The following is a 45,866-nucleotide window of genomic DNA, read 5'->3' as shown; positions in this document are numbered from 1 at the left end:
AGCCCTTCACCACCATCAGGTTGGGCAGGGGACTTGCACCCCCAAGCTGTTGCGCATGCTCGGCGCACCGAAAAAAAGCCGTCGGAATCGACGGCTCGATGGGCGGCTTCCTGCCTTGCTACCGGACTGCGGATCAGTCGCTGGTTGCGGCTTCCTTTTCGGCGAGCGCCGCCATGGCGATGCCGGCGGTGCGCCTCACGTGTTCAAGCGAGGCGGCAGCGGCCGCTTCACCATCTTTCTTGGCGATGGCCGCGAGCAGTTTGTTCATCTCGCGATTCGAATCCGTGCCGCGCCCAGGCGATGAAATCGTCACCGAGCGTAACTGGTTGATTCGCGCGTTCAACGACTTGACCACCTGATGCATCATCAGCTTCTGGCCGCCGGTGAACATTGTTTCGTAGAAATTTTCGGTGTTGAGCAACACGCGCTTGAAATCCGCCTTGTCGAAAGCGTCCTCGATCTCCTTGCGGATATCGCGCAGTTGCTTCACCAGCGCAGGCGTGGCGCGCTCGGCGCAGGCGCGCGCGGCTTCGGACTCCAGCAGCGCGCGGATTTCGTAGATTTCCTCGACCTGCGCCGGATCGAGCCTTGCGACGATCGGACCGGAATGCGAGCCGGTTTCGACCAGACCTTCCGTTTCGAGATGACGCAATACCTCGCGCACCACCGTGCGGCTCACGCCGAGTTGATCGCACAGCGTACGCTCGATCAAGCGGTCGCCGGGCCGATAGAAGCCCTGAGAAATGGCCTCGCGCAATTTCTCAAGAGTCAGTTCGCGCAGCGTCGGCGCACTGCGGTCGACACGCATTTGATCCATCATGGCTCTCTCGTCTCCGGGCGACGTCCGGATATAGTGGTTTTTGGAATCCCATAGTATCGCATAGGCGACACCCGGCAAATCTGAAGTGCGCGGCACTCAGACCGGAAAGACCCGGGCGCTCACGCTATCCCAGTCGAGCCATGCTTGCGCACCGACCGCCAGGTTCACTTCACGCAAACCGGCCGGCGCGCGCACCGCGATCTCCTGCGCCCACGGCGTCGCCACCGAATAATGCAGCGTGTCGCCCAGATAGGTAACGTCCCGCACCGTCACCAGCAAACTGCCGTCGGCGCTTTGCACGGGTTGCGCGCGAATCCGTATCTGCTCGGGACGCAGCATCAAAGCACCGTCGCTGCCTGCACTCAACGCGCGATCGAAACTGCCCACCTGTACCGGCTTTCCGTTCGGGAACACCGCGTGCGATCCGCCATTGGCGCCCGCCAGCGTGACCGGCAAAAAATTCGAATTGCCAATGAAACTCGCGACGAAACGCGATGCCGGCTGTGCGTATAGATCCTCGCCGGTTCCGACCTGCTCGATACGCCCTTTGTTGAACACCGCGATCCGGTCGGACAGGCGCAAGGCCTCTTCCTGATCGTGGGTCACGTAGAGGATCGTCACGCCAGTTTGCTGATGAATGCGGCGCAACTCGGTCTGCAATTCCTCGCGCAGCTTCTTATCCAGCGCGGAAAGCGGCTCGTCCATCAACAGCACCGGCGGGTCGTAGGCCAACGCGCGCGCGATCGCCACGCGTTGCTGCATGCCGCCCGACAACTGTCCCGGCATGCGGTCGCGGCAATCGCCGAGATGCACGAGCTTGAGCATCTGTTCGACCTTCGACTTCACCTGGGCGTCGGGCACGCGCCGCACGCGCAGCGGAAACGCCACGTTCTCGCCGACGCTCAGATGCGGGAACAGCGTGTAGCGCTGAAACACCATGCCGATGTTGCGTCGATTCGGCGCGACCGACAGCAACGATTTGCCGTCGAGCAGCACGCGCCCTTCGGTGGGCGACTGGAAGCCCGCAACGATATAGAGCGTCGTACTCTTGCCCGAACCCGAGGGTCCGAGAAAAGTCATGAACTCGCCCTTCCTGATGTCGAGCGAGACTTGATCGATGGCCACGACCTGATCGTAGGTCTTGCGAAGCCGTTGAATCTGCAGAAACGGTGAGCTCACGATTTACCTCGCTTGAGTACTAGTCCCAGCAACATCAGCACGACGGTCAGTCCGACCAGCAGCGACGAAGCGGCGGCGATCACCGGCGTCAGGTCTTGCCGCAACGTGCTCCAGATTCGCACGGGCAATGTCTGGAGCGTCGGGCTCGCCATGAAAATGGACACCACCACTTCGTCCCATGAGGCGAGGAACGAGAAGATCGCCGCCGCGAACAGGCCGAGACGAATCGCGGGTAGCGTGACGCGCCACTTCACTTCGAACGGCCCCGCGCCGCAAATCAGCGCGGCATCTTCGAGCGTGGTGTCGAAGCTTTCCAGCGAGTTGCTGATCGCGATGATCGAAAACGGCAGCGCGATGATCAGATGCCCGATCACGAAGCCGACCAGCGTGCCGGTCAGGCCGATGCGCAGGAAGAAGGCGTACAACGCGACCGCGAGCACGACGACCGGCAACACCATCGGCGTGAGAAAAAACGCCTTGAGCAGCGCCCGTCCGCGGAAATTGCCGCGTGTCAGCGCGAGCGAAGCGAACAGACCCAGCGTCACCGACAGCACCATCACGACGAGGCCCAGCTCGATGCTGGTCATCAGCGAATCGAGCCAGCCCGGATCGGAGAGCAGCAGGCGATACCACTGGAGGGTCCAGCCCGGCGGCGGAAACATCAGCCATTGCGAATTGCCGAACGACAACGCGACGATAAACAGCACCGGCAGCAACAGGAACAGCGAGACCGACGCGCCGACGCCCAATAGCAGCCAACGCAACGGTCCGAGGCGATCGAAATCGAGCAGCATGTCAGTGGACTCCTGAAGCACCGGCTGCACGCCCGGAAACGCGCAACTGCAGGGCATAGAGCGACAGCGTGACGAGCAGCAGCACAAAGGCCGCGGCGCCCGCGAGCCCCCAGTTGAGCAATTGCTGCACGAGCTGCGCGATCAGTTCGGCGAGCATCATGTATTCCGGGCCGCCCAGCAGTGCGGGCGTCACGAAGTAGCCGAGCGCCATCACGAACACCATCAGGGCGCCGCTCGCAATGCCCGGCGTCGCAAGCGGCACCAGCACGCGCCAGAAAGCCTGCCAACGGCTCGCCCCGCAGATGGCGGCGGCCCGCAGCGTGGTGGGATCGATGGCGCGCAGGGTGGCGTGCAACGGCATCACGAGAAACGGCAGCATGATGTAGGTCATACCGATCGTGACGCCGGTCAGATTGTTGACGAGTGTAAGCGGCGCGTCGATCACTCCGAGCCCCATCAGCAGACGGTTGATCGGTCCGGTTTGCTGCAGCAGCACCATCCACGCGAACGTGCGCGCCAGCAGGTTGGTCCACATCGAAAGCAGCAGGATGGCGAACACCAGCCTGCCGATCCAGCGCGGCGCGATGGCCAGCAGCCACGCGGTCGGAAAACCGATCACCAGGGTCACCGCCGTCACCACCGTGGCCACGAAGAACGTGTTGCCGAATACTCTCAGGTAGGTCGTCGAGCCGAACAGCTGCGCATAGTTCTGCAATCCGGGGCTCGGTTCCAGCACGCTATGCAGCAGCAGCGACAGCACCGGCAACAGAAAGAACACCATCAGCAGCAGCACGGCCGGCAACACCAGCCGTGCGGTCCTGAATCCGGCGCCCAGTTGCAGCTTACCCACGGCAGGCTCGGCGACCGTACTCAATGCATTCGACATGACGACTCCCTCGATGTGTTCGGCCTGCAACCGCCTTATTTCGACTGCCACGCATACCAGCGTTTGGCAATCTCGTCGCGGTGGTCGGCCCAGTACTTCATGTCGAGATTGATCTGCGTCGCCTTGTACTGATCGGGCTGAGTTTTGGCGACATCGGCAGACAGCAGCGCCGCCGATTTCAGATTGACCGGCGCGTATCCTGTTTCAGCAGCGAAATTTGCCTGCGCCTGCGGACCGGTTGCGCTCGCGAGGAACTTCATCGCCTCGGCCTTGTGCTTCGCGCCTTTCGGCACCACCAGCATATCGGCGGCCGTCAGGTTCTGATTCCACGACACGCCGACATCCACGCCGGTCTGCTGCAACGCATGCAGACGGCCGTTCCAGAACACGCCGATCGGTGCTTCGCCCGAAGCCATCAGTTGCTGCGACTGCGCGCCGCCGCTCCACCAGACGATCTGGCTTTTGATCGTGTCGAGTTTCCTGAACGCGCGATCGAGGTCGAGCGGATAGAGCTTGTTCGGCGGGACGCCGTCGGCCAGCAAGGCGACTTCGAGCACGCCCGGCGCCGACCACTTGTAGAAGGTCCGCTTGCCGGGGAAACGTTTGGTATCGAACAGGTCCGCATAGTTGGCGGGACCGCCGCTCTTGAACGCCGCCTTGTTGTAGCCGAGCACGAACGAATAGTAGAAGCTGCCCACCGCTCCCGCCGACGTGAAGCGCGGATCCAGATCGCTCTTGTTCACCACGGAATAGTCGATCGGTTCGACGAGTCCGTCGCGCAACGCCGCATAGGCGAAGTCGCCCTCCACGTCGACCACGTCCCATTGCACGTTGCCGCTATCGACCATCGCCTTGAGCTTGCCGTAGTCGGTGGGACCGTCCATCAGCACCTGCACGCCGGACGCCTGGGTAAAAGGCTGAGCCCAATTCTTCTGCTGCGCGGATTGAGTCGTACCGCCCCAACTGGCGAACACGATCGGCGCGTCGGCGGCAAAAACAGGCGCGGCAGCCGCGACGATCGCCGTCACCGCCACTGCGCGGGCAAGGCCAGGAACCCGCCAACGTAGTACTTCTTTCATGAGGAATACTCCTTAAAATGAAAACGTAGCGATCCGGACAGGATCGGCAGTGAACGGCTTTTTATTTGAGCGGTGAGAACGGCGCAGGCTTCATGATCTTGCTCTCCATCGTTTCCAGCAGCGCCTGGATCTTCGGCGAGAACGCCTGCCACGCCGGATCTTCAGCGAGACGCTGACGGCGCGCCTCGCGTTCGTCGAGGCTCGGGTAGGCCCACATATGAACGATCTGGTTCAGCGGCCCGATCTCCGAAAAGAAATACCCCACCAGTTCGCCGAGATGGCGTTTCTGCAACGCGATGCCCTCTTCCTCGACGAGTTTCAGATAGGCTGGAACGGCGCCGGTCCTGATCTTGTACGTGCGGATTTCGTAATACATCGTGCCCTCTTCAACGCATGACGAAAGGATCGGCGATCGGCTCGTCCGAGGTTCGGATCCAGACGGATTTGGTGCGGGTGTAGTCGAGTACCGCGTCGAGCCCGCCTTCGCGGCCCAGCCCGCTCAGCCCATAGCCGCCGAACGGAACGATCGGCGAAACGGCGCGGTAAGTGTTCACCCAGACAATGCCCGCGCGCAGCCGGCGCGTGAGCCGATGGGCGCGCGTGAGATCGCGCGTGAACACGCCCGAGGCTAGCCCGTACTTTGTGTCGTTGGCGAGCGCGACGGCGTCGGCTTCGGTGTCGAAGCTCATCACGCTCAGCACCGGCCCGAACAGCTCCTGCGCCACGCTCGGCACCGTGGCGTCGGCACAGTCGACAATCGTCGGCTCGAAGAAAAAGCCTTTCTCGTGCGCCGCCGGGCGAGTGCCGCCGGTCAGCAGCGTGGCGCCCGCGGCAAGGCTGGCGGCGAGCACCGCCTCGATATGATCGCGCTGTCTGAGCGTGGCGAGCGGCCCCATCTCGGTCGCGACATCTTGCGGATCGCCGATCTTGATGGCTCGAGCTTTCTCGACGAGGCGAGCCACCAGGCGATCCCGAATGCCGCGTTGAACCAGCAGCCGCGAGCCCGCGACGCAACTCTGCCCCGTCGCCGCGAAAATCCCGGCGATCACGGCGTTGCTGACGCTTTCCACGCTGGCGTCATCGAACACCAGCACCGGCGACTTGCCGCCGAGTTCGAGCGAAGTCGCGGCGAGGTTTTCCGCCGAATTGCGCACGATATGGCGCGCCGTTTCCGGCCCACCCGTGAACGCGATCTTCGCCACCAGCGGATGACTCGTCAGCGCACGGCCGCAATCCGCACCGAAGCCCGTCAGGATGTTCACCACGCCCGCTGGAAAGCCGGCTTCATGCACGAGCCGCGCAAAAGCGAGAAGCGGCGCAGGCCCCTCTTCGGACGCCTTGATCACGATCGTGCAACCGGCCGCCAGCGCCGGACCGATCTTCACCGCCGAGAGAAACAGCTGCGAATTCCACGGCACGATCCCTGCGACCACGCCAACCGGCTCGCGGCGCAGAAACACGTCCATGTCGGGTTTGTCGACCGGCAAGGCGGCACCGTGGATCTTGTCGGCGATACCTGCGTAATAACGGTAGTACTCGGCGACATAACCGATCTGGCTGCACGTCTCGCGGATGATCTTGCCGGTATCGGTCGTCTCGAGTTCCGCGAGTTCCTGCGCGTTTGCCGCGACGAGGTCGGCAAGCCGGTATAGCAGCTTGCCGCGCTGGCTCGCGCTCAGGCCTGCCCATTCGGGCGCGAACAGCGCGCGGTCGGCGGCCCGCACGGCGCGATCGACGTCGGCGGCGCTCGCCGCGGGCATCGTGGCCCACGCTTCGCCGGTCGCCGGGTTGATGCTCTCGAAGGTTTCGGCAGCGTCGCTGAACTCGCCGTCGATGTAATGCTGGAAAGACTTCAACATGGAATCCGCTCCTCGTGGCTGGATGTCGTAGCGAAAGACATCCGGCTTCAGGCGCGAGACTCGAACGCGGGCATCACGTCCGAGATGAACAGTTCGAGCGACTTGCGCTTGCGCTCGAAACTCATGTTGCTGTCGAGCCAGAAACTGTATTGATCGAAGCCGAGTTCTTCATACTGTTTCAGCCGCTCGATCACCGCCGCCGGCTGACCGATCACGAGATTCTTGCGAATCTGTTCCGGCGCGTATTGCGGGAACGACGCGATGTCCTCTGCCGTCAGCGGCTCGATGAAACCTTGCTGGACCGGCCGCTCGTTCTTGAACCACTTGCTGAAATAGCAATAGAAGCGGCTCAGATCTTCCACGGCGGCGTCCACTTCGGCCGGATCCGCGCCCACGAAGGTGTGCATCAGCATCATGATCTGCGGCCGCGGCACGTCGGGATTCGCCTTGCAGGCCGCGTTGAAGCGCTCCATCAGGCTGACTACTTCGCCATCGCCCGCGGCCAGCGACGTGACCTGCACGTTGCAGCCGTTGCGCACCGCGAACTCGTGCGAATTCGGGTCGCGGGCCGCGAGCCACATCGGCGGAACGGGTTGCTGGACCGGGCGCGGCACCGGCGTGGTGGAAGGCCAGGACCAGAATTCGCCATGATGCGCGTAGTCGCCCTTGAACAGTTGCCGCAACGCGGGCACCAGTTCACGCATCCGGGCGCCTGCGCCGAATGCGTCGAGGCCCGGCAGCAGCCGTTCGTATTCGAAGGAATAGGCGCCGCGCGCGATGCCCAGGTCGAGCCGCCCATTGCTCGCGACGTCGACCATGCCGGCCTCCCCGGCGAGGCGAATCGGATGCCAGAAGGGGGCGATGACCGTGCCGGTGCCGAGCCGGATTGTTTCGGTGCGCGCCGCGAGATACGAGAGATTGATGAAGGGATTGGGCGCGATCGTGAATTCCATCGCGTGATGCTCGCCTATCCAGGCGGTCTCGAATCCGCCTTTCTCCGCGATCTGGACCAGCTGGGTGAGCTCGTCGAAGAGTTGCCGGTGCGGCGTCGCCGTGTCGTACCGCTCCATGTGCAGAAACAACGAGAATTTCATGATCGACCCTGTATGCAGGAAAACGACGAATCAGTCGTGCTGCGGGCGTGGTGGAGCTGGACGCACCGCTTCGTGTCGACCGCAAGAATGTCGCGGTTGGTATTACGGTATTCCATCAAATGACCCGGCGCAAGCGTTTCAATATTATGGTATTCCATAATATTGAAGGCGGATGCCCTACTGATCTGGCGCGGTTGGAGCGGGGGTCCCGGCCGAATTCGCAACCTTCAGGTCACGCGGACAAGATTTGCACTCCGGATCATCGAGCGGCGCGAACGGATCAACCCGGACCGAACTCGCCGGCAAGTTCTGCGAACAGTGCTTCCTGCGGCGACAGTTCGCCGGCGCGCAGCACCAGCCACATCGCGGAGCGCGCGCCTTTCTCGCGCAGCGGCCGGTACGCTACGCCATTGACGTTGATGCTGCGCAGGGAGGCCGGCACGAACGCAACGCCAAGCCCGGCTGCCACCAACCCGACGATAGTGGGCGCCTCCCGCGCCTCCTGCGCCACCTGCGGCGCAAACCCGGACTGCCGGCACAGGGCGACGATCTGGTCATACACCCCGGTTCCGCTCTCGCGTGGATACATGACGAACGCTTCATGCTTCAGCGCGCCCACGGAAAGCGCCGCCCGGCTCGCGGCCAGCGGATGTTGCGGCGGCAGCACCGCCACCAGGGAGTCTTCGAAAAGACGCGTGGCCTGCAGCGTCGGCGGCAGGCCCGGGAGTGTCACGCCGCGCACGAACGCGACCTCCAGCCGCCGTTCGAGCATCGCCGTCAATTGCTGCTGGGTGGTCAGCTCCTCCAGCCGTAAGTGCATACCCGGCAAGCGGCGCCGGTATTCGAAGATCAGTTGCGGAATGACGGTGCTGAATGCGGCCGAGCCGGTGAACCCGACCCGCAGTTCGCCGAGTTCGCCGCGCTGGGCCCGCTGCGCGACGATGCCCGCATGTTCGGCCTGCGCGACCAGCGCGCGAGCTTCAGGCAACAGAGCCTTGCCCGCCGCCGTCAGCGCCACGTGCCGGTTGCTGCGCTCGAAAAGCCGCGCGCCCAACTCTTCCTCGAGCACACGAATCTGCTGGCTGAGCGGGGGCTGCGCCATGTTCAGACGCACGGCTGCCCGGCCGAAATGCAGCTCCTCGGACAGCACGATGAAATAGCGGATGCGGCGTAGATCCATGATATGAATTATGTATCAATTTCTACGAAATCGATATTGGACGCCGACATGATGAAGTTCGATCATTCACGCTCGCAAGCCATTTTTCAGTTGGAGTGATCGAGTCATGCAAGAACAGAGCGTCGATGCGGTGGAGGCCGTGATCAAGGCCCCCAGGTCTATACCGCGCGAGGTGGTCGAGAAAATCGAACACGGCACGCCCGCATTCCGGCGCACCAATTTCTCCCTGTTTGCCGCCGGCTTCGCGACCTTCGCCCTGCTCTACTGCGTGCAGCCGCTGATGCCGCTGTTCTCCGCGGACTTCGGCGTGAGTGCCGCGGGCGCCAGCCTGGCCCTGTCGCTGACTACCGGCTTTCTGGCGGTGTCGATGCTGGCCGCCGGCGTGCTGTCGGAAGCGTGGGGCCGAAAACCGGTCATGGTGGTGTCGTTGCTGCTTTCGGGTGTTCTCACGGTGGTCTGCGCCGTGTTGCCACACTGGCCGACGCTGCTCGCCGTCCGCGCGCTGATGGGCGTGGCGCTCAGCGGATTGCCGGCGGTTGCGATGGCTTATGTCGGCGAAGAAATGCACCCGCGTTCGCTGGGGCTGGCGATGGGACTGTACGTCGGCGGCACAGGCCTTGGCGGAATGGCAGGCCGTCTGCTGACGGGCGTGATCACCGATATCTGGGGCTGGCGAACCGCCGTGGCGGTGATCGGCTTGCTCGGGGTAATGTGCGCCGCGATCCTCTGGCGCTTTCTGCCGGCATCGCGTCACTTCACGCGGCGCGAGCTTCGCCTCGCGCCGCTGTCACGGGCATTCAGCACGCACTTGCGCGACGGCATCCTGCCATGGCTGTTCGCGGAGGGCTTCCTGCTGATGGGCGCCTTCGTCACGGTGTACAACTACGTCGGCTACCGGTTGATCGCGCCACCGTTCTCGCTCAGCCAGACGGAAATTGGCCTGATTTTCGCGGTCTATGTGTGCGGTATCGTCAGTTCGGCGTGGATGGGCAGCCTGTCGGGATGGTTCGGCCGCCGGGCCGTGTTGCCGGTCACCTTGACGCTGATGCTGGCCGGAACGCTGATCACCTTGTCCAGCGAACTCTGGTTGATCGTCATCGGCATCGCCGTGCTGACCATCGGATTCTTCGGCACGCATTCGGTCGCGAGCGCGTGGGTCGGAGCCCGCGCGCAGACGGGCAAGGCACAGGCGTCGTCACTCTATCTGTTTGCCTACTACCTCGGATCGAGCGTGGTCGGCTCGCTCGGCGGCGTGTTCTGGAACCTGTGCGGCTGGCATGGCGTGATCGCTATGACAGGCGCGCTGCTGCTGGCGGCACTCGCCATTGCGCTATGGCTGCGCGTGCGGTTGGCGTGAGGCGCCCCGGACTGTGAATCCTGAAATGCCGGATGAGGTGGAAGGACCACAATTCAGACACTCGGCGACCTTGGCGAATAGGCGAATTGCGGCAAGTTGGTTCATCAGTCCGCAGCGGAATCACCGGAAGTCCGCGGCGCGCTCGCCGACGCAGAAGCGGTGCCACCGCTCTCCTGATGCCGGATAGCGTAGATTTCCCGATTGTGCGCGACGGTCTGGGCGCTCGGCGGATAGTCGTTTTTGGGTGCAGGCACCAATCCGTCCGCTTCGGCCTCGACAAGCTGCGCGTGAACTTCGGCGCGCGTGAGACCGGGTGTCGAGGTTTGTGCAAATGCATTGGCGCCGAACGGCAGACTGAGTGCCGCAAGGGCAACGGCGGTAAGCAATTTCATGATGCTCTCCTGGGAATCGTGGCTAAACACTCTTGCTACGGTTCCCATTGTTGGAGAGGCATCTTGACCCGACTCTTACCCCAGGATTACGGTTTCGTTATCTTGGCGACGAACCGCTACTGCGCGTCGCATCGCTCGCGGAAATCATCGACGATGGCTCTTCCCCGTTCGCGGGGGTTCGCAACAACCACTGCTTCGAGGTTAGTGTAGCCATCGGACTGCGTTCCGAAGTCATCGCCGGATGTCGCGTCTCTAAACCCCTTTGCAACTAAAAACAATGACCATCAGTAATATAGATAAAGGGAGTGCTTTTTCTCGAGTGCTTGCTTCCGAAGCGTTGAACACGACCGCCAGCTCAATACTGTTGGTCGCGACGCCACTCATCGCCATGACTTCTCTTGATGCGAGCCCGGTAGAGGTTGGCATCCTTGCGGCTGCCGGTACGGCTGCCCCGTTGATGCTTGGTTTATCGGCTGGCGCTCTGGCAGAACGCTGGGAGCGTACAAGGACTCTCTTCTGGTGCGGCATAGCCCGCTTGCTTCTGGTTGGAGTCGTGCCGCTTCTGTTTCTGTTAGATCAGTTGAGCATCGCAGCTCTATGTCTGGTTAGTTTTGGACTATCGGCGGTGAAGCTTCTTTTCGACAGCGTGGTTGCAGCGGTGATTCCCACGATCGTCCGCCGAGACAGACTAACGAAGGCAAACAGCTGGTTTGAGGCCTTAAACTCGACAGCGTTCGCGATCGGGCCTGCGATCGCGGGATGGCTCCTGCAGACGCTTTCGGCCAGTGCCGCATTTCTCGCAAACGCTGCCTTATATCTTGCCAGTACGCTAAGTCTTAAAGGCGCTTCTCTACCTGCCGCGAAGCAGGAGACGAACGAGAAGCACTCCCACATTTCCGACATCGCGGATGGTATTAAACTGCTTTGGCGAAGCGACATCCAGAAGGCGATTGCGATAGCCGCCGGCGCCTTCAATCTCTTCCACACCGCGTTTTTCACTGTATTCGCTTTTTTTGCAATAAAGGAACTAGGTTTCTCAGCAGTCTCGTTCGGCAGTCTCATTTCAGTCGTCGGCTTGTTCGGCCTGCTTGCCGCGCTCTGTGCGCCGAGGCTGATTGAGATGCTTGGGCCGCGCACCGCGCTAGTGGGTTCTCTGCTGATTATTGGCCCGCTAGGAGCGCCTGTTTTGCTCGCCGACCGACTCGCATTTCCTGAGCGGGCAACCGTCATCGCGTGCAGCCTGGCCGCGTGGGACTTCCTGATTGTCGTTCATCTGATTGTCGAACAGACAGTTCGCCAGGTCACAGTAGACAACCAGCACCTGTCTCGAATCACCGCCACTACCCGCTTTGTCAGCTGGGGCGTGGATCCGGTTGGAGCGCTGCTCGGAGGACTGGCGGCGAATTCGAGCATCGGGCCGCGAGGGACACTGTTTGTTTGTCTGCTGGGTCTGAGCTTGTCTGGCTCACTACTGTTGCTGTCGAAAGGAATTCGACAGCTGAACGGCAAACTGCTCGAAGCTGATGCGATTCATGCAGACGCGACACGATGATTGAGCAGAGAGGTGGCCCATGATTTGGCAGCTTGGCAGCAGGAGCCGGTCGAGACGGCGGCGGGGCCGCGCGTATCGCGGCCCCGTTGGTGGCCCACTTAGAGCGCTTTTAGACCCGCCCGCAAGAACAAGAGCATGTCGTCGAACTGGGTAATCAGTTCAAAACACAAAAGAAACGCCAACGTGTAACCAGGCCCGGGCGACCTGTGCATCCATCGCAGGATCGGCGCCGCATAGCGCGCTCTGACAAAGTCCCGGGTCGCGATATAGGTGATAGCGATGCCGAGCGCCGCTCCCGCGAGTACATCGGTCGGATAGTGCAACCCGAGATAAACGCGCGGCATGCAGACGAACACGGCTGTGTACAGCAGCGCGAGCGCACCGACCCGGCGACTGATGAGAAAGATGCCCATCGCAATCGACATCCACAGCAGCGCATGGTCGCTCGGAAAGGAACTCCATGTGCGCACCGCGGCCTCTTGCAGACCGACCGATGGAAAATCCAGGTGCAACGCGGGGTTATAGAGCGGCCGCAAGCGAAACGGCAAGCAGCACGCAAGAAGTCTGCCGATCGTGAGCGATAGAAGGCCACTCGCAATCGTCGCGATGACCATCTCGCGCTCCCATCCGGCACGCTGACTGGGCCGGAACCATAGCCAGCACAAGATGGGGATGAGCACGAGGCCCTTGAATATGGCCTGGCCCGCGATCACTCTTATCGCGTGATTCATCGCCACCGAGTGAAAAGCGTTGTGCGTCAGGAAAACCTGGATCCAGGTATCGAAACTGTTCATTTCAACACTTCCGTTTCGATTCGTCTCACCGTGTTCCGGAATCAGGTCATGCAGGACAGAGCAGGCGGTGTCGGATCGGCCGGCTCGCATATGGAACAGGCCGGCCGGCACCGCAAGCGGCCATGCCGGCATGCAGGCCTATCAGGAACGCTCCAACCGGTTGCCGTCAATCCGCACGCGGTCGCCCGGACGGAGATCGCCAGGATTGGCCACGTCGAAGGAGCGTGACGATCCGTCATTGAGTTGGACAACGATTCGGTACGCGCTCACGTTTGGACTGCTGTACTGTTGCGCGATCTGATTGCCGGCCACTGCGCCGCCAAGCGCACCCACTACGGTCGCCACGTCGCGGCCACGTCCGCCCCCAAACTGATTGCCGACCACGCCGCCGACGACAGCACCAACCACGGTGCCCATTACGTTGCCTGGGCTCATCGCGTTGGCTGTCGCGACAGGTTGAATTGCGGAGATCACCCCATACTGAAGTCCGTAACCGGAGCTTGCGGGAGGCGCATTTCCATAGCCGCTCGCGCTATCGACTGGCTGTGAATAGGCGGGTTGCACATAAGCCGGCTGGGAGTACGCGGGTTGCGCATAGGCTGGCTGCGCTGGATTCGAACCGTACGGCATGCCTGCGCCGGGCATCACGCACCCGCTCAGAGGCAAGGCCGCGCACAGCGCGATGAAGAAGATGGGTTTGGTAAATTGAGTGTTGTACATGATGCTCTCGACATCGTGGCGCCGCATGTCAGTTGGCGAAGTTGAGGTTCGGCATGGAGTATAAGGAACCATTTTCGAAAATTTTCACCGTGCCGCGTAACAGTGTGTAAGTTGTTCCACTGCAAACGCTCTACCTGCCTGGTGTTGCGGCAAATGTTGCCGCCAGCGAGACATCTCGAACAGTTGCCGCCATCACCGCAGGAGGCGATTCCCGGTTCGGCGACGACCCTGCGGCGGGAAGAAGCGTGGTTAGCGCAGCGCCGTGTAGCAGCAGCATGCACGACATCGAGGGGGCGCCGCCGCCGTCTCCTTTGTCGGGAATCTGGCGCCTAAGCCCGGCCCTTGCACGCGTACCGGGCGCAAGAACCGGGAGCAGAAACGCATCACATCCATAGTCGATCTTTCACACCTTCGGTTAGCACTCGCCCTTTTTCGCGTGCCCCGGCGGACAGTGATAGTCCCCATGCCCGTGATGGTGATGATGTTCTTCCCATTCGTCACGATCCCAGTAGCGGTGTCCGTCCCAGTAACGGTCGCCCTGCCAACCCGGCGATACGACGACTACCGGCGCCGGCGCGACCACGACAGGCGCCGGAACACCAATATTGATGCCAACCCCGACGTCGACAGCATTCGCCAGTCCTGACGCACCGATTCCAATACTCGCGAACGCTGCGGCAATGAAAATACGTTTCATGTTATCCCCCGAAAAAAGCAGCAATAAGCGCTGCCTGCTGGCCACGCCACGCGTAGCCGTCGTTTGTTGAGCGAAGGAAGTGTGGATCCTTGCCGTGCCAACTTCAACGCGAACTTGTAACGGATTGTTCTGCGGATCGCAAGCCGGCCGGCAAAGACCAGCGTCGTACGGAAACAACGCGTCCAATCACTCGATCGCTTTGACCGCCAGTGGATCAGCCATCGCTTTGCACCGCATTACGTAAGCGTTACTGCCAGTTACAAAGCTTTCGCGCAACCGTATCGGCCTAACCCAAGGTCCGAATCGAATTGCTGATCCCACGGGCGCAATCGATCACCGCCGACGCCAGACGTTGCTCCGCGTCGGCGAGCGTCCAGCGGCTGGTCGGCGCGACCACATGCACGGAGGCCACCGGCCTTCTCTCGCCGTCCAGCACCGGCGCCGCGATCGTCATGTCGCCGATGAACAGTTCCTCGCGATTCGACGTATAGCCATTGCGCCGTCCCTGCGCAAGAAGCGCCTCGATTTCCCCAATGTCCGTCACCGTGTACTGCGTGTGCACCACGCGCGCACTCGCTTCGAGCAGTGCACGCGCTTCGTCGTCAGGAAGCGCGCCGAGATAGGCGCGGCCTGAAGCGGTGCAATACATGGGAATGCGGCTGCCGATGGGCATCAGCCAGCGGCGCTTCGCACGGCAGCCGCAGGTTCGACTTCACTCGCCACAGCCGCTTCGCTCCGGTGGCCACCGCGTCACGCTACATCTCGTAGCCATAGAAGTGAACGCGCAGGCGGATGTAGAAGCGTTCGGGCGTGTGCATAACAGCGTGCTACGCAGTTTGCTCGCCGCGCAATGCCACGGCGACGGGCAGGCGGATGCTTTCCGCGCGTGCGCACAGGCTTCTGATCGTTTCGCCCGGACGCGTGCGATCAACGAAATGGCTGGCACGTTCCTGGATTCGACGCTCGCATGCCCTTTCATCTCATAAACAACGAGTCCAGAAGGTCTGGTAGGTTTACTGCTGTGTTGATATTGCCCGCGCGAACGTCGGCGCGGCTGGTTTGCTGAGTTTCAGTGCAACGCAGACCCACGCCGGAGTGCGTGACAAAAACGAAGCCAATAACAATGAGTTAGTTTCATGGCGAAATGCGATAACCCAAGGTGTCCGATCTGTTACCCGAACTGGAAAGAGGAGGAGGCCGCCGTAAAGAAGCGCGCCGAAGACGACAAGCAGGACTGCATCAATTGCTGGCGCTTCTATCAGAAGAAGGCTGAGGCCATCGTATCGGCGGATGATCCGGTTGTCCGCAATCGAAGTATCAACGCTGCCTATGCCCAATTGTGGCTGGATGATCACCGGTTCCAGTGGGCGGGGCTCGCTGCCGGCTGCGGCTTGCTTAACGCCGCAGAGATGATCAGTAAATCGAACCGGCAACGTCATGCCTACCAGCAATGGGAAAGAACCAGTTCGCCCCTGGAACGGCTGTCGCCTTATGGATCACCGCGTATGCCGGTCCCCGATCAGGCGTCCGGCGAGGGCGCGCGCAAGGTGTACGAGATGCTGGCAAAGGGCAATACAGCCTTGTTTCTCGATATCTGGCCGCTGCACATGTTTTACAAGAAATTCGGCTTGCAGCGGTTCAAGCGGTGTCTGCCGGAGCGGCAGCTTTTGCGCGGGTCTGTTGTCTGGCCGATTGCGAATTCCGTACTGTTCGGAACAGCCCCGCCAGAGATACTGAGCGGCTTTGCAGCGATCGACGCGGGAAATATCGACCAAGGTGTCGAATCTCTGGCGTGGCACGAACAGTCCAATATCCTGCAACCGGCCATGTACAACGATTCGGCATTTGCCCTGTTGATGCGGGCCAACCAGTTCGCGTGGGCGCTCAACATCCCAACTGGCTCGGCGCGAGAAATCCAATTAACCCTTGCCAATCAATGCACGGTCACTGGCGGTAACGCGCAGCAGGAGATATTCAGCAAACACCCGCTAGCCAATCTTACCGACGTTCAACAACGAATGGCGTTTGTGCTTCGTGCCGCGCATCGGTTCGGCGATCTGCTGCGAGATCCGATCCAGCGGCATTTTGTGGAAAATTCCCTATTCCTCATTGCACAGGGGGGGCGGTGATGGCAGGCAGGAACGCTCGACGGCGCTGGCGCGTGCTATGCCTGGGGCTTGGACTCGCCGCCGTATGGGGTGTCTACGTGATAGCCAAACCAACCGATGAAGTCGTGCTGACGATAGGCGAACCATACGAGCAGGTACGGCAGCAATCTCGCTCCACGCTGCCTCCGGCTGAGCCGAACGCAAATTGGGTTGGCGTTCTCCTTCGCCCTGCAAAATTTCGATTTACGGACCCCCAATATGGTTTCTCGATCCCAGCCGCGAAATTTTTTGCTGTGAGTTACGACAGTCACGGCAATGTCGCTTCGGTGAAGCTGTCGCCGCAGACAGAAGCCCTGCCCTTGGACGCCGCAATGGCGCTCCTGATTGATCTACAGGATCAGCTTCGGCGGGGAGGGTGGAAACCATTTCGAGCGGCGAGAAACCAGCCAATCGAAGACACGACAGCCAGGCGGGCCGAGATTCGGAAGTGCTCAGCGCCGACGAGCTACTGGCAGGCAGACGAGAAGTATCAGGTCTCGCTCAATATCCGCTGCTTCCGATCCGATGAGCGTCCGAACGACGAGCGTTATTTGATAACGCTTGATCTTGGCCGCCCCGTCTTCGACGACTACCCGGACGACTGAGGCTCTGTTCGGATACGGCGGCGACAATGAAGCGGCGGCGCTCGCAGCACGGTGAATCGCGCCGACGTGGGGCCTCATGACCTTGCATTTGACGTTGATGCGGTCGCTAGTGACGTATTGCCGCCTAACCCAAGGTCCGAATCGAATTGCTGATCCCACGGGCGCAATCGATCACCGCCGGCGCCAGACGTTGCTCCGCATCGGCGAGCGTCCAGCGGCTGGTCGGCGCGACCACATGCACGGAGGCGACCGGCCTTCTCTCGCCGTCCAGCACCGGCGCCGCGATCGTCATGTCGCCGATGAACAGTTCCTCGCGATTCGACGTATAGCCATTGCGCCGTCCCTGCGCAAGAAGCGCCTCGATTTCCCCAATGTCCGTCACCGTGTACTGCGTGTGCACCACGCGGGCACTCGCTTCGAGCAGTGCACGCGCTTCGTCGTCGGGAAGCGCGCCGAGATAGGCGCGGCCTGAAGCGGTGCAATACATGGGAATGCGGCTGCCGATGGGCATGTGGATCGGCACGAATTTCGTACAGACGAAGCGCGCGACATACAGCATCTCGACGCCGTCCGGTTCAGTGAGACTCGTGGTCTCGCCAGTCAGGTTCGTGAGTTCGGATAGAAACGGATTGGCGACGTCGATCAGCGTATCCGCGGCGACATAGTTAAAGCCGATCTGCATCACACGGGGCGTAAGTTGATAGCGCTTCGTGCGCGGGTGCTTGCGCACGTAACCCAGCTTTTCGAGCGTGTAGATCATCCGCTGCGCCGAGCTCTTCGTGATCGAGGTCGCCTCGGCCACTTCCGGCAAGCTCATGGTTCGGCGTTGCGCGATCAACGCGCGCAGCACCGCAATGCCCTTCTCCAGCGACTGGTTGAAAAGCGCGTCCGGCGCATCCGGCGCTTCGATCTCGTTCGCCTGTTCCGTGCCTTTGCCGCTCATGGAAATACCCGATTGTGAATAGCCATGTCCGACATTAGCATATCGAATATCGATACGCAAATAATGTTATTCGATATTTTTGACTCGAATATGATTCATAAACGCTGTCTACCGATATCTCAATCGCTGTCTTTTACCGTCGTGGAGAGTCTCATGATCCAGTTTGTGAAGCGTATTGCCGGCGCCGCCATGGCCGGATTGGTCCTTGCGGCAACGCCGGCTCTGGTGCACGCCGCGCCGTCGTACACGGTCGGCGCCACGGCCACCGGCGTGCCGTTCACCTTCCTCGACGTGAAGAGCAATTCGATCCAGGGGCTGCTCGTCGATGCGATCACGGCTACCGGCAAGGCCGCCGGTTTCGACGTGAAGGTGGAACAGACGACGTTCGCCGCGCTTATCCCGTCGCTCACCACGAAGAAAATCGACGTGATCTCCGCCGCGATGCTGAAGACGCCGGCCCGCCAGCAGGTCGTCGACTTCTCGGACACGGTCTATTCGTATGGCGAAGGTCTTATCGTGCGGGCCGACGACAAGAGCAACTACACGTCGATGGACGATCTCAAGGGCGAGGTTGTGGGCGCGCAAGTGGGCACGGCCTTCGTCGATGCGCTGAACAAGAAAGGCATCTTCAAGGAAGTGCGCACCTACGATTCGGTCGCCGACATCATGCGCGACGTCGCGCTCGGGCGCATCAAGGCGGGCTTCGGCGACCATCCGATCATCGCGTACCAGTTGCAGAAGAACCCGAACCCGCAGTTGCGTCTCGTTGAGGGCTATCAGCCGTCCGTGAAAGGCCAATTGTGCTTCGTCGTGAGAAAGGGCGACAACGAGACACTCGAAAAGCTGAACGCCGGCATCCGAAAGATCAAATCGGACGGCACGCTCACGCAGATCATCAAGAAATGGCAAGTGGAATGACACGGCCACCGGTTTGAAAGGGACACGCCATGTTCATCCAGAACGCGCTCGACTTCCTGCCGATCCTGCTCAAGGGCGCGGTCGTCACGGTCGAGATCACCTTCTGCTCCTTTGTTCTGAGCACGATGCTCGGCCTCGCGCTCGCGCTGATGCGCGTGTCGGCGAACAAGGTGCTCTCGAATGCCGCGGCCACCATCATCAACGTGATCCGCGGCCTGCCGATCATCGTGCAGCTGTTCTACATCTACTTCGTGCTGCCCGATCTCGGCGTGCAACTGAGCGCGTTTCAGGCGGGTTTCATCGGACTCGGCATTGCGTATTCGGCGTATCAGGCGGAGAACTTCCGCGCCGGGATCGAGGCGATCGATCAAGGGCAGATTGAAGCCGCGCAGTCCATCGGCATGCGCGGCGCGTTGATCATGCGCCGCGTGGTCCTGCCGCAGGCGTTTCGCATCGCGTTGCCGCCCTATGGCAACACGCTCGTGATGATGCTGAAGGACTCGTCGCTCGCGTCGACGATCACCGTCGCGGAAATGACGCGCGCCGGCCAGTTGATTGCTTCGTCGACGTTTCAGAACATGACGGTGTTCACGCTCGTCGCCCTGCTCTATCTCGCGCTCAGTCTGCCGCTCGTCTACGGCTTGCGGCGGCTCGAACGCCGCCTCGGCCTCAAGGGAAAACGATGATCGAAGTTCAATCCATTCACAAGCGCTTTCACGATCAGGAAGTGCTCAAGGGCGTGAGCCTCCGTGTCGGCGCGGGCCAGGTGGTGTGTCTGATCGGGCCGTCGGGGTCGGGCAAATCGACACTCCTGCGCTGCATCAACGGCCTCGAAACCTACGACGCGGGCACGATCACCGTCGAAGGCGAGCGCGTCGATGCGAAGTCGAAGCAGATTCACGAACTGCGCACGCACGTCGGCATGGTCTTTCAGCGCTTCAATCTGTTTCCGCATCGCACGGCGCTCGAAAATGTCTGCGAAGGACCGCTCTACGTGAAGAAAGAAGCGCGCGACGCGGCGCGCGAAAAAGCGCGGCGCCTGCTCGACAAGGTCGGTCTCTCGCATCGAATCGATGCTTATCCGGCGGAACTGTCGGGCGGCCAGCAGCAGCGCGTCGCCATCGCGCGAGCGCTCGCCATGGAGCCGAAGGCGATTCTGTTCGACGAACCCACGTCGGCGCTCGACCCCGAACTGGTCGGCGAAGTGCTGAGCGTGATGCGGCGACTGGCGGACGACGGCATGACGATGATCGTCGTCACGCACGAGATGGGATTCGCCCGCGAAGTCGCGGACCACGTGTGCTTTCTCCACGACGGCACGATCTGCGAGCAGGGCCCGGCTGCCGAGCTGCTCGAGCGCCCAGGCCACCCGCGCACGCGAGAATTTCTGCGCCGCATGCTCACCCCTGACAACGCAGCCGCGTAGAACTGAACAGCACGATGAAGATAGTCGAAGCAAGCCAGCCGTTGCCGCCCTCGCTGTGGGCCGCGACCGCCGAACCTGCCGTGCAGACGCCGCCGCTCGAGGCCTCGAAGCGTGTCGATGTGGCGATCGTCGGCGCGGGTTATACGGGCCTATCCACGGCGCTGCATCTGAGCGAACTCGGGATCGACGTATGCGTGATCGACGCGAACGAGCCCGGCTGGGGCGCATCCGGCCGCAACGGCGGGCAGGTGATTCCCGGCCTGAAATACGATCCCGCCGAACTGGTGCGGCGCTTCGGTCCGCGTGACGGCGAGACGATCGTGGACATGGCGGGCGGCGCCGCCGACACGGTGTTCGGTCTGATCGAGCGCCACGGTATCGCGTGCGATGCCAGGCGTGCCGGCTGGATCCAGCCCACCCACTCGACGAAGCTGCTGGACACGCTGCATGCGCGGGCGCGCCAGTGGGAAGCGCGGGGCGCGCAGGTCGAATTGCTCGACCGCGCGCAGATCACGCAGCGGCTCGGCACGGAGGCCTTCGTCGGCGGATGGGTGGACCGGCGCGCGGGCAGCGTGCAGCCGCTCAGTTATGCCCGCGGTCTCGCGCGCGCAGCCATGGCGCGCGGCGTGTCGATCCATCGCGCGACGCGCGCGCAAAAGCTCGAACAACGCGCCGGCGGATGGCGCATTCACACCGCAAACGGACCGGCCATCGACGCGCGGCAAGTACTCGTCGCGACCAATGGCTACAGCGATTCGCTCTGGCCCGGCCTCGCGCAGTCGATGATCGCGGCGAACAGTTTCATCGTGGCAACCCGGCCCCTGCCCGCCGATATCGGCGCGAGCATTCTGCCGGGGCGCGAAGTGGCGTCCGATTCGCGGCGTCTCCTGCTGTACTTCCGGCGTGACGCCGAAGGACGTCTGTTGATGGGTGGCCGCGGCCCGTTTCGCGAGCCGCGCGGCGCGTCGGACTGGGCGCATCTCGAGCGCGCGGCACAACTTCTCTACCCGCAACTGAAAGAGGTCGAGTACGAGTATCGATGGGCGGGGCGCATCGGCATCACGCGCGATTTCCTGCCACACGTGCATCTCCCGGCGCCGGGACTGACGATCGCGCTCGGCTACAACGGCCGCGGCATCGCCATGGCGACGACGCTCGGCAAACATCTCGCCGCGCATCTGGCGGGCACGGCGCAGGGATTGCCGCTGCCGCCGACGTCCATCAAGCCGATTCCGCTTCACGCGCTGCAGCGTTTTTACATCAGCGCCGGTGTCGCGTGGTACGGACTGCTCGACGCACTCTCCTGACACCCAGCATGCGGATCGCGCGGAGCGCGCTTATATGGCGCCGCGCGGCCGGTTGTCTTCCGTGTCCACGCAGCACACCAATACTTCGGCATCCTCCTTACTCAGGCTCAGATACACATGCCCGATCGAGCTGTCGAAATAGAGACTGTCGCCTGGCATCAGCTTGAACGCCTTGCCGTTCTCAAAACGCAGCTCCAGTTTTCCACTTAGGAGAAAAACAAATTCCTCGCCTGAATGCCGGATAAATTCGGGGAAATCGGCTACCGCGCGTGCGCGGATGTGAGCCCGCATCGGCACCATCCGCTTGCCGGTCAGATTGTTCGCCAGCATGCCGTACTCGTAGTTCGGCGTGTCGTAGATCACCTGCTTGCCGGACGCCGTGAACGATGGCTTCATCGGTCCAGCGGCCGCTTTCCGGCGCCGGCCGAAAATCGCATCGAAGTCGAGTTCCAGTGAATGCGCGAGCGCCGCGAACTTGTCGTAGGTCAGCGCGATATCGCCGCGCTCCGCCTTCGATATGGTCGACACAGCAATCCCCGAGCGCTCCGACAACTCCATCAGCGTCAGCCCGCGCAGCTTGCGCGCCTGGCGAATATGCGCGCCGACCGTTTTGTGATCGAGCGCCGGCGGCGCATCCTGTGTGCCCTCCGCCACTTCCGCCACCGCTGCTTTTGCCATCACGCCTGCTTCCAAAGTTCGATTTTTGTCGGATACGAGAATTTTATTTTTTCTCGTATATGATAACTCACACCGATTCCACCCTTTTCGACGAGGGCATATTGTGTCTACGCTCGTACTCAGCAAGTCTGGCCTGACGAAGAAACACGTTATCGCCGCCACGACCATCGGCACGGCCCTCGAATTCTACGACTTCACTATCTACAGCTTCTTTGCGATTCAGATCGGACAGCTGTTCTTTCCGGGCGCGTCGCCAGTCAATCAGTTCCTGCTGTCCATCGGCGTATTTGGCGTGGGGTTTGTCGTGAGACCGATCGGCGGCATCGTAATCGGCGCCTATGCGGACCGCGCCGGACGCAAGAAGGCGATGGTGCTCACCATCATGCTGATGGCGCTCAGTTGCGCGATGATCGCCTGCGCGCCGACCTATGCCGTCGCCGGCCTTGCGGCGCCGTTCATCGTCCTGACCGCGCGGCTGATCCAGGGATTCGCGGCGGGCGGCGAGTTCGGTCCGGGCACGACGCTATTGATCGAATACGCGTCGAACCACACCCGCGCCTTTTTCGCCAGCTGGAACTTCGCGGCCACGGCCGCGGGTCTCGCACTCGGCGCGGCCGTCGCGACTCTCGTCAACGTGCTGCTGCCCAAACAGGCCGTGCTCGAATGGGGCTGGCGCATTCCATTCCTGCTCGGCATTGTCGCAGCGCCGGCCGGCATGCTGATCCGCAAGCGGCTGGAGGAAACGCTTGTCGCTCATTCCACCGATGCAGCGCGGCCACAAGGCGCGCTGAAAGCCGCGCTGACCACTCACTTCAAGCTCACGATTCTCGGCACTTTCGCCGAGCTGGGCGGCTCCGTTTCGGTGTACATCGTCGCGTTCTTCCTGCCGAGCCATGCAGTCCGCGCGCTGCATCTATCGCCGACGACGGCCGTGACCTCGGGTATCGTCAGCTCGCTCGCGTTGTTCGTCGCGGCGCCGTTCGCGGGCATCCTTGCCGACTGGCTCAGCCGCAAGCGCGTGCTGGTCGCGTCGCGGATAGCGATGCTGCTGCTCGTCTATCCCGCGTTCGCGTTCGTCGGCGCGTATCCGTCGGCCATGTCGCTATGCGTCGTTTCCGGCATACTCGCAGTGCTCGTGGCGGGGCAGATCGTACCGGTGCTCGTCATGATCCCCGAGCTGTTCCCCAAGCACGTTCGCGCGACAGGGATCGCGCTGACTTATGTAGTCAGCGCATCCTTTTTCGGCGGCTTCTCGCCGTTTATCGCAAGCTGGCTGGTCGCGCAGACGGGCAATCCGCTGGCCCCGGCGTGGTACGTCGTCGCCGCCTGCCTTGTGTCGCTCGTCCCGGTGATCTGGCTCAAGGACCGCACCGGCGAAGCGCTCGCCTGATACGGAGATGATGCAATGAGTCATAACGACGAGCTGGTCGGCCTGAGCGCCGTGGAATTGCGGCGGATGATCGGAGCCAAAGAGATCTCGCCGGTCGAGCTGCTGGATGCGTGCATCGAACGGATCGAGGCGCTCAATCCCGCCGTGAACGCCGTGACGGCAACGGCTTACCCGGCGGCCAGGAAAGCCGCCCGGGAAGCGGAAAAGCAGGTCCTCGACGGTGCGCCGCTCGGCTTGTTGCACGGCTTGCCGCTCGGCGTGAAGGACCTCGAGGATACTGCCGGCCTGCTCACCACTTACGGCTCGCCGATGTCGCGAGGCAACGTGCCCACGCGCGACGTCGTGCTGGTCGAGCGCCTGCGTGCAGCGGGCGCGATCCTGACCGCCAAGACCAATGTTCCCGAACTGGGTGCCGGTGCGAACACGCGCAATCCGGTGTGGGGCGCGACCGGCAATCCGTTCAATCCGGATCTGAACGCGGGCGGTTCGTCGGGTGGTTCAGCGGCGGCGCTGGCGTGCGATATGCTGCCGGTCTGCACCGGCTCCGACACAGGCGGCTCGCTGCGGATACCCGCATCGAAGTGCGGCGTGGTCGGGTTCCGGCCATCGCCTGGACTGGTGCCGAATTCACGCCGCTTGCTGGGATGGACGCCGATCTCGGTCGTGGGCCCGATGGGCCGCACCGTCGCCGAGGCCTGCTTGCAGCTTGCTGCGACAGCCGGTGTTTCCGCGGGCGATCCGCTGACCTGGCCGCTCGATCCGTTGAGTTTCGCGTTGCCCGCCGCCGTCGATCTGGGCACGCTGCGGGTTGGCTGGACCGAAGACTTCAACTGTTGCGACGTCGATCAGGACATCAGGCAAGTCTTTCGCGAGCGCATGGCGGCACTCGCGCCGATGTTCCATACCTGCGAGGAAGTGAGCTTCGATCTGGGCGACGTGCACCGCTGCTTCGACGTCATTCGCGCCGAGAGCTTTGTCGCGGGATTGCGCGATGCCTACGCGCGCGACCCGAGCCAGCTCGGACCGAATACACGCTCCAACTATGAACTCGGCGCGAGCATGAGCCTTGCCGATAGCGCGTGGGCGCAGGTCGAGCAGACGCGCATCTTCAAAAAATTCCAACGTGCATTTGAACACTACGATGTGATTCTTTCGCCGACCACGCCGGTCTCGCCATTTCCGTGGCAGCAACTCTACGCCGCGCGGATCGACGGACGCGAGCAGGAAAATTACTATCGATGGCTCGCGCTGACTTATGTGGTCACCTTGACCACGCATCCGGCGATTTCATTGCCGTGCGGCGTCGATCGCGCCGGCATGCCATTCGGATTACAGATCATCGGACCGTTTCAAGGCGACCGGAAAACACTCGCCGTCGCGCATGCGCTGGAACAGGCCTTCGAGCCCTCTCCCATGTTGCGCCGGCCACGGCCGGATGTGTCGAAGCTCGCTCACGCGAATCCTTCACTGACTTCGATCGTTACCGCGCCTCCTCTCTTCATTCAAACCGACGACAGCCATAGCGGCATTTCAGCGGTCTAGGAACGTGACCGGGAGCACAATGAAATTCGATACTGTCGTACTCGGCGCGGGCATTGTGGGCGTGTCGGTCGCCGTTCATCTTCAGAAGCGCGGCCGCAAGGTGGCGCTTGTGGACCGCAAGCTGCCGGGCAATGAAACATCGTTTGGCAACGCCGGGCTGATCCAGCGCGAAGGCGTTTATCCCTACGCGTTTCCGCGCGACCTCGGCACATTGCTCCGGTATGCGCGCAACGAATCGCTCGACGTTCGCTATCACGCCGATGCCATGCTCAAGGTCGCGCCATTCCTGTGGCAATACTGGCGCAATTCGCATCCGGAGAAGCATGCGGCTATTGCGCGTTCTTACTCGACGTTGATCGAGCATTGTGTGAGCGAACACCGGGCGCTGGCGGCCGACGCGGGCGCCAGCGCGTTGTTGCGCCCCATCGGATGGATGAAGGTCTTTCGCACGGCCGGGAAACAGGACGCTGAAACAAGGCTTGCGGAGCAATGGCGCCAGGAATATGGCGTGGCGTTCGAATCGCTCGACGCAACCCGCTTGCGGCAGGCCGAACCCGATCTCGACACCGCTTTGCTGGGCGGATTGCTCTATCCCGAGTCGGATTCCGTCAGCGATCCCAATGCGCTCGTCACGGCCTACGCGAACTATTTCGAGCGGCTTGGCGGACGCTTTTTTATCGGCGATGCCGACTCGCTTCGTCCTCAATGGGAGGTCGATACGAACGAGGGGACGATCAATGCGTCGACGGCGGTGATCGCGTTGGGGCCGTGGTCGGATCACGCGAGTGCGCGACTCGGGTATCGCCTGCCGCTGGCCGTCAAACGCGGCTATCACATGCACTACGCCGCGCGCGCTGAGGCGCGCCTGAATCATCCCGTGCTGGATGTCGAAAACGGTTACCTGCTCGCACCCATGGCGCGAGGAATCCGGTTGACCACGGGCGCAGAGATCGCCAGCCGCGATGCACCCAGGACACCCACGCAACTCGCCGCTGTCGAACCGATCGCGCGCAAGCTGTTTCCATTGGGCGAGCGTCTCGACGATGAACCGTGGATGGGCCGCCGCCCCTGCACGCCCGACATGATGCCGATAATCGGACCGGCGGGAAATCACAAGAATCTGTGGTTTGCTTTCGGGCACGCCCATCACGGACTGACGCTCGGACCCGTGACCGGCCGGCTGATTGCTGAAATGATAACCGGCGAACCAACGTTCGTTGACGCTCATCCGTTCAGGGTGGAGCGGTTTTAGCGGCTGTTTCTGGCTGTTTCTGGTGGCTTACTGCTTTCTGCAATCCAGGCGACGTACCGGCCGGCGCGTGTAAGGCCGGCACTTCCGCCTATCCCGCCGACTTGCCGAAGAGGGAAAAATGTCTGGACGCCTGGCTCGGCACGTCATCGCCGATCTGACCGAACTCGACCGGAAAACGCACGTAGAAAACGTGCACGTTTTCCGCACGTACAAGGTCCAGTAGCCGCTCGGCCTCCTCGTCGGTCACCGCGAGAATGATCTGCTGCGGTTGGTCGGCAAGCTTGAGCATATGTGCCGCGTGGTGCGCGCCCGCGTGACCGATGCCTTCGGCGCAGTTGATGACGGTCGCGCCATGAATGCCCAACTCGCGAACCTGGTGCAACAGCCATTCGCAGACGGTCTGATGGCCGTGCCTCCGGTTCTGCTCGGTATAGAACGTCAGTTGATAGCCTTGCATTGCTCACCTCTGTCGCGCGCAATGGCCGCTTCCGCGTTCGGGCGTCTTGCAACGCCGTCATCGCCGACCACCTTTTAAATTCTAGTTCATGGAGAATCGCGAAGCGCGATGGTGCGGCGCAATACGTGCTATCGACGCAAGTGCTTTGGCGCGGACGGGCACTGTACTTGCCATTGAGGTCCGCTATTGCGCTCCCTCTGCTCCAAGCATTTCGTACTCGACGGGACAGCGCGTATAGAAGAGGGGAACGCCCCCGCGCTTGAGGCTTTCGAGCAGCGCATCGATGTGAGCGTCGTCCGCGGCGACGGCGACTGCCACCGGCTGGTCGACCAGTTCAAAGAAGCGGGCCGCGTGATACTTGCCGCGTGCGTCGATGGCTTCCGCCGCTTCAATGACCGTGGCCCCCAGAATGCCGGCCTTCTTCACCTCGTCCACGATCCAGTCGACCACCGGCATATGGTTTTTCCGGCGACTCTGGTTGGCCGCGAACACCGTCAGATGACTGCCTTTCATGGGGACCTCCGATCGGCCCGAAAAAGGCGCCGATTATCGCTGTGCACTCTGTCCGGGATATCCGCGCCGACGTTGCGCTCCGGCAACGTCTCGCGCGTGGGCGGTGCGCTACTCAGTCCCCCGGCAGGACCTGGATGCTTCACGGCCAGCGGACTGTTCTTCTTCATGGTAGCAGTCCGGTTGTCGGCTCGCGCAGGCTTGCCATGACTCCCCATGTGTATCAAGATCAAGTCACCTCGTCAGCAATCCGCTATCCCATGACGGACGATCCCGACCCCGATAAATTGAAAGGCCCAGGCGGCATGACGTTGCGCCAGATCCACGAACAGGTGCAGAAAAGCGTCGAGCGCGACCGGGAAGCACAGGCTGCGCGCAAGTCGCCCGCTCCGCCACAGAGCCGGTGGCAGCGTTGGGTGCGCTACGTGTGGGGCCGCAGCGGACGTCGGTAGTGTCGTGAGTCATCAATTCGTCGCATTGACGGTTCGCGCGGTTCGGGACGGCGCAATGCAGCCTGTCCTGCCCGGGGGCGGAAGCCGACGGATGCCGTGTTTGCTGGCTGACGCGTCAACGTGAGGTTAAACATGGATCAAACGAAATTGACTGCTCACCTGCCGACGGTCGATGTAGAGATCACGCGGCGCACGGTCCCCGAGCAACATGCCGAGGCCATCACCATTCACATCACCGCGACACCCTCATTCGACGCGGCGGCGCGATGGCTCGTCGCCGCGAGTCTGTTTCCAATCGCACCGCCGTTCTCTCTATGGGCGGACCTCATGCGCGCCTGGCAGCCATGGTTGCCGCCCGGCTCCCGATCGCCGCGATCTCTGCCGGAACCGGAATAGGCGCAGCCGCCTACCCGTTCGGGTGGTGTACTCCCATCGTCGTTCTGTCATTCTGGGTTCGTTCGCCGCCATTCGCGCGCACGGGATTTGCGCGCAACAGGCGGGATGAGGCACGCGTGAATTGCGTCGCAAATGACAGGCGAAGGCAGGAGAAATCACATGGAAACCTCAACATCCAGCGGCAATCCGTTGCAGGATCTGTCCGACAATCTGGCGCGAATCGTCGAACGAGTCGGACAAGGCGTCGTCGCGGTGCACGGCCGGCATCGCGTTGCATCAAGCGGGGTAATCTGGCGGCATGGCGTCGTCGTCACGGCTGCACACACGCTCAGACGCACGGAGGGGATCGAGGTTACGCTGCCCGACGGCCGAACTGTCGCAACCGTCCTCGCGGGCCGGGATACCGGCACCGACGTTGCCGTGCTGAAACTGGACGGCGTAGATCTGGACCCGGTCGAATCCGGCGATGCCCGCTCGCTCAAGGCCGGCCATTTTGTACTCGCGGTGGCGCGGGGCGACGGATTCGGCGCCAGTGCCGATTTTGGCGTGATCGGCAACGCAGGCGGCCCCTGGCGCACCTGGCGAGGCGGCCAGCTCGATGCGTTCGTGCGGCTCGACGGCGGCCTGCACCCGGGTTTCTCCGGCGCAGCCCTCGCGGATGCGAGCGGACAGGTCATGGGTATTTGCACATCGGGGCTCGTGCGTGGCGCCGGCATGGTGATCCCCTCGATGACCGTAGAGCGCGTCGCCGAGGAACTGCTGGCTAAAGGGCGCGTCTCCCGGGGCTACCTCGGTGTCGGCACGCAGCCGGTGGACCTGTCGGAGGCGTGGATCGAGAAAATGAACCTGTCCGCGAGGCATGGTTTGCTGGTCAATTCGCTCGCGCAGGGCGGTCCCGCGGAGCAGGCGGGCGTGCTCCTCGGCGATGTGCTGATCGAACTGGACGGCAAGCCTTGCCGCGATATCGACGACGTGCACACCGTGCTCGGCGCCGCGAGCATTGGACAGCCGCTGAAGATCGCGCTGATCCGGGGCGGGGAACGCACAGAATGTTCGCTAACCGTGGGTGAGCGCCCGCAACGGGATTCGTGGCGGTGAAGCCCAGGACGCGCTCAAATGTCGGGTGGACAGATGGCACAGACGGCACAAGCGGCACAAGCGGCACAGATGGGGAGCCCGGTCCGGGTTGCGATCATCGCTGATTCGCCGCAGGTGCGCGCGAGCCTGCAAGCGCTTGTCGAGGCGAGTCCGGCGCTCAGATTCGCGGGTAGCGCAGCCGACGCCCGCACGCTCGCCGACTGTCTTGCCGGTTCGGTCCCGGATGTGATCGTGATCGACGGGGAACCGGAGGCGAGCGACGCGCCCAAAGCCGGCTTCGAGATCGGGCACACCCCATCGGCGCTCGTCATGTTGACCGACGAGGCCGACAGCGAATGGATCCTCGACGCGTTGCCCGGCGACGCGACGGCTGTCCTGCCGCGGGACGCGATGCCTGGCGAAATCGTCGCATCCATCGAAGCGGTGGCCGCGGGCCTCTACGTACTCTCGCCGGAGATCCTCGGGCGATGGCTGGCCGGCCGGACGCCGCCGCGGCAGACGGCGACCGGCACGCCGGTCGAAACCCTGACGTCGCGCGAAATCGAAGTACTCACGATGCTTGCCGAAGGGCTCGGCAATAAGGAAATCGCGCGCCAGCTCGATATCTCGGACAACACCGTGAAATTCCACCTAGCCTCTCTTTTCGGCAAGCTGGGCGCGACCAACCGCACCGAAGCGGTGATGCTCGGCATGCGGCACGGCTTCGTCATGTTGTAGGCAACGTGATGAAACTGCCGCCGCCCGCGATCGCGTTGATCACGCCGCCGCACAGGCTGGCAAGGAAGAGAAAAGGATCGAATTCGAGCGCTCGCGTCTGGATGAACAGGCGAAGCGCTCGATGCGGATTGACGGTGCGGTGCACTGTCCTGTATGGCGGCATGGGGCCAAGGCGCGGGTTTGAACTTTCCCAGGAATTCCCTGAATACCCGGCAAGCGTATCGAGCACGTACACTCGTCGTTCTTCCCCGCGCTGAGAGAAACCGTGCCTGCCATTACCTGCATTGAAGATTTACGCGTGCTTGCTCAACGGCGCGTGCCGCGCATGTTCTACGACTACGCCGACAGCGGCTCGTGGACCGAGAGCACCTACCGCGCGAATGAAAGCGACTTCCAGCTCCTGAAGCTGCGTCAGCGAGTGGCGGTCAACATGGCCGGGCGCAGCACGCGCACGGAAATGGCGGGTCAGGCGGTCGCCATGCCCGTGGCGCTCGCGCCGACCGGTTTGACCGGCATGCAACATGCCGACGGAGAAATTCTCGCTGCGCGCGCGGCTGAGAAGTTCGGTGTTCCGTTCACCTTGTCGACCATGAGCATCTGCTCGATCGAGGACGTGGCTGCCGGAACCACCCAGCCATTCTGGTTCCAGCTTTATATGATGCGCGACCGCGATTTCATCGTGCGCCTGATCGAGCGGGCTCGCGCGGCACGGTGCAGCGCGCTGATGCTGACGCTGGATCTGCAGATCCTCGGCCAACGCCACAAGGACATCAAGAACGGGCTGTCGGCGCCGCCCAAACTGACTCCCGCGAACCTCGTCAATCTGGCGACCCGGCCGCGCTGGTGCCTCGGCATGCTCGGCACCCGGCGGCGTACGTTCGGCAACATCGTCGGTCATGCGAAGGGAGTGGGCGATCTGTCGTCCCTGAGCTCGTGGACCGCCGAGCAGTTCGATCCGGCGCTGAGCTGGGCAGACGTCGAGTGGGTCAAGAAGCAATGGGGCGGCAAACTCATTCTGAAAGGCATCATGGATGTCGAAGATGCGCGCCTTGCCGCCGACAGCGGCGCCGACGCACTGATCGTCTCCAACCATGGCGGCCGTCAACTCGACGGAGCGCCCTCTTCGATCTCGGTGCTCCCCGAGATCGCACGCGAGGTCGGTTCGCGCATCGAAGTGTGGATGGACGGCGGCATCCGCAGCGGACAGGACGTGCTGAAAGCCATTGCGCTCGGCGCCAAGGGCACGCTGATCGGCCGCAGCTTCCTTTACGGCCTGGGTGCAATGGGCGAGGCGGGTGTCGAGCAGTGCCTGAAGATCATCCACAAGGAACTGGACATCACGATGGCCTTTTGCGGCCATAACGATATCCGTCAGGTAGACGAACGAATCATTCTTCCTGAACGACGTTGACCGCAGCGCCCGTGCACGACGCCTTGCGCGTGCACGGCGTTCAGCCAGATGTCCGGCTCATGTCCTTAACCGCCGCTTCTTTCGGGGCGCAATCTTCCAGCGCTTGCAGAAACGTCGAACTCCACCAGTGCACATCGAACTTGCGGATCCGGCGCAGCAGCGCTTCATGCCGGTTGATCCGCTCGTCGAGCGACATCGTCAGCGCGCGTTGAATGGCATGCGCCGTACCCTGCGTGTCGTAGGGGTTGACCAGCAGTGCTTCCTTCAATTGCTCCGCGGCGCCGGCAAACCGCGAAAGCACCAGCATGCCCGGGTCGGCGGAATCTTGTGCGGCGATGAATTCCTTCGCGACCAGATTCATGCCGTCGCGCAACGGCGTGACGAGCGCGACCCGGCTCGCGCGATAGAGGCCCGGCAGACGCTTACGGGCCACGTTGCGATGAATGTAGCGCAGCGGCATCCAGTCCAGTTCACCGAAGTCGCCGTTGATTGCGCCGCACAGGCTATCCATCTGACGCCGCAGATCGTCGTAAGCGCCGACGTCCTCGCGGCTAGGCGAAGCGATCTGGATCAGCGTCGCGCTATCGCGGTTTTCCGGGTAGTAGGTCAGCAGCTCGCGGAATGCATGGATGCGCTGCGGCAGGCCCTTTGAGTAATCCAACCGGTCGACGCCCACCAGCAAACGCCGCCGCGAATATTCGTCGCGCATCCGGACGAACATGTCGCGCCCTTCCTTCGAATCGGCAAGACGAATGAACTCGTCGACGTCGATGCCGATGGGATACGCTCCGACCCGCAGCGTTCGATTGAACGCCTGGAGGCGATCCGGACTCAACCGTTGCGCCTGCGCTTCCGATTCGACGTAGTGAGAAAAATGCGTCAGGTCGGCTTCGCTCTGGAAGCCCACCAGATCGTATGCAAACAGCGAGCGCATCAGCCATTCGTGTTCCGGAATCGCCGCCATGATCAGCGGCGGCGGCATCGGAATATGCAGGAAGAAGCCGATGCGATTGATACATCCCATGGCGCGCAACTCGGCCGCGAGCGGGATCAACTGATAATCGTGAACCCAGATGAGATCGTCGGGCTTCAACAGCGGCAGCAGCTTGTGCGCGAATAACTGGTTGACCCTGCGATAGCCCGCCGCGAAGCGCGTGTCGAAATTGGCCAGGTCCAGCCGGTAGTGGAATACCGGCCACAAGACATCGTTGGCGTAACCCAGGTAATACGTGTCGTGATCCTCCCGGCTCAGATCGAGTGTCGCAAGCGTGACGTTGCCGGCCGTCTGGATGTGAACGTCAGCTTGACCGGGTTGTGCGGCATCCGCTGCTTCCCGGATCTTGCCGCTCCAGCCGAACCAGAGCCCGCCTGTCTGTTGCAGGCTTTCGCGTAACGCTACAGCGAGTCCGCCGGCGGCAGGCTTGCGAGGATCGGCAGTGCGATTGGAAACGACGACTAGACGACTCATGAGGTCCTTGTGCTGTTGCGTTCACATTGCGATATCCGGCGCGGCAAAGGGGACATGCCCTCCCCTGCCGGCGCACGGCGAACGTACGCGGTTTTTACTGAAGCCGGCGCAGCGGGGGCCGCGCGTTCATGAAGCCTCGAACTTGCGGCGTGGCCAGCCATGCCGGACAAGGGACACGTTCTGATGCGCCAGTTTACTATGTCGTTAACACATGCTCACGCCTGTGCTTCGCCTGCCTACTTCATGCGCGAAAAATAGAGCAGCGCCGCTGAAGCGGGTAAAACTCAGCTCTTTTTCGAGGTCATGGCGACAAACGGTGTCGGGACATGCTGACACGCCTCGCTTCCGCACTTCGGGCAACGCGGATGGGCATCCGCGTGTTCAGCGAGATGTTCCGCGTGCTCGAACAACTCGCCACACTTCTCGCAACGATATTGGTACGTCGGCATTGCGTTCCTCCAACATGAATCCACCTGTGCCGGCCATCTATGCGTCGTCGGCACGGTCCGGTACTGTGACAATCCATTCTAGTGCAGGAAATGCGCCGCCATGCGCCTCATCTCGCCCGACGCTGACCGACTGCGGCTGCGGCTGCGGCTGCGGCGACGACCGCAACGGCACGCCCGCAACGCGCGCCGCCTACGGACACGCGATGTCACATTGCCGCGCTATCAGCGGACCGGTGCTTCCGCTGACGGCGGTTTGTACTACGCTTGATTAACGAAGAAAGGCCGTCGCCGTCGGGCGCAAGCCGACGAATTGACATCCGCTGACGAAAGCAGCCTCTCCTCCGGTGTTTCTGGTACTACAGAGCGAGGTCCGATATGCATCTGCTTACGGTAACAATCGTCAAACCCGAAGCGACGAACTTCATCCTGGGACAAAGCCACTTCATCAAGTCTGTCGAGGATCTGCACGAGGTCATGGTCGGCACCGTTCCGGGCATCAAGTTCGGCTTGGCCTTTTGCGAAGCGTCGGGTAAGCGGCTCGTGCGCCAGTCCGGCACGGACGCCGACCTGATCGAGTTGGCGTGCCAGAATGCGATGGCCATCGCGGCAGGCCACTGCTTCATGATCTTTCTCGGCGATGGCTTTTACCCGGTCAACGTTCTGAATGCGATAAAGACCGTGCCGGAGGTATGCCGGATCTTCTGCGCGACATCGAATCCCACACAGATTCTGGTTGCCGAGACAGACCTGGGACGCGCTATCCTGGGCGTGGTCGACGGCTATCCGCCGCTTGGCGTGGAGAATGAAGAGGACGTTCAGTGGCGCAAGAATCTGTTGCGTGCGATCGGTTACAAAGCGTAGCTTCGGTCGCTCTCTTTTGGCGACATGCGCGTTTGCGACACGCGCATTTGCGACGTGCGCGTGTGCGACGTGCGCGTTTGCGATGCGCGCGTTGGCGAGTTGCACGTTGGCAAAATGCGCGCTTGCAGCATGCGCGCCGGTCTGGTTGACCCATGGAACATCTGCCTCTCCAGCCCGGCACCCTGTGGCCGGCCATTCTGCGTCAGACCGAGCATGCGCTGCGTCGTGGTGCACTGCGGCCGATCGGGACCACCCAGACCCTGATCGAAGAAAGCGGCATACGTTTCCTTGTCCGCCAGGTCTCGAGCCTCGCTCGCAAGGAGGCAGCCCGGCAAGCGCCTGAAGCCGATGCCGGCGCGCGCCGCGCGGTCAATCCGTTCCTGCCTTATGACCCGGACCTCTTCGTGGCCGATATTTCGGACACCCACGTCGCCTTGCTCAACAAGTTCAACGTCATCGACCATCATCTCCTGATCGTCACCCGGAGCTTTACGTCGCAGGAAACGCTGCTCGATCTCGCGGACTTTGCCGCATTGATCGCCTGCATGGCCGAGTTCGACGGCCTGGGCTTCTACAACGGCGGCACGGACGCCGGCGCAAGTCAGCCCCACAAGCATCTGCAGATCGTGCCGTTGCCGCTCGGCGAATCTGGTCCGCCGCTGCCCATCGAGTCCGCGCTCGCGGCCGCGCGCATGGAAGGTCCGATCGGCACGATTCCAGGCCTGGCTTTTCGGCACGCGTTCGCCCAGCTGGAACTCGCTCCTGCGGCCTCGCGGCATGCAGCACACGCGGCTTTGGATTGCTACCACGCGTTGCTCGAAGCCGCCGGTCTGCGAGCAATCGAAGCAACTGGCGAGCTGCATCACTCGGCGCCGTATAACCTGCTGGTCGCCCCCCGATGGATGCTGCTCGTGCCGAGGTCTTCGGAATGCGTCGAGGGAATTTCGGTGAATGCGCTGGGGTTCGCGGGATCGCTCTTCGTGCGCGGCGCGGCGCAGATGCAAATCATCAGGAATCTCGGTCCGATGACCGTGCTGCAGCGAGTCGCGCTCCCTGCCGTCCTGGAGCGATAAGGATAGGCCGTATCTGCAATATCCGCACCGTCTGCGTTTCAACGCTTGGGGCCCTTCATGCTTTCGGCTTCCTTCGCGGCATTCAGCTCCTCGCCGGCCTCGATGGGGTCCATATCATCGTCGATGAAAGCAGTCGCGCGTTCCGTCGCCGCCGTCTCTTCATCGACGGTGGGGTCGAATTCTCCGTCGTCGTCGCTCGGAGGTTCCAGCATGTCCCGAAGCATGGCCGCCAACTCCGGCGTGTCCCACGGCGCGCCATGCCGCTTTTTCATTTTTATGTAGTGTCTGACTTCCGCGTCTTGCTCCGGAGTCAAGGGAAGACCGCGAAAGGTGCTTTGGGGAGTAGCGTCGGCCATGGCATCGCTCCAGAATTTGATTCGATTTGAGTGTATCTCCGTGGTCGGCGGACCTCAACTATCGCTCTCTCGCAGCGGCTCCGGCGCAGATATCGGCGAATGCTGTCGCTATTTCTCCGGTCACCTAAAATACAGGCATGGTTCTGACCTCAAAGGAGGTTGCCATGACTGAGTCAATGATCAGTTTTGTAGTGGGACTCGCGGTGCTGCTGTGCGTCGTGGTATTTGTCGCGGCCCGCTACAGGCGGGAACACAAGGACCAGCCGGCTGCCCGTTGGCTGGACACGCATCAGATCAAAGACTGGTGGATGCGCCATAAACACTGAATGGCACGACAGATGATTTTCGGAAGTGCCGGGGTGCGTCGGCGCTATTTCTCGAGAACGTAATCGACTGCTCTAAATAGAGAATGGCGCTTGCACGCTACCCCGGCCTGCGCTGAGATTTCGACTCACACATCCACGATGACTTCGAAGCCACCGTAGATCAGCCGCTTGCCGTCGAAAGGCATCGGATTCACCTCCGGCTGCAGTCGCGGATCCGCCATCACCTTTTTCATGCCTTCATCCCGCACCTGACGCGACGGCCAGACAACCCAGGAAAACACCACCGTTTCGTCGTCCTTGCGTTTGACCGCCATCGGAAACGACGTCAGCTTGCCCTCCGGGACGTCATCTCCCCAGCACTCGACCACCTGCAACGCGCCGTTCTCCTTGAAGACGCCCGCGGCCATTTCAGCCTGTTTTCTGTATTTTTCACGGTCGACCGTGGCTACCGGCACGACAAATCCATCGACGTAAGTCATGAACGCGCTCCTTTCGGGTTGACAATCAAATAGGGGACGGAAAGCGGCGATGTTCAGACCAGCGTCGCCGCACCGCGTCCCTGTAATCACGACGAACGGCACACCGCGAAATCGACACGATCCTGGCGCGCCGGCGTACAGCGCGGTTGCCTGCCGTCGTTCTAGAATATGATCGCGGCGGCGCTGCGCCATTTCAATCCGCGCTACACGCCGCATCACGAAGGTTCCATCGAGCAGGCGCTCGCCTATCTTGCGGCCTCGCCCGCTGCGCAGGCCGCGGCGCACGGAGGCAACTGGGTGCGTGATGCGGGTTGATGCGGCGAAATCAGGACCATGACCGCGTGTCTGTGGCGCGGTAAAGCCGCCGCCAATGTGAGACGCTCGCCGAAACACGCGCTGTCTGGCATGATCTGGAGCGCCGCTCGCGCGGCCAATCTTCGTCAGACAAACTCCGCAATTCATGCTTCGATTCGAGAATCTTTGTAAACGCTACGGCGACCACATCATTTTTCAGGGACTGCGTTACAGCACCGGCGCAGGATGCGTGGCGCTCAACGATGAATCCGGCAGCGGCAAGTCCACCTTGCTCGGCATCCTCGCAGGTACAATCGAGGCCGACGAAGGCGAGGTGTGGCTAGGCGGCCATTCGCTGCGTACAGCGCCGCTCGAGGCTAAATCGACACTCGCGTCTATACCCGACGACTGCATCGCGTATCCGCTGCAAACCGGCCGCGCGTTTCTCGACCAGGTAGCGTCGACCAGACAAACGATAGTCGACAGCCGCACGCTCGACCTCGCGCACCGCTTCGGGCTCGCGCCACATCTCGAGAAACGCTTCGAGCAGATGTCGTTCGGCACCCGGAAGAAAATGTTCCTGACGGCGACCGCGCTCGGCAGGCCCGCCGTCATCATCGCGGATGAGCCGGCCGGCGGGCTCGACGCCGCCGCGCGCGCTGTGCTGATCGACTGGTTCAAAACGCTGGCCGAAGACCGCACGGTCTTTTTCTCGAGCTATGACACGGCGCTGCTGCAAGCGTGCAACGCGCAAACGATCAGTTTCGCCGATCTCGGCATGAGCGTTTAACACGCAACTGCAACACCACTGCGACACTGACGCGAAGCTACTGCGCGCCGCCGTCCTGGGTCATGGGTCATGGGTAAAGAGGCTCGGCACGATCCGGTCGCCTGTCGGCTAGCGGCCGGATTGGCTCACGCGCCAATGCGCCACCTTACTCGAGCGCGGCATTTTTATCCGCCCGGTGTTGTCCGGCAGCGGCTCCATCACTCGCGATGGCCCAGTTGATCGCAGCGTCAAACAGGGCCGTGCCGTCGGGACTGAGCTTTTCGAAAGTACGGTTACCCAGAAACAGCGCCACTCGCCGTGCCGGCGCGATGAAGTCATAGTCCATCGTTGCGCCCTTTTCGTAGGCAAACACCACCGCGTGTTGCGGCTCGCCTGGAATCGTCGCGATGACGGTCGCGCCCGGCGCCGGTTTACCCCAGCCCATTTCGTCATCGCGCGGATAGACCCAGCGCTTTCCCGCTGGCAACCCGCCCGCAAGCGGACTCGGTGCGTTCACCACATTGATGTAATGTTCCTTTTCGACCTCGCCGAAGTCCTCGCCTTTCTTCGCACCGGTAAAGCGCAGCGAATCGAAGAGATCCGCCTCCCAGGTGAGCAACGGCACGGTAACGTCCTTGTACGTGGTGCCCGCCATGTTGCGCGCACTGACCACCGACGAAATGATCACCAGATCTTTACCGAGAGCCGCGCTCGACGGCGTGGTCTCATCGACCATCGTCACGCTCATCCCGCGCTTCTCGAGATAGGCCCGCACCTTGTCGTCGATCACCCTGTCCCGATGCTGGAGACGGGTGACATACAGAACCTGCTTCGCTGCGATTGCCTGGGCCTCCTGTTGCTGTGCGCGCGCAACGGGCACGCACAACGTGCCGGCAAGCGTGCCCAGCAAGACGAGCCGGCGGAGTCGCACTTTGACAAAACCACGTACGGCAGAACGGCAATGCGTAAAGCTCAAATCAGCCATGAAAGCGATCCTGTGAAGTGATGCGATGAAGCCGGTCAGAATTCGAACGTCGAAGTCAGCGCAAGCGTGCGCTCCAGCCCGACGGCAAGCTGACTCGAACCCGCCGCGCTCCAGTAATGCCTGTTGGCCGCGTTCTCGAGATTGGCCTGGAACGTGGCCCGCTTGCCGAAGAGACGCGTCGAATAGCGTGCGCCCGCCGAAATCAGCGTGTAGCCGCCAATGGTCGCCTGATTGGCGTCGTTCACCGGACGCGGCCCGACGTAGTACACCCCGCCGTTGAACGACAATCCGGCGATCTGCGCAACACGATAGGTAGCGAACAGGCTGCCCGTCACATGCGGCGTGTTTTCCGGCGTTTTGCCGATCAGCGACGTATCCGACGAATCGACAACGCGTGCATCGAGCAGCATGCCGGTCGCGACCACGGCAATGTCCCGGGTCAAATCGCCCTGAAGCGAGAACTCCAGCCCTCGATAACGGGCGTTGCCATTGAGCGCATACACGTTGTCGGCATTAGTTCCGGCCGATGGCTGACGCAGGTTGAACAGCGCCACCGACGCCAGGGTGTTGTTACCGAAGCGATGCCGGATGCCGATTTCCTCCTGACGGCTGACGGCGGCCGGCAGCACCTGATAGGCGTTCGATGCCGTGGCCGGCGCAGCGCCGCTCGACTCGAGTCCTTCGATATAACTCGCGTACACGCTGGTCTGCGGCGTCACCTTGAAGACGAGGCTGGCCGACGGCGTGGTCTTGCTCACGTCATAGGTCGCCGTACCCGCTTGCGTGCTTCGATACTCCGAGCGTCGCAAGCCGGCGACGAACTGCCATTTCGGCGTCAGTTCGATTCGATCGAACACGTACACGCCGCGATTGTTGACGTGCTGCGCATAGAACTGCTTCGAGCCCGCGGCAGTCAGCGAGGTGATGCTGACCGGGTTGTAGAGATTCTGGCTCGCCGTGTAGTAATAGGTCGTGAAGTTCGGCTGGAAAAGCCAGTTGTCGACCGCACCGAAGATCACGTCATGGCCGATCGAGCCTGTCTTGAAGAGCCCGTTCACTTCGAAACGCACGTTCTTGTTCTCGTACATCTGGCCGTTCTGCTTGCTGCCCTGCAGGGTGCCCGCACCCGTGTTGACGTTGTACTTCTGGAAGACCCACAGCCAGCGGTCGCGACGGGTAATCGACTGGCCGACGGTGAAGCTCGCGCTCCAGTTTTCGGAGAACAGATAGTCGGCACGCAGGATCTGGCTCGTCGCGGTGGCGGTGGTCGGTTTGTCGTTCGGCGAGAGCAGGCGGGTGGCATCGGGCAGTGCAGGCAGGCTGATGACGCCGTTTTTCGCGGCGAGCGGCGTAATGCCCGCCTGCTCGACCACACGTTGCTCGATATGCTCCAGGTCATATTTGAACGACAGTTTGCGAGTCGCCTGCCAGTCGAGCGCGACGCTCGCGAACTTGCGATAGCCACGATCGCCGTCGATCGGCGTTTCCACGTGCTCGTCCATCGCGTTGACGCGAATGCCGAACTGATTGTCAGGTCCGAAACGGCGCGCGATGTCGGCATGCACGCCGATCGAGCCGTTGGTATCGCCCAGCAGGGAGACGCTCGTCACCGGCTCGCTGCCCGCGCGCTTCATGACCATGTTGACGATGCCGGCCGGCACAGCGAAACCGTAATACAGCGCGGATGCGCCCTTGAGCACTTCGACGCGCTCCTTGTCCTGCATCGGCATCCAGATGTTGTTGTCGATCGGCAGGACGCCGTTCAGGTAGTAGCTCGAACGATTGTCGAGCGCGATACCCCGGATTGCCAGGTTATCGTACGCGAGGCCGTTGAGTTGTTGCCGGGTCACGCCCGCCACGTTGCGCAGCGCGTCGTAGAGTCCGGTGTCGCCCTGTTCATCCATCACTTCGCGCGTCACGACATTCACCGTGGCGGGAACATCGAGCGCATCGAGGCCGCGATACGGCCCGGTCTCGACCGTGGCGGGCGCATAGCCGCTGCGATCCTTGCTTGCGGTTACGCGAACGGGTGCGAGTTGGTGTGCGCCCCGCTGTGCGCCCTGCTCTGCGCTCGACTCCGCGTCGGCTTGAACCGCCTCCGTTGCGCTAGCGCCGCCAGTCTGCCCGAATGTCGCGACAGGACATCCAACCCCAAAGAGCCCCACTGCTGCCAACGATCGAAATTCCTTCGACGTCCAGAATCGGCCTTTGATTCTGTTCAATTCACCACGCTGCATGACTTCCCCGCGAAGGGATGTTTCGTGCATGTCGAAACATCCTGTTGTTTTATCTTTCAATTATAAATGCGACTCATTCGCATTTATAACGTAAATGTTGGCGGAGTTCAAGGGCAATGAAATGGCGGGAAAGACAAGACGTGCGGGTCGCACCGGCGAGTGAACCGGCGCGCGATTTCTTGCCGACCGGCGCTCTCGAAGCAGTTCGAGCGGTATGCGCGAAATACGGTCGGGAAATCGGCTGACTGTCATGAGTCGGACCTGAACAGTGAACGGCATACCGCGAATCAGGACCACGTAAAACATCGATGTCGTTACCTTGTCACCCGGAAGGTGACCACGTCAGTCACCGATGCGGAACGTTGGCCGACCGTTTTAAGGGGGGCGCCTACGTGAGACAAATAGGCACCAAATAGAGACGTATAGGCACCCCATTGATCGGCAGGCATAGGTACGATTCGTGACCTCGAAGGGACGAGTTCGACAACACGCATGCCGTATTCGTTTCGGATGCATTCGCACCTTTCTATCTGGATGGTGCGGATGGTCCGCTCTCAGGGACGAAACGTCAGTGGGCCAGGCGTTTGACGAGCCGCGTGCGACGTCTGCTTTCCAGCGAAGAACATGTGGAGTGGTCGAATCGGAATTCAAATGAAATGCAACCACGAACCGTGCGCAGCACTGCCTCTGGTCCGTTCGTTTTGCCAAGCAGATACTTGAAGCGAATCGCTGTCGTCGAGCGAGACGGTTTCCCGGCATGCATGATGTATGCAACGCGCAATAGCATCGGTTCATCTCGGTCAAAAGGTCATCATGAAATATTGTTTGCTTCCAGTGTGCCTCCTGCTGCTTGTGGCCGCCTGCGCCCAGAATCCGTCCACGAGCGCCATGATGCGCATCTGCGACGACGGTGGCTGCTCGTATCGTCAGAAAGATCAGGTATCCGATGAATCGAACGACGGTCCGAGAGAAAAGGAAGACCCGCACATCACTGCGCTGAAGAAAAGCGCGGAGACGGAGCCGAATGCTGCTTACGACCTCGGCCTGCGCTACTTCCGCGGCGACGGCCTGCAGCAGGACAGCTACCAGGCGCTCGTCTGGATGCGTGTTGCCGCCGAGCACGGCAACTTGCAGGCGCAGAAGGCGCTGGGCGGCTTCTACCTGTTCGGGCTCGAAGAAATGGGCTCCGATCCGCGCGAAGCCGAGAAATGGCTGTCGGTTGCCGCAAGTCGCGGCGACCAGGAATCGATGCAACTGCTCCAGCAAGCGCGAGCGGCGAAGCAATCCGACGAAGATGATTACAAGTGGCGCACGCAATGGCGTGACGTCTACTACGGCTACTGGTATTCGGGCTATCCGTACCTCGGCGTCTGGCGACAGACGAACTGGTTCTGGTACTGACGGGGGACCGGCAGGTTCGCGGCCGTGGTGAGAGACCATCTTGTTCCGGCGACTCATCGAGGTTCGCGTGGACACGCAAGCCGCACATCGACTCTACTCAATCAATAACGTAACGACATGAAGACCATCCTTTTTAGCCGTCTCGCCATCACGTACGCGGCGACCGCCGCCATCGCCGCCTCTCTTTCCGCATGTGGCGGCATGGTCACGCCAGGGGGGCAGAACGTTGGCGTGACGGGTGCGGCAGCCGGCGCGGCGAGCGCAGGTGCCGATTCGACGCTGGAGCGCTGCACGTCGCCGCTCGGCACGATCGCGGTCGACGACGGCCGCAACGCCGACTGGTGGGGGCCATTTGGCAGCGCAACCAAGGTGACGAGCATCGAACCGCTGCTGCGCCTCGCGGTCCAGCAATCCAACTGCTTCGTGATCACGTCGATCGGCAACCAGAAGTCCAACGGACGCCTGTCGCAGATTACGAGCCTGCAACGCAACTCCGGTGAATACCGTGCCGGCTCGAAGCAGCAGAAAGGCCAGCGCGTTGCAGCCGACTACTACATGGAGCCCCAGATCGTCATCAACGATTCTCCGGTCAGCGGCGTCGCGAGCCTGGTTGGCGGCCTGATCGGCAATCGCGCGGTTTCGCTGGCGGCGGCCCACCTGCAGGTGAAGGCGTCGGTGGTGACGCTCACGCTATTCGATGTGCGCTCTGCCGTGCAGATCGCGGCGTCGGAAGGCAGCTCGACGGCGACCAACTACGGCGCGGCGTTGGCCGGCTTCGGCGGCGGCGTGGGAGGCGGTCTGGGCGGCTTCTCGACGACGCCGGAAGGCAAGTCGACCGTGGTCGCGTTTATCGACGCGTACAACAAGATGGTCGTTGCGTTGCGCAACTACAAGGCACAGGACGTGAAAGGCGGTCTCGGTCGAGGCGGTCAATTGCGGGTGAACTGACGCAATCAACGGTACTTGCCGCCGTCGTCCTGGCGAACACGTCGCGCTATGGCGAGACGAATTTGCGCATCCATTCACCGAAGTCTGAATAACGGGTCGCCGCGCGCGATCCGGCAGGTGTCGCCCGGCTCGGTGTTTCGTGCATCCCTTGCGCCGCGATCTCGCTTGGGGTGCAGCCGAACTCCTCCTTGAACCGTCGGCTGAAGTGCTTTTCGCTGACGAAGCCGTGCCGCCAGGCTACTTCCGCGATCCGCATGCGACGCGGCGTAACCGGATTGACCAGAACGTGGCGTGCACGGCTCAGCCGCTTGCGCTGAATCAGTCGCATCACACCGCCCGTCGGTTCGAAGAGGCGATACAGCTTCGAACGCGAGATTCCCATATCCTTGCAGATGCGGTCCGGACTCAGGTCTGGCGACAGCAGGTGCCGGTCGATGTGATCGACAATCCGGTTGACGACGAGGGCGTCCAGTTCCACGGACGCTTGCCGCCCCGTGTCGGGCGTCGGCGCAAGGCAGGCCTGCAACATGCTCTTGGTTGCCTGGATCGCGTAGGGCACCTCGTCCGGCGTCAGCCCGGAAAAATTCTGGCGCAGCGAGTGTAGATAGTCGGCCAGAAGGCAGCCCATCCCACCTTCCAGCGAGCGGCCGTGCAGGTAGGCAGCGTTGGCTGGCAACAGGTCGCGCGGAATCACCATGCAGATGGTATCGCCGGTCGTCACCTGCAGCTCAAACGGCGATGCCAGATCAAGCATGCACAGGCCGCCTGGGCCGACGTTGACGGCGGTCTGCCCTGCGTAGCCGGTAAACGTCTCGCTGATCTGTAGCTGCAGGTAGTAGCCGTCGAGGCCGTCCGTGCGAATCCGCCGTGTCGATCGGCTCATGGCGTGAACGACTGCATGCGACGGGTACGTCCAGTGACGGCCACCGAACATCACCTGATCAAGCAGCGTAAAGTCGAAACTGGAATCGTAGGGGACGCGTACGTCGGCAAGCGAGTGGATGTCGAACAATGCGCCGGTGTCCGCGCACCATGCGTCGAATTGTTCTCCGGGTGGCGCATGCGCGGTGGAAAAGCGGTACGTTAGCCTCTCGGATTGGGTGTCCATTTTTAGTTGTCACTGAACCATCCATCTAAGCCTGCCGTCGGCGTTATGCCAACGACGGCGCGGCTGCCGCCCGATCGAGGCAAAGAGCAGCGAGGCGCAAAAGAACCCCGGCTTGTGAAGGATCATCCACGGGTTGTCCAATGATGACATTGTAGGAAGAACAGGGTTTGGTGCCTATCGGACGGGCCTTAGAAGCTGTTGCGAAATTACCCATAGGGCCTGCTAACTTTTCCCGCTCGGTGTTAACTTCCTGTCTTGGAACTTCCTGTCTTGGACAGTCCAGCGCGCACAACGCCACGTTCCTGACTCCATCACTACGTTGCGTATTTTGCTCGGACTACGGCTCATGCAACTCTTTCACCATTTATCGAAGCAATGGCCCGCAGACACAGAGGCTGTATCAGCAACGATGCCCTGCTCGCACACATCAAGGTGATTCACGCGCAGGTCAAGGGCGAATATGGCTGGCCGCGCATGTGGAAGGAGCTAGTTGCGCGCGGCGTGCGTGTGGGCAAGGAGCGTGTTCGCAAGCTGATGGCGCAGCATGGCATCCGTGCGAAGCACAAGCACAAGTACATCGCGACGACGAACTCGAATCACAACCTGCCGGTGGCGCCGAACCTGCCGTTGTTCGCGGATGCCACTTCTTGCTGGAAGCCGCCCGGTGGTGATTTTGGTTCGGCCGTATATGTGTTGGGCGCGGATTCCAGGTGCAGCGATGACAGCCATTGCGGACGTATCGCGAGAATCGTGTGCGAATCGGTGTTGTTCATGCTGGCTGGCGTGGATCTTCCGGTCGGCATTGTCGTCTTGTTTGGGGATGCATCGGGCGAGAACACCCATCGTAGTTACACGGTTGCGCAGCAGATTTCGTTCGACGTCTCGAGGCGCTGGACCTGGGTGAATCGAGTGGCAAGACCACAGCGCACACCTCGGCGGTGACGCTGAGCTGGACACCGGTTCTTGCTTCGGTGTCTGGCCAGAACGTTTCTGTGGAAGCACAGCGCAGCGACCTGAATAACTGATCAATGCAGGAAGCCCCTGTCCCGTCGGGACGGGGGCGGTTCCGGCTGGAAGAATTATCGTGCAAATCAAGAACAAGGTACTGGTCTATCTTACGTGGCGAGATAGATTGCTCACTTTCACGCAACCTAAGTTCCCGGGAGCCGGGCGGCAGGTGATCGCCGGCACGATGGACCAGGAAGAAATGCCGGTAGCCGCCGCGCTACGCGAGCTACGCGAGGAAAGTGGCATCGACGATGCCGAAGTTGTGCGTATTCTCGGCGACTACTTCTATTCGATGAGGAAATTCGGAAGAAACGAGATCCAGCACCGGCATGTCGTGCATGTCAGGGTGAGCGACTCCATCGCTATGAAGGAATACTGGCTCTTTTGAAAACGGAGTGGGTAACGGGGCTCATCGGGCATGCTCATTAAAGCGTGAGAAGTCGAGTTTTCCA

The 45,866-nt window shown here is 61.9% G+C and carries 50 protein-coding genes and 3 pseudogenes; 27 read left to right on the top strand and 26 right to left on the bottom strand.

Annotated features, from left to right (window positions below; all coding sequences use genetic code 11):
* Positions 1–133: 133 nt before the first annotated feature.
* The 9 genes from AC3WLT_RS33130 to AC3WLT_RS33090 all read right to left on the bottom strand — a co-directional run bounded on the left by AC3WLT_RS33130 (position 134) and on the right by AC3WLT_RS33090 (position 8,891).
* Positions 134–817, bottom strand: a complete 684-nt coding sequence (locus AC3WLT_RS33130; RefSeq protein ID WP_492595832.1) for a GntR family transcriptional regulator — start codon at positions 815–817, stop codon at positions 134–136.
* 99 nt (positions 818–916) lie between these two features.
* The gene (locus tag AC3WLT_RS33125; protein ID WP_492595830.1) at positions 917–1,999 is read right to left on the bottom strand and encodes an ABC transporter ATP-binding protein; all 1,083 of its coding nucleotides are present in this window, start codon (positions 1,997–1,999) and stop codon (positions 917–919) included.
* A complete protein-coding gene (locus tag AC3WLT_RS33120; protein WP_492595829.1) occupies positions 1,996–2,793 on the bottom strand; it encodes an ABC transporter permease in 798 nt (265 codons plus the stop codon). Before AC3WLT_RS33120 ends, AC3WLT_RS33125 begins: the two co-directional genes overlap by 4 nt.
* Before the next feature lies 1 nt (position 2,794).
* On the bottom strand, positions 2,795–3,679 hold the full coding sequence (locus tag AC3WLT_RS33115) for an ABC transporter permease (protein ID WP_492595828.1): 885 nt from the start codon (positions 3,677–3,679) through the stop codon (positions 2,795–2,797).
* Between the two features lie 35 nt (positions 3,680–3,714).
* Positions 3,715–4,758: an ABC transporter substrate-binding protein gene (locus AC3WLT_RS33110; RefSeq protein ID WP_492595827.1), complete on the bottom strand. Its 1,044-nt coding sequence runs from the start codon at positions 4,756–4,758 to the stop codon at positions 3,715–3,717.
* A 61-nt stretch (positions 4,759–4,819) separates the two neighbouring features.
* Complete coding sequence (locus tag AC3WLT_RS33105) at positions 4,820–5,134, bottom strand: NIPSNAP family protein (RefSeq protein WP_492595826.1); 315 nt, start codon at positions 5,132–5,134, stop codon at positions 4,820–4,822.
* 10 nt (positions 5,135–5,144) lie between these two features.
* Positions 5,145–6,617 carry an aldehyde dehydrogenase gene (locus tag AC3WLT_RS33100; RefSeq protein WP_492595825.1) on the bottom strand — a complete coding sequence of 491 codons (1,473 nt, stop codon included), beginning with the start codon at positions 6,615–6,617 and terminating at the stop codon, positions 5,145–5,147.
* A gap of 47 nt (positions 6,618–6,664) precedes the next feature.
* A complete protein-coding gene (locus AC3WLT_RS33095) occupies positions 6,665–7,711 on the bottom strand; it encodes an LLM class flavin-dependent oxidoreductase (RefSeq protein ID WP_492595824.1) in 1,047 nt (348 codons plus the stop codon).
* Positions 7,712–7,991: 280 nt separating this feature from the next.
* Positions 7,992–8,891: a LysR substrate-binding domain-containing protein gene (locus AC3WLT_RS33090; protein ID WP_492595823.1), complete on the bottom strand. Its 900-nt coding sequence runs from the start codon at positions 8,889–8,891 to the stop codon at positions 7,992–7,994.
* Between the two features lie 106 nt (positions 8,892–8,997).
* Between AC3WLT_RS33090 and AC3WLT_RS33085 the strand changes: the two genes are divergently transcribed.
* Entirely contained in the window at positions 8,998–10,248 is a 1,251-nt protein-coding gene (locus tag AC3WLT_RS33085; protein WP_492595822.1) for an MFS transporter, read from the top strand.
* 104 nt (positions 10,249–10,352) lie between these two features.
* On the opposite strand, the gene AC3WLT_RS33080 is transcribed toward AC3WLT_RS33085, so the two are convergent.
* Entirely contained in the window at positions 10,353–10,640 is a 288-nt protein-coding gene (locus AC3WLT_RS33080; RefSeq protein ID WP_492595821.1) for a DUF4148 domain-containing protein, read from the bottom strand.
* A 277-nt stretch (positions 10,641–10,917) separates the two neighbouring features.
* Between AC3WLT_RS33080 and AC3WLT_RS33075 the strand changes: the two genes are divergently transcribed.
* Entirely contained in the window at positions 10,918–12,192 is a 1,275-nt protein-coding gene (locus AC3WLT_RS33075) for an MFS transporter (RefSeq protein WP_492595820.1), read from the top strand.
* A gap of 98 nt (positions 12,193–12,290) precedes the next feature.
* On the opposite strand, the gene AC3WLT_RS33070 is transcribed toward AC3WLT_RS33075, so the two are convergent.
* The 4 genes and pseudogenes from AC3WLT_RS33070 to AC3WLT_RS33055 form a co-directional block, all read right to left on the bottom strand.
* Positions 12,291–12,986, bottom strand: coding sequence for a phosphatase PAP2 family protein (locus AC3WLT_RS33070; RefSeq protein WP_492595819.1), 696 nt, complete (start codon positions 12,984–12,986; stop codon positions 12,291–12,293).
* A 141-nt stretch (positions 12,987–13,127) separates the two neighbouring features.
* Positions 13,128–13,706, bottom strand: a complete 579-nt coding sequence (locus tag AC3WLT_RS33065) for a glycine zipper 2TM domain-containing protein (protein ID WP_492595818.1) — start codon at positions 13,704–13,706, stop codon at positions 13,128–13,130.
* A gap of 415 nt (positions 13,707–14,121) precedes the next feature.
* A complete protein-coding gene (locus tag AC3WLT_RS33060) occupies positions 14,122–14,403 on the bottom strand; it encodes a hypothetical protein (RefSeq protein ID WP_492595817.1) in 282 nt (93 codons plus the stop codon).
* Between the two features lie 286 nt (positions 14,404–14,689).
* Positions 14,690–15,076, bottom strand: a pseudogene (locus tag AC3WLT_RS33055) (IclR family transcriptional regulator); the annotation flags it as partial.
* On the opposite strand from AC3WLT_RS33055, the gene AC3WLT_RS33050 reads away from it, so the two are divergent.
* The 3 genes from AC3WLT_RS33050 (at position 15,051) to AC3WLT_RS33040 (ending at position 17,155) form a co-directional block, all read left to right on the top strand.
* Entirely contained in the window at positions 15,051–15,389 is a 339-nt protein-coding gene (locus AC3WLT_RS33050) for a hypothetical protein (protein WP_492595833.1), read from the top strand. The pseudogene AC3WLT_RS33055 and the gene AC3WLT_RS33050 sit on opposite strands and share 26 nt — an antisense overlap.
* Positions 15,390–15,539: 150 nt before the next feature.
* Positions 15,540–16,532 (top strand): DUF2515 family protein, encoded by a 993-nt coding sequence (locus AC3WLT_RS33045; protein ID WP_492595816.1) that lies wholly within the window; start codon positions 15,540–15,542, stop codon positions 16,530–16,532.
* The gene (locus AC3WLT_RS33040; protein WP_492595815.1) at positions 16,532–17,155 is read left to right on the top strand and encodes a flagellar biosynthesis sigma factor; all 624 of its coding nucleotides are present in this window, start codon (positions 16,532–16,534) and stop codon (positions 17,153–17,155) included. The genes AC3WLT_RS33045 and AC3WLT_RS33040 overlap by 1 nt, the downstream gene beginning before the upstream one ends.
* Before the next feature lie 124 nt (positions 17,156–17,279).
* Here the strand turns inward: AC3WLT_RS33040 and AC3WLT_RS33035 are convergent, their stop codons facing one another.
* Entirely contained in the window at positions 17,280–18,098 is an 819-nt protein-coding gene (locus tag AC3WLT_RS33035; RefSeq protein WP_492595814.1) for an IclR family transcriptional regulator, read from the bottom strand.
* A gap of 153 nt (positions 18,099–18,251) precedes the next feature.
* Between AC3WLT_RS33035 and AC3WLT_RS33030 the strand changes: the two genes are divergently transcribed.
* From AC3WLT_RS33030 to AC3WLT_RS33015, 4 genes are read left to right on the top strand one after another with little or no spacing between them, the layout of a single operon-like run.
* Complete coding sequence (locus tag AC3WLT_RS33030) at positions 18,252–19,016, top strand: substrate-binding periplasmic protein (RefSeq protein WP_492595813.1); 765 nt, start codon at positions 18,252–18,254, stop codon at positions 19,014–19,016.
* A gap of 29 nt (positions 19,017–19,045) precedes the next feature.
* A complete protein-coding gene (locus AC3WLT_RS33025) occupies positions 19,046–19,702 on the top strand; it encodes an amino acid ABC transporter permease (protein ID WP_492595812.1) in 657 nt (218 codons plus the stop codon).
* Positions 19,699–20,442 (top strand): amino acid ABC transporter ATP-binding protein, encoded by a 744-nt coding sequence (locus tag AC3WLT_RS33020; RefSeq protein WP_492595811.1) that lies wholly within the window; start codon positions 19,699–19,701, stop codon positions 20,440–20,442. Before AC3WLT_RS33025 ends, AC3WLT_RS33020 begins: the two co-directional genes overlap by 4 nt.
* A 14-nt stretch (positions 20,443–20,456) precedes the next feature.
* A complete protein-coding gene (locus AC3WLT_RS33015) occupies positions 20,457–21,749 on the top strand; it encodes an NAD(P)/FAD-dependent oxidoreductase (RefSeq protein WP_492595810.1) in 1,293 nt (430 codons plus the stop codon).
* Positions 21,750–21,779: 30 nt separating this feature from the next.
* Here the strand turns inward: AC3WLT_RS33015 and AC3WLT_RS33010 are convergent, their stop codons facing one another.
* Positions 21,780–22,427 carry a helix-turn-helix domain-containing protein gene (locus AC3WLT_RS33010; protein WP_492595809.1) on the bottom strand — a complete coding sequence of 216 codons (648 nt, stop codon included), beginning with the start codon at positions 22,425–22,427 and terminating at the stop codon, positions 21,780–21,782.
* A gap of 103 nt (positions 22,428–22,530) precedes the next feature.
* On the opposite strand from AC3WLT_RS33010, the gene AC3WLT_RS33005 reads away from it, so the two are divergent.
* Genes AC3WLT_RS33005 through AC3WLT_RS32995 form a run of 3 tightly spaced genes read left to right on the top strand, consistent with a single transcriptional unit; the run spans position 22,531 to position 26,611 of the window.
* Positions 22,531–23,817, top strand: a complete 1,287-nt coding sequence (locus tag AC3WLT_RS33005; protein WP_492595808.1) for an MFS transporter — start codon at positions 22,531–22,533, stop codon at positions 23,815–23,817.
* A 15-nt stretch (positions 23,818–23,832) separates the two neighbouring features.
* On the top strand, positions 23,833–25,359 hold the full coding sequence (locus AC3WLT_RS33000; protein ID WP_492595807.1) for an amidase: 1,527 nt from the start codon (positions 23,833–23,835) through the stop codon (positions 25,357–25,359).
* A 19-nt stretch (positions 25,360–25,378) separates the two neighbouring features.
* On the top strand, positions 25,379–26,611 hold the full coding sequence (locus AC3WLT_RS32995; RefSeq protein WP_492595806.1) for an NAD(P)/FAD-dependent oxidoreductase: 1,233 nt from the start codon (positions 25,379–25,381) through the stop codon (positions 26,609–26,611).
* Between the two features lie 88 nt (positions 26,612–26,699).
* Here the strand turns inward: AC3WLT_RS32995 and AC3WLT_RS32990 are convergent, their stop codons facing one another.
* The gene (locus AC3WLT_RS32990) at positions 26,700–27,068 is read right to left on the bottom strand and encodes a DUF190 domain-containing protein (protein ID WP_492595805.1); all 369 of its coding nucleotides are present in this window, start codon (positions 27,066–27,068) and stop codon (positions 26,700–26,702) included.
* Between the two features lie 183 nt (positions 27,069–27,251).
* Positions 27,252–27,581: a DUF190 domain-containing protein gene (locus tag AC3WLT_RS32985; RefSeq protein WP_492595804.1), complete on the bottom strand. Its 330-nt coding sequence runs from the start codon at positions 27,579–27,581 to the stop codon at positions 27,252–27,254.
* A 203-nt stretch (positions 27,582–27,784) separates the two neighbouring features.
* On the opposite strand from AC3WLT_RS32985, the gene AC3WLT_RS32980 reads away from it, so the two are divergent.
* The 4 genes from AC3WLT_RS32980 to AC3WLT_RS32965 all read left to right on the top strand — a co-directional run bounded on the left by AC3WLT_RS32980 (position 27,785) and on the right by AC3WLT_RS32965 (position 30,241).
* The gene (locus AC3WLT_RS32980; RefSeq protein ID WP_492595803.1) at positions 27,785–28,030 is read left to right on the top strand and encodes a hypothetical protein; all 246 of its coding nucleotides are present in this window, start codon (positions 27,785–27,787) and stop codon (positions 28,028–28,030) included.
* Between the two features lie 132 nt (positions 28,031–28,162).
* Positions 28,163–28,426, top strand: a complete 264-nt coding sequence (locus AC3WLT_RS32975) for a hypothetical protein (protein ID WP_492595802.1) — start codon at positions 28,163–28,165, stop codon at positions 28,424–28,426.
* A gap of 159 nt (positions 28,427–28,585) precedes the next feature.
* A complete protein-coding gene (locus AC3WLT_RS32970) occupies positions 28,586–29,524 on the top strand; it encodes a S1C family serine protease (RefSeq protein WP_492595801.1) in 939 nt (312 codons plus the stop codon).
* Positions 29,525–29,542: 18 nt separating this feature from the next.
* On the top strand, positions 29,543–30,241 hold the full coding sequence (locus tag AC3WLT_RS32965; protein WP_492595800.1) for a response regulator transcription factor: 699 nt from the start codon (positions 29,543–29,545) through the stop codon (positions 30,239–30,241).
* On the opposite strand, the gene AC3WLT_RS32960 is transcribed toward AC3WLT_RS32965, so the two are convergent.
* Complete coding sequence (locus AC3WLT_RS32960; protein ID WP_492595799.1) at positions 30,231–30,470, bottom strand: hypothetical protein; 240 nt, start codon at positions 30,468–30,470, stop codon at positions 30,231–30,233. The two genes, AC3WLT_RS32965 and AC3WLT_RS32960, sit on opposite strands and share 11 nt — an antisense overlap.
* 36 nt (positions 30,471–30,506) lie before the next feature.
* Between AC3WLT_RS32960 and AC3WLT_RS32955 the strand changes: the two genes are divergently transcribed.
* Positions 30,507–31,652: an alpha-hydroxy acid oxidase gene (locus tag AC3WLT_RS32955; RefSeq protein ID WP_492595798.1), complete on the top strand. Its 1,146-nt coding sequence runs from the start codon at positions 30,507–30,509 to the stop codon at positions 31,650–31,652.
* Between the two features lie 40 nt (positions 31,653–31,692).
* Here the strand turns inward: AC3WLT_RS32955 and otsA are convergent, their stop codons facing one another.
* Entirely contained in the window at positions 31,693–33,120 is a 1,428-nt protein-coding gene (gene otsA, locus AC3WLT_RS32950) for an alpha,alpha-trehalose-phosphate synthase (UDP-forming) (protein ID WP_492595797.1), read from the bottom strand.
* A 284-nt stretch (positions 33,121–33,404) separates the two neighbouring features.
* Positions 33,405–33,569, bottom strand: a complete 165-nt coding sequence (locus AC3WLT_RS32945) for an FmdB family zinc ribbon protein (protein ID WP_492595796.1) — start codon at positions 33,567–33,569, stop codon at positions 33,405–33,407.
* Positions 33,570–33,944: 375 nt separating this feature from the next.
* Here AC3WLT_RS32945 and AC3WLT_RS32940 point away from each other — a divergent pair, with 375 nt between their 5' ends.
* From AC3WLT_RS32940 to AC3WLT_RS32930, 3 genes are read left to right on the top strand one after another with little or no spacing between them, the layout of a single operon-like run.
* Positions 33,945–34,430 carry an adenosine-specific kinase gene (locus AC3WLT_RS32940; RefSeq protein ID WP_492595795.1) on the top strand — a complete coding sequence of 162 codons (486 nt, stop codon included), beginning with the start codon at positions 33,945–33,947 and terminating at the stop codon, positions 34,428–34,430.
* Positions 34,388–34,579 (top strand): pentapeptide repeat-containing protein, encoded by a 192-nt coding sequence (locus tag AC3WLT_RS32935; protein WP_492595794.1) that lies wholly within the window; start codon positions 34,388–34,390, stop codon positions 34,577–34,579. The genes AC3WLT_RS32940 and AC3WLT_RS32935 overlap by 43 nt, the downstream gene beginning before the upstream one ends.
* A gap of 3 nt (positions 34,580–34,582) precedes the next feature.
* Positions 34,583–35,503: an ATP adenylyltransferase family protein gene (locus AC3WLT_RS32930; RefSeq protein WP_492595793.1), complete on the top strand. Its 921-nt coding sequence runs from the start codon at positions 34,583–34,585 to the stop codon at positions 35,501–35,503.
* Positions 35,504–35,541: 38 nt separating this feature from the next.
* Here AC3WLT_RS32930 and AC3WLT_RS32925 read toward each other — a convergent pair whose 3' ends face one another.
* Positions 35,542–35,859 (bottom strand): hypothetical protein, encoded by a 318-nt coding sequence (locus AC3WLT_RS32925; RefSeq protein ID WP_492595792.1) that lies wholly within the window; start codon positions 35,857–35,859, stop codon positions 35,542–35,544.
* A gap of 164 nt (positions 35,860–36,023) precedes the next feature.
* On the opposite strand from AC3WLT_RS32925, the gene AC3WLT_RS32920 reads away from it, so the two are divergent.
* Positions 36,024–36,185: a hypothetical protein gene (locus tag AC3WLT_RS32920; protein ID WP_492595791.1), complete on the top strand. Its 162-nt coding sequence runs from the start codon at positions 36,024–36,026 to the stop codon at positions 36,183–36,185.
* Between the two features lie 125 nt (positions 36,186–36,310).
* Here AC3WLT_RS32920 and AC3WLT_RS32915 read toward each other — a convergent pair whose 3' ends face one another.
* Positions 36,311–36,664, bottom strand: coding sequence for a DUF1428 domain-containing protein (locus tag AC3WLT_RS32915; protein ID WP_492595831.1), 354 nt, complete (start codon positions 36,662–36,664; stop codon positions 36,311–36,313).
* A gap of 132 nt (positions 36,665–36,796) precedes the next feature.
* Between AC3WLT_RS32915 and AC3WLT_RS32910 the strand changes: the two are divergent.
* Together AC3WLT_RS32910 and AC3WLT_RS32905 are read left to right on the top strand one after the other, a co-directional pair.
* A pseudogene (locus AC3WLT_RS32910) lies at positions 36,797–36,979 on the top strand (metal-dependent hydrolase); the annotation flags it as partial.
* Between the two features lie 145 nt (positions 36,980–37,124).
* Positions 37,125–37,748: an ABC transporter ATP-binding protein gene (locus tag AC3WLT_RS32905; protein WP_492595790.1), complete on the top strand. Its 624-nt coding sequence runs from the start codon at positions 37,125–37,127 to the stop codon at positions 37,746–37,748.
* A 145-nt stretch (positions 37,749–37,893) separates the two neighbouring features.
* Here the strand turns inward: AC3WLT_RS32905 and AC3WLT_RS32900 are convergent, their stop codons facing one another.
* Together AC3WLT_RS32900 and AC3WLT_RS32895 are read right to left on the bottom strand one after the other, a co-directional pair.
* Positions 37,894–38,712, bottom strand: coding sequence for a hypothetical protein (locus AC3WLT_RS32900; RefSeq protein WP_492595789.1), 819 nt, complete (start codon positions 38,710–38,712; stop codon positions 37,894–37,896).
* A 35-nt stretch (positions 38,713–38,747) separates the two neighbouring features.
* Positions 38,748–40,979: a TonB-dependent siderophore receptor gene (locus AC3WLT_RS32895; protein WP_492595788.1), complete on the bottom strand. Its 2,232-nt coding sequence runs from the start codon at positions 40,977–40,979 to the stop codon at positions 38,748–38,750.
* Between the two features lie 783 nt (positions 40,980–41,762).
* Here AC3WLT_RS32895 and AC3WLT_RS32890 point away from each other — a divergent pair.
* Entirely contained in the window at positions 41,763–42,350 is a 588-nt protein-coding gene (locus AC3WLT_RS32890; RefSeq protein WP_492595787.1) for a tetratricopeptide repeat protein, read from the top strand.
* 117 nt (positions 42,351–42,467) lie between these two features.
* Entirely contained in the window at positions 42,468–43,298 is an 831-nt protein-coding gene (locus tag AC3WLT_RS32885; RefSeq protein ID WP_492595786.1) for a hypothetical protein, read from the top strand.
* A 46-nt stretch (positions 43,299–43,344) separates the two neighbouring features.
* Here the strand turns inward: AC3WLT_RS32885 and AC3WLT_RS32880 are convergent, their stop codons facing one another.
* The gene (locus AC3WLT_RS32880) at positions 43,345–44,310 is read right to left on the bottom strand and encodes a helix-turn-helix domain-containing protein (RefSeq protein ID WP_492595785.1); all 966 of its coding nucleotides are present in this window, start codon (positions 44,308–44,310) and stop codon (positions 43,345–43,347) included.
* Between the two features lie 477 nt (positions 44,311–44,787).
* Here AC3WLT_RS32880 and AC3WLT_RS32875 point away from each other — a divergent pair.
* Positions 44,788–45,030: pseudogene (locus tag AC3WLT_RS32875) on the top strand (IS3 family transposase); the annotation flags it as partial.
* A gap of 460 nt (positions 45,031–45,490) precedes the next feature.
* A complete protein-coding gene (locus tag AC3WLT_RS32870) occupies positions 45,491–45,802 on the top strand; it encodes an NUDIX domain-containing protein (RefSeq protein WP_492595784.1) in 312 nt (103 codons plus the stop codon).
* Positions 45,803–45,866: the final 64 nt, after the last annotated feature.

It is taken from the genome of Paraburkholderia sp. FW306-2-2C-D06C (assembly GCF_058781505.1).
This window is presented reverse-complemented; position numbering and strand designations above follow the sequence as displayed.

Bases quoted from the DNA above. Each gene is read 5' to 3' on its own strand.
- AC3WLT_RS32965 (WP_492595800.1), top strand. From the start codon at position 29,543: ATGTCGGGTGGACAGATGGCACAGACGGCACAAGCGGCACAAGCGGCA.
- AC3WLT_RS32885 (WP_492595786.1), top strand. From the start codon at position 42,468: ATGAAGACCATCCTTTTTAGCCGTCTCGCCATCACGTACGCGGCGACC.
- AC3WLT_RS32985 (WP_492595804.1), bottom strand. From the start codon at position 27,581: ATGAAAGGCAGTCATCTGACGGTGTTCGCGGCCAACCAGAGTCGCCGG.
- AC3WLT_RS32915 (WP_492595831.1), bottom strand. From the start codon at position 36,664: ATGACTTACGTCGATGGATTTGTCGTGCCGGTAGCCACGGTCGACCGT.
- AC3WLT_RS33030 (WP_492595813.1), top strand. From the start codon at position 18,252: ATGATCCAGTTTGTGAAGCGTATTGCCGGCGCCGCCATGGCCGGATTG.
- AC3WLT_RS33110 (WP_492595827.1), bottom strand. From the start codon at position 4,758: ATGAAAGAAGTACTACGTTGGCGGGTTCCTGGCCTTGCCCGCGCAGTG.
- AC3WLT_RS33045 (WP_492595816.1), top strand. From the start codon at position 15,540: ATGGCGAAATGCGATAACCCAAGGTGTCCGATCTGTTACCCGAACTGG.
- otsA (WP_492595797.1), bottom strand. From the start codon at position 33,120: ATGAGTCGTCTAGTCGTCGTTTCCAATCGCACTGCCGATCCTCGCAAG.
- AC3WLT_RS33105 (WP_492595826.1), bottom strand. From the start codon at position 5,134: ATGTATTACGAAATCCGCACGTACAAGATCAGGACCGGCGCCGTTCCA.
- AC3WLT_RS33000 (WP_492595807.1), top strand. From the start codon at position 23,833: ATGAGTCATAACGACGAGCTGGTCGGCCTGAGCGCCGTGGAATTGCGG.
- AC3WLT_RS32890 (WP_492595787.1), top strand. From the start codon at position 41,763: ATGAAATATTGTTTGCTTCCAGTGTGCCTCCTGCTGCTTGTGGCCGCC.
- AC3WLT_RS32980 (WP_492595803.1), top strand. From the start codon at position 27,785: ATGACTCCCCATGTGTATCAAGATCAAGTCACCTCGTCAGCAATCCGC.
- AC3WLT_RS33025 (WP_492595812.1), top strand. From the start codon at position 19,046: ATGTTCATCCAGAACGCGCTCGACTTCCTGCCGATCCTGCTCAAGGGC.
- AC3WLT_RS32995 (WP_492595806.1), top strand. From the start codon at position 25,379: ATGAAATTCGATACTGTCGTACTCGGCGCGGGCATTGTGGGCGTGTCG.
- AC3WLT_RS33115 (WP_492595828.1), bottom strand. From the start codon at position 3,679: ATGTCGAATGCATTGAGTACGGTCGCCGAGCCTGCCGTGGGTAAGCTG.
- AC3WLT_RS33080 (WP_492595821.1), bottom strand. From the start codon at position 10,640: ATGAAATTGCTTACCGCCGTTGCCCTTGCGGCACTCAGTCTGCCGTTC.
- AC3WLT_RS32930 (WP_492595793.1), top strand. From the start codon at position 34,583: ATGGAACATCTGCCTCTCCAGCCCGGCACCCTGTGGCCGGCCATTCTG.
- AC3WLT_RS33130 (WP_492595832.1), bottom strand. From the start codon at position 817: ATGGATCAAATGCGTGTCGACCGCAGTGCGCCGACGCTGCGCGAACTG.
- AC3WLT_RS33035 (WP_492595814.1), bottom strand. From the start codon at position 18,098: ATGAGCGGCAAAGGCACGGAACAGGCGAACGAGATCGAAGCGCCGGAT.
- AC3WLT_RS33070 (WP_492595819.1), bottom strand. From the start codon at position 12,986: ATGAACAGTTTCGATACCTGGATCCAGGTTTTCCTGACGCACAACGCT.
- AC3WLT_RS33015 (WP_492595810.1), top strand. From the start codon at position 20,457: ATGAAGATAGTCGAAGCAAGCCAGCCGTTGCCGCCCTCGCTGTGGGCC.
- AC3WLT_RS33075 (WP_492595820.1), top strand. From the start codon at position 10,918: ATGACCATCAGTAATATAGATAAAGGGAGTGCTTTTTCTCGAGTGCTT.
- AC3WLT_RS33020 (WP_492595811.1), top strand. From the start codon at position 19,699: ATGATCGAAGTTCAATCCATTCACAAGCGCTTTCACGATCAGGAAGTG.
- AC3WLT_RS33010 (WP_492595809.1), bottom strand. From the start codon at position 22,427: ATGGCAAAAGCAGCGGTGGCGGAAGTGGCGGAGGGCACACAGGATGCG.
- AC3WLT_RS33090 (WP_492595823.1), bottom strand. From the start codon at position 8,891: ATGGATCTACGCCGCATCCGCTATTTCATCGTGCTGTCCGAGGAGCTG.
- AC3WLT_RS33040 (WP_492595815.1), top strand. From the start codon at position 16,532: ATGGCAGGCAGGAACGCTCGACGGCGCTGGCGCGTGCTATGCCTGGGG.
- AC3WLT_RS32990 (WP_492595805.1), bottom strand. From the start codon at position 27,068: ATGCAAGGCTATCAACTGACGTTCTATACCGAGCAGAACCGGAGGCAC.
- AC3WLT_RS33095 (WP_492595824.1), bottom strand. From the start codon at position 7,711: ATGAAATTCTCGTTGTTTCTGCACATGGAGCGGTACGACACGGCGACG.
- AC3WLT_RS33065 (WP_492595818.1), bottom strand. From the start codon at position 13,706: ATGTACAACACTCAATTTACCAAACCCATCTTCTTCATCGCGCTGTGC.
- AC3WLT_RS32940 (WP_492595795.1), top strand. From the start codon at position 33,945: ATGCATCTGCTTACGGTAACAATCGTCAAACCCGAAGCGACGAACTTC.
- AC3WLT_RS33100 (WP_492595825.1), bottom strand. From the start codon at position 6,617: ATGTTGAAGTCTTTCCAGCATTACATCGACGGCGAGTTCAGCGACGCT.
- AC3WLT_RS33085 (WP_492595822.1), top strand. From the start codon at position 8,998: ATGCAAGAACAGAGCGTCGATGCGGTGGAGGCCGTGATCAAGGCCCCC.
- AC3WLT_RS32905 (WP_492595790.1), top strand. From the start codon at position 37,125: ATGCTTCGATTCGAGAATCTTTGTAAACGCTACGGCGACCACATCATT.
- AC3WLT_RS32970 (WP_492595801.1), top strand. From the start codon at position 28,586: ATGGAAACCTCAACATCCAGCGGCAATCCGTTGCAGGATCTGTCCGAC.
- AC3WLT_RS32925 (WP_492595792.1), bottom strand. From the start codon at position 35,859: ATGGCCGACGCTACTCCCCAAAGCACCTTTCGCGGTCTTCCCTTGACT.
- AC3WLT_RS33120 (WP_492595829.1), bottom strand. From the start codon at position 2,793: ATGCTGCTCGATTTCGATCGCCTCGGACCGTTGCGTTGGCTGCTATTG.
- AC3WLT_RS32945 (WP_492595796.1), bottom strand. From the start codon at position 33,569: ATGCCGACGTACCAATATCGTTGCGAGAAGTGTGGCGAGTTGTTCGAG.
- AC3WLT_RS32920 (WP_492595791.1), top strand. From the start codon at position 36,024: ATGACTGAGTCAATGATCAGTTTTGTAGTGGGACTCGCGGTGCTGCTG.
- AC3WLT_RS32895 (WP_492595788.1), bottom strand. From the start codon at position 40,979: ATGCACGAAACATCCCTTCGCGGGGAAGTCATGCAGCGTGGTGAATTG.
- AC3WLT_RS33050 (WP_492595833.1), top strand. From the start codon at position 15,051: ATGGGAATGCGGCTGCCGATGGGCATCAGCCAGCGGCGCTTCGCACGG.
- AC3WLT_RS32975 (WP_492595802.1), top strand. From the start codon at position 28,163: ATGGATCAAACGAAATTGACTGCTCACCTGCCGACGGTCGATGTAGAG.
- AC3WLT_RS33060 (WP_492595817.1), bottom strand. From the start codon at position 14,403: ATGAAACGTATTTTCATTGCCGCAGCGTTCGCGAGTATTGGAATCGGT.
- AC3WLT_RS32900 (WP_492595789.1), bottom strand. From the start codon at position 38,712: ATGGCTGATTTGAGCTTTACGCATTGCCGTTCTGCCGTACGTGGTTTT.